Below are 57,671 nucleotides of genomic sequence, written 5' to 3'. Positions count from 1 at the left end.
CTGTACGCCATCGATTATGACAAACAGCAGGCCGCACCCGTCTGCACCAAAGCCGGGTGCAGCCACGATACCCCCGACTGTGAGGCCTGGCTGCCCGATCAGAACTACCGCACCATCGGCTCCGACGGGCAGGAGGTGTTCACCCTCTGTACCGTGGTGGGCAGCGACGATGCCTATCTGGAAAGCGCATCCCTCTCCGGCGGCGGAGTACAGACGCTGGCCACACTCCCTGCCCGGGAGGGCCAGGTCTTTGACTGGACTCTGGGCGCGGCGGATGATGAGCAGGTCTGCCTGGGAGCGGTGCACTATGATGCGGTCATCGGCCCCGGCAAGCCCATGATCCCCGCTGTGGCGGTGGTCTCCCGGGCGGACGGCACCGTGCAGCTGTACGATGCCCCCGACGAGGCAGCCGCCTCCCGCCCCGACGGCGCCACGGTGGGCACCACCTTTGCCGGGGCCGAGGGACGGAGCCTGTATTTTCTGGTTTCGCTGCACAGCCAGAGCAGCAGTACCCAGTCCGGCTGCGAGCTGTGGGCCTTTGATGTGGACAGTACCCAGTGGCATCGGGTGAGCGGCTTTGAGGGCGGCATCGCCAATGCGGGCACCGAGTATTACGTGGTCACCCGGTCGGCCCGGCCCGGGCAGGGAAAAAACGTCATCCATGTGGACGAGACTGAGGGCAGCATCCGCACAGTGGATGTGACCACCGGGGAGGAGACCCTCCTCTGCACCGGCCTGCCCGCCGCCCCCGGAGAGTACGACAGCTATGATGTGACCCGCCTGCAAAACTGGTACGCCGTGGTTGTTAGCCAGCGGGACATCACCACGCAGCAAAGTGAAAACCAGTGGTTTCTGGTCCCCGCGGAGGGAGGAGACCCGGTGGCCGTGGAGCTGTACCAGTACAGCGACGCGAAGGGCAGCCAGCCGGTCAAGCTCATCGACGAGTGCGACGGCGTGTTTTACTGCCAGTACGATATCACCAACGAGCCCTACACCGGTGTGGGCAAGGACGGGGTGGCAGGAACCTTCGACAATTACCATATCGTCTACGGCCTGCTCAGCGTGGAGGACGCCCTGGCCTCCCGCCCGGCCTACACCCAGGTTTTTGTGGGATGAGGGTCTTCCACTGGACAAAATTCTGCCATTGTGTCAAAATTAAAAAGACGACAGAACGATAAAAATAGCGATCGTCCGACACAATGCACAAAAATCCCGGACCAAAATTTACAAAAAACCTTTACACTCCTGAGACAAAACGGATACATCCTCGCGTTATTCTGTGTATACAGCAAGCGACGGAACAGGACCTGCCGCAGGCATTCTCCCTCCCCCCCAAAGGGGCAACGGAAAATGCCGGGCGGCTTCCTTTTTTCCGCCGCGGGAAGTGAAAACGGCGAGGAGGAACAGACCCGGATGGAACAGCGCACAGGACGTCCCCAGCACAGAAGAAGTGTCTATCACGGCACCCAGGCCCAGCGCCAGGATGTCCGGCGGGTGCGCACAGAACCACCCCGTTCCGCCCCGGAGTATCCGCCCCGGAGCAGCCGTTCCGCCTCCTATCGCCGGTATGCCGCCAAAAAGCGCAAGCGCCGTGCCCTGCGTCGGCTGATGTATCTGGCGGCAGGGCTCCTGATCCTGGCTGCCGGTGTACTGGCCGTCACCCAGACGGATTTCTTCCCCATTCACGGAGGGGAGGAGGAGCCCGCAGCTCCGGCGGCAGCCGCAGCCGAGCCCACGGCGGAGGAAGCCCAGTCGGGATTTATCGTGGCGGTGGACCCGGGGCACGGCGGCGGGGATATCGGCGCCGAGGGCGTCTACTTTGACGAGTGGGAGATGACTTGGAAAACTGCCGACTACCTGATGGATCTGCTGGAAGCCGACGACCGCTTTTCCCCTTTCATGACCACCGACGGCACCGAGTATGAGAAGGCCAGCCAGCGGGCGGCCAACGCGGTGGCGGGCGGGGCCCAGCTGCTCATCTCCATCCACGGCAACTCGGGGGAGGACCCCAGCTATGCCGGGTTTGAGTGCTATCCCGTGCCCCCGGGCCGCACCTACAACGCCGAGAGCCTGGCTTTTGCCCAGCTCATCGCCGATGGCTTCGGCGCCGCCAACGAGAAGCTCCGCGGCCAGAACGGCGTGCGCTACATCTACTACGACGCCAACAACGAAAAGCAGATCTACGAGGTGTCGGACACCACCGTCCATACCGACCCCACCTTCACCCTGCTGGAGGAATGCGGCTGCCCCGCCGTGTTGGCGGAACAGTGCTTCATCACCAGCCCGGAGGATGTGGATGCCTTCGGGGACGAGGACGGCTGCCAGGCCGCCGCCAAAATCTATTACGACGCCATCTGCAGCTGGTACGAGACCTACGGCCAGACTTCCTGAACCAACCCCCTTGCTTTGCAAGCGATATACACAAAACACCACGCCCCGCCGGGAAGATCCTTCCGGCGGGGCGCGGTGTTTGTTTTTTATGAATGAGGCAAAGGCTCACTCCGGGTCGGCGGGGGCGGGCACCTGTTCCAGAAAATAGGGCTCAAAATGATGCAGGTCGTCAATGCGGGCGGTGGCGGCGTAGTAGACGCCGTCGGGGCGGTATTCCTCGGTGAGGACGTTGCCCCGGGTGCGCAGAATGTCCGCCAGGGCCAGCTTGCCGTAGGGCAGAAGCACCTCGATGCGCCGCACCCGGGCGCTGAGGATGCTGTCCAGTCTGGCCACCAGGTCGTCCAGACCCCGGCCGGTGCGGGCGCTGGTCAGCAGGATGGAGGGGTCAAAGGGCACCGCCCCCACCTTGTCGCACTTGTTGTAGACGGTCAGGCGGGGGATCTCCCCGCAGCCCAGCTCGTCCAGCACCTCGTCGGTCACGGACAGCTGCTCGGCGGCGGCCGGGTCGCTGGCGTCGGCCACCCGTACCAGCACGTCGGCAAAGGCGGCCTCCTCCAGCGTGCTCTTGAAGGCGTCCACCAGGTGATGGGGCAGCCGGCTCACAAAACCGACGGTATCCACCAGCACCACGTTGAGGCCGCTGGGCAGGGTCAGGCGGCGGGCGGTGGGGTCCAGGGTGGCAAACAGCATGTCCGCCTCAAAGATCTCCGCCCCGCACAGGGCATTCATCAGGCTGCTCTTGCCCACGTTGGTGTAGCCCACCAGAGCTACCACCGGCACCCCGCTCTTGCGGCGGGCCCGGCGGGTCTCCCCCCGGCGCTTCTCCATCTCCGCCAGACGGTTTTCCAGAGTCTCCACACGGCGGCGGATGTGACGGCGGTCCAGCTCCAGCTTGGTCTCACCGGCGCCGCGGCGGGCACCGGCTCCGCCGCCCCCGCCGCCGCCCTGACGGCTCAGTACCTCGCCCAGACCCTGCAGCCGGGGCAGACGGTAGCGCAGAAGGGCCAGCTCGGTCTGGAGCTTGCCCTCGTTGGTGGTGGCGCGGGAACGGAAAATCTCCAAAATCAGCATGGTGCGGTCGATGACCTCCACCTGCAAAGCCGCGCTCAGGTTGCGCAGCTGGCTGCCGGTGAGCTCGCCGTCAAAGATGGCGGCCTGTGCCCCCACGTTCAGGCAGACCAGGCGCGCCTCGGCCACCTTGCCTTCTCCCAGCATGGTAGCGGCCTCGGGGGTGGAGCGCTTCTGGGTCACGGTGGCCACCGCCTGCATGCCGTTGGCCTCGGCCAGGGCAGCCAGCTCGTCCAGACTGCGCTCGGCGTCGAATTTGCCCTGATCCAGCGCCAGCAGGACCACGGGGATGGGACCTTCCCCCTCCGGACTGACGGGGAAAAGGTCCTCTTCCTCCTCCAGCAGGTCGGGGGTGGGCTCCTCCGCAAGATGAATCAGTTCGCTCATGGGTTCATTCCTTTCAGCAGTGCATAGAAGCGGCAGGGCACCTCGGTGCCGTCAAACCGGTGGCTGACCCCGCTGTGATGGTAGCGGAAGCCCGCCTTCTCCATCACGGCGCCGGACGCCACATTGTCGTTGGCGTGGCAGCAGCACAGCCACTGTCCGCCCACCTGGTCAAACCAGTAATCCCGCACGGCGCACAAAGCCTCGGTGGCATAGCCACGGGACCACCATTTGCGCCCGATGCAGTAACCGGGCTCCCAGGCTTCCCCCAGCTTCCGGCAGGCGGCGGCCCAGGCTGGGTCCGGCTCGGCCCGGATGAGGCTGATAGAGCCGATCACCACCCCGGAGGCCCGGACCTGGATGGCCCAGTCGTAGAAATCGGGGCGGCCGTATTGCTTGGTGACCTCGTGGAGGTACTCGGCGGTCTCCACCCAGGAACGGTGAGGATTCCACCGCAGCCAGCGGGTGACCTCCGGGTCGGAGGCCCAGTTGCCGAACATGACCTCGGCATCGTCAACGGTAAAGCGGCGCAGCACAAGGCGGCCGGTCTGCAGGGGCTGTGTGCCCAGATGGTCCATGGTCGGGACCTCCCTTCGGGGTGGATTGAGTCAGGCCTCAGGCGCGGGGGGCAAACTTCCGCACAAGGCCCATGGCCAGCTGCCAGAGCTTGCGCAGCTGGGGGCGGTAGAGGGAGCAGTAGACAAAGAGGATGGCGCCCACCGCCGCGAATTTGAGGAAAAAGTGGTCGTACAGCACCACGCCTGCCACGGTGGCGGCCAGCGCCAGCAGAAACCCGGAGATGGTCCGGCCGTAGTTGGGGATGGTGCGGTAATAGTATTGCCCGGTGACGGTGCGGTACAAAAACATGGCGGCGTTGGCGCAGGCCACGGCCACGGCGGCGCCGGTGACGTTGTACAGCGGCACCAGCCAGGCGCACATGCCGAAGTTGACCGCTACGCCCAGCGCCACACCGATGGTGTCGTGGTGGGGGCGGCGGGCGATGGCGTTGCCGTAGACAGTGCCCTCAATGAGGATGGCAAACACCGAGGACAGCATCATGATGGGGAAAAAGCGCAGACAGGCGCTCTTGGCCGGGAAGATGAGGAAGATGATGTCCTCAAACATGATGAGGCAGCAGAAAAAGCCGAACACCAGGAAATTGAGCAGGTCGTGGATGCGCCCGATGCGCTCCTGCTCGGTGCGGTAGTGGGCGTAGACATAGGGCCCCCAGTAGGTGGAAAATCCCGCCTGCACCGTGGTGACCAGCTGGGCCAGGGTGTAGGAGAACTCAAACAATCCCTGAGCCGCTGCCCCCGAGGCCGTGGCCAGAAAGGAGAGGCAGAGGGAACGGTAGAGGGGCGTCAGGATGGAAGCAGGAGCCAGGGCGATGCCGTAGGGCAGGAAGGTGCGGTAGATGGCGCCGTCGGCGGCAAGCCCCCGGGGCGCCGGTTTGTCGTCGGCCGGGAGGGGGGCGCCGGAGTCGGCAGGGGCTTCCGGCTCGGTTTTGGCCAGACGGAGTGCCCGGAACCAGAAGGCGATGGCCACCCCGCCGAAGCCTGCCAGCGCCGCGCCGATGAAGGCCCAGGTGTTGGAGGTGAAAAAGCCGGGCAGCAGGTAGATCAGGTTGAGGCAGGCGTTCATCCAGAGGGTCTGGACGGTATAGGCCCGGACATCGTTTTCCAGCCGGAGCAGCACGTTGACGTAGCGCACCAGCATATAGAGGGCGGCGTTCAGAAACAGAAAAGGCACCAGAGCGGCGCCGCCCTGTCCCAGACCGAAGGCCACTGCCAGGGGCGGGGCAAAAAAGACCGACGCCACGGCCCCTGCCAGCACCATGACAAGCACCGACAGCCTGACGCAGGCCAGAAACATCTGCCGCCCGCTCACCCCCCGGGTGGGCTCGTGGTAAAAGCGCAGCAGCGCCTGATCGAGACCCAGCATGCCCAGGTTCATCAACGACATGGTGTAGGCCATGAAGGTGGCGGGCACGCCGTAGGCATCGGGGGGCAGCACGCCCTTGATGATGAGGGCCGCGCCGCTGATGAGAAAGCCCAGATAGGTGGCGATGGAATACTTCATCACGTTGCCGACAAAGCTTTCCTGCTTGGCCGGGCGCTTGGCTTCATGGGACACGGCAGGTTACCTCCTTGTGGGTGGGATGGCCGGAGACGGGGGCGGTTCAGCCCCGGACAAAGGGACGGATGCGATCGGTCATGCGCTGGATCTCCTCCGGGGAGACCCAGGCCTTGTCCACATAGCCGTAGATGCGCTGGGCAAAGTTTGCCAACGGCGGGCAGAAAGCAAAGACAGTTTTGGGCTGCCACTTGTGCCGGTAGAGAAAATGCACCCCCGCCAGGGCGAAGAACTTGAGCAGGTTGAAGTGCGGGGTAAAGCCCTCCCCCATGGGATGGTCCCGGGGCGGGTTCTTGTAGACATCCTCCAGCAGGTCGGCCATGCGCAGATAGGCCGGGCGGCTGCCGGGGTCAAAGTAGCCCTCGATGACCTCCTTCTCAATGGGGAAGGGAGGCTCGGGGTCCTGCATCGACTGGGCAAACTCCTCGTAGGTGGTCACGTAGTGGGCGCCCTTGTAGATGACCGGGTCGTACTCGTGCTCAATGGGCATGGGGCGCAGGATATGACAGCTCTTGTGGGCCATGTAGACTTCCGCAATGGCGGTGCTCATCCAGATGGAGATGCTGTCCGCCGCCACGATCCACTGCTTGACGCTGTCCGCAAAGATGACATGGAAGTTGGGCCGCTTTCTGGCCAGCTCCTCCAGAGCGGGGCTGTTCCACTCGCTGGGATGGCGGCGGTAGACCAGCTCCACCTCGGGGTGGTCGGCCAGATACCGGTCGAACCAGGCTAGCGTCTCGGCCATGGAGAGCCGGTTGGTGCGGGCAAAGCCGGAGAAGTCGGTGCCCGCCATCTTGGACAGCTCGGCCACCTCGGCGTCGGACATGCTGGCATAGCCAAAGCTGGAAATGTAAAGGTGCAGGTGCTTGTCCGGGTCCAGGCCAAACTCCCTGCACAGGGCTGCCTTGTCCTTGAAATAGCCGGTAAACTCGGGACGGAGAAAATCCATCATGACGGCCCCGGTGACGGGAGTGTTTTTCTCCTCCATGCCGTGGGCCTGCAGACGCTTGGCCGTGCGGCTGCCCCAGCAGGTCTGGATGCACTTTTTGGCGTTGCCGTTCATGTTGAACCAGTCGCCCTCCTCCTGGGTGTCGGAGAGCATCTGTTCCCAGTGCAGGTTGACGATCTTGTCGCACTTGCCGATGTTGTTGTAGACGTGGCTGTTGATGGCCTCGTTGTCATACATGCAGCTGGCCACCAGCACCTCCGGCTTGTCCTTACGGAACAGCCGCAGATGCTTGGGGTCCAGCAGCTGGCGGATCTCCACCTTGTAGCCCCGGCGCTCCAGCTCCAGCTTGAGCAGCAGGTCGCTCTCATATTCCCGGACGGTATGTTCGTACAGAATCAAAAAATCCAGTGCCAAAGATGATGCCTCCTCCGCGGGATGCGCCGCAGATCTCACACCCGGTCATTTCAGCCGGGCAAACAGTTGGTCCACCCACACCGGCAGGCCGTACACCTCGTCCAGGTGGAAGCCGTCGTAAAACTGGGTGTCGTCGTCGAAGTCGGGCCGGTCGGTCCATTCGTAGTCCAGCAGGGTGAAGCTGTATTCCTCACTCCATGCCTCCAGCTGAGGCAGGACCTCCCCCTCCATGGCGGTGTCGATGCCGTAGGGCTCGCATACTTCAGTCAGTACAATGTCCGCCATGGGAGGCAATACCACCGTCAGCTTCACGCCCTCCTCCTTGCAGCGGGCGGCCAGCTGGGCGATGCGGTCAAACTGGTCGGTGAGGGACCAGTCTTTGCACCGGGGGATCAGGCTCTGAGGGTAGGTGTAGAGCTTGTAGTGCAGCGGCAGCGTCTCACCGTTGTCTCCCACATAGTCGGCCGGGCCCCAGTCCCCCGACTCGATGGTGTCGGGGGTACCCCGCAAGGTGTCCAGGAACACGGTGAGGGCGTTGACGTTGTATTCCAGATTGAAGCAGTAGGCCAGGGGATTGTTCAGCGTTTCCTCCAGCGAGGCAAAGCGGTCGGTGTTGTAGTTCTGGTTCAGGGTGTAGAAGGACAGGCTGAACAACAGCTCGTCCACCTCGTTGCCCGAATCCAGGATATAGTCGGCCAGGTCCAGCGTCTCCTTGAGGGACGCCCCGCCGAAGGCGAGATTCTGCCACTCTTTGCCGGAGGCTTCGGCGGCCTGGTCCAGATCAATGTGGGCCAGACGGCTGTCTCCCAGAATCAGGTTGGTGCCGGGGTCGGCCTGATACTCCCGCACCCGGGCTACCGGCTGGGTGGACGAGGCGGAGGATTTCAGCCCAAAGTAGTTGTTGGGTTCAAAGGCGATGAAAAACGCCAGCCAGACCACCACCGGGATCAAAAGCGGCGCGGTTTTTCGCAGGATATGTTTCACAGGCAGCGGCGCCTCCTTTCGGTATGATGGCGGGTCAGAACCCGGCGTACATGCTGAAGTTGCTGCCCCCGAAGCCGCCGCTCTGCACGATGAGCCCGGCCAGGATAAAGACGATCAGCAGATAGTAGATGAGCCGGCGGCGGGGCATGGCGGCCAGGGCCTGCTCCGACGGACGGTTTTTGCAGGAGAAGGCCCGCCAGGCGTCCAGCCGGAAGGCCAGCACCAGACCCGCCAGCACCAGGACATAGTAGGCGGCCACCATGAGGGCATGGGGGTAGAAGCCGTTGTAGACGGCGGAATACAGCTCCGAGACAAAGCGGACGGGGGAGAGTCCCGACAGGCACCCGGCCAGATAGCCGAAGCAGTCGGACATGCCCAGGCCGGTGGTGTCCGAGCCCACCCGGAAAAAGACCATGCTGAAGGTCCAAAGCACAAAGACGACGGCCCGCTTGCCCCACAGCCGGGAGGCGGGGGCCCGCTTTTTGGGCTTGCCCAGACGCTGGTGGAGCACTTCCTCCCCGATGCGGTAGACCGCCTGCAGAATACCCCACACCACAAAGGGCAGGGTGTTGCCGTGCCAGAACCCCGACACGAAAAAGACGCAGAACAGGCAGACCCAGACAGGCAGCCGGTCCCGGCGGCCCCGGGTCAGGGGAGAGATGTCCGCCCAGGCCAGGGGCATGAAGAGGTAGTCCTGCAGCCAGGAGGAAAAGCTGATGTGCCACCGGTTCCAGAAGCCGGAAAAGTTGGTGGCAAAGAAGGGAGTCTTGAAGTTTTCCGGCACCTCGATGCCCAGCAAAAGGGCGGAGGCCCGGGCGGCGTCGGAGTAGCCGGCGAAGTCAAAGTAGAGCTGGAAGGTGTAGGCCACCGCCGCCACCAGCAGCATGCCGCCGCCGTAGGAGCGGTAGTTGGGGAAAACCTCGTTGACCAGCAGGCCCAGCACGTCGGCCACGGCAACTTTCTTGAAGGTGCCCAGAGCGAACAGCCGCAGGGCGGCGATGGTGCGGCCCTCGTCAAAGCGATGCTCCGCCGCCAGCTGGGGCATGAGGCTTCCCGCCCGGCAGATGGGCCCCGAGATGACGGTGGGGAAAAAGTTCATGAAGAGGGCGTGGATGATGAAATTGTGTTCCACCGGGCAGTCGCCCCGGGCGGCGTCGATCAGGTAGGAGATGGCCGCAAAGGTGTAGAAGCTGATGCCCAGAGGCATGGCGATTTTGGGCAGGGGCAGGCCCCAGTCCAGCCGGAGCAGGTCGCCGTATTTGAAAAAGGCCAGAATGGCAATGAGCACCACCACGCCCAGATGCAGCCACCGCCGCTGCCGGGGGGATTCCAGCGCCCGGGCAAGAAGATAGCTCAACACCGTGATGCCCAGCGTCACCCCGAACAGCTGGGGGGCAGCCAGAAGATAAAAGACCCAGCTGGCCGCCAGAAGAAAGCCCGGCTGCCAGCGGTGGGGCAGATGCAGGTAAACTGCCGCCGCTACGGGCAGAAAGGCGAAATATCCAAGACTTTGCAGGCCCAAGGACGAACCTCCCCATACTCTCCCCGCACAGGGCGGGGCAGATAAAAATATACAGACACTATATTATAGCACAAGGGCGCGCCGATGTCGAATAAAAAAACAGCGTCCCCACGCGCACGCCGCTGCCGGAAGTCCTGCCGCCTGACAAGAAAATCACTTGACAACGCCACATAGCCCTAGTATAATGTAACAACTGGTGCGGCCCGCTTGGGCCGCACAACTTTTACTGTTAAGGAGAAAACCGGCTATGGCAAAAGAAGTTGTTGTCACCCATGAGGGCTTGAAAAAGCTGGAAGAAGAACTGAACAACCTGCGCACCGTCAAGCGCAAGGAAGTTGCAGATAAAATCAAGGTTGCCCGCGGTTACGGCGACCTTTCCGAGAATGCCGAGTACGACGCCGCCAAGGAAGAGCAGGCCATGGTGGAGGCTCGTATTGCCGACCTGGAAGCGACCCTCAAGATCGCCCGCGTCATTGACGATAACGCCCTGTCTCACGACACTGTCTCCATCGGCATGCATGTGCGCATCCTGGCCGAGGGCGACGATGAGGACGAGGCTGAGGAATACGATATCACCGGTTCCACCGAGGCCGATGTGGATTTGAACCGCATCAGCGACGAGAGCCCGGTGGGTGCTGCGCTGATCGGCAAGAAGGTCGGCGATTCCGTCGATGTCACGCTGCCCAACGGCAGCATTATCACCTACAAGGTGCTGGGCGTCAGCCGCAGCCGCTAAGGCCCTGCCGCACAGCAATTTTCAGGACAGGAGAAATGTCGTATGGAACAAAATAACGCCAACCGTCCTCAGCAGGACGCCGATGTCAGCCAGCAGGCTGCCGTCCGCCGCCAGAAACTGGCGGATCTGCGTGCTGCGGGACAGGACCCCTTCACCATCACCCGCTACCCTCAGGATGCCTTCTCGGCAGACCTGAAAGAGGAATTTGCCGACCTTCCCGCCGAGGCGGAGACCGGCAAGATCGTCTGCCTGGCCGGGCGCATGATGTCCAAACGCGTGATGGGCAAGGCCAGCTTTGCCCACCTGCGGGATGCCAAGGGGGATATCCAGATCTTTGTGCGGCGTGATGTTCTGGGCGACGAGCCCTATGCGGCATTCAAGAAGCTGGACATCGGCGATATCATCGGCTGCAAGGGCGAGGTGTTCCGCACCAAGATGGGTGAGCTGAGTGTTCGCGTCAGCGAAATCACCCTGCTGTCCAAGAGCCTGCTGCCCATGCCCGAGAAGTTCCACGGCCTCACCGACCGGGAGGCTCGCTACCGTCAGCGCTATGTGGACCTGATCGTCAACCCCGATGTCAAGGAAACCTTTGTCAAGCGCAGCGCCATTCTGCGGGAGCTGCGCAGCTTCCTGGACGGCAAGGGCTTTTTGGAGGTGGAGACTCCTATCCTCACCCCCTTTGAGATCGGCGCCTCCGCCCGTCCCTTCCTGACCCATCACAATACCCTGGACATGGATATGGTCCTGCGCATCGAGACCGAGCTCTACCTCAAGCGGCTGATCGTGGGCGGCATGGACCGGGTCTACGAGGTGGGCCGCATCTTCCGCAACGAGGGCATGGACCCCAAGCATAACCCCGAGTTCACCACCATCGAGCTCTACCAGGCCTACACCGACTACCACGGCATGATGGATCTGGTGGAGGAGATGATGAAGACCGTTGCGCAAAACGTCTGCGGTACGCTCACCGTTCCCTATCAGGGCAAGGAGATCGACCTCTCCCACTGGGAGCGCATGACCATGGTGGAGGCCGTCAAGAAGTATTCCGGTGTTGATTTCGACACCGTCGCTTCGGACGAGGAGGCTGTCGCCCTGGCCAAGGAGCATCACGTGGAACTGCCCGAGATCCCCACCAAGGGCGCCATCCTGGCCGAGTTCTTCGACGCCTTTGTGGAGGAGAACCTCATCCAGCCCACCTTTATCTACGATTATCCTGTGGAGGTCAGCCCGCTGGCCAAGCGCAAGCCCAATGACCCCATGTTCACCGAGCGGTTTGAGTACTTCATCAACGCCACCGAGTTCGGCAATGCCTTCAGCGAGCTCAACGACCCCATCGACCAGAAGGGCCGTTTTGAGCGTCAGGTGGCAGAGCGCAAGCAGCTGGACCCCTCCAGCAAGGCCCAGGTGGACTACGACTACGTCACGGCTCTGGAGTACGGCCTGCCCCCCACGGGCGGCCTGGGCTTCGGCGTGGACCGTCTGGTCATGCTGCTGACCGACTCGGCTTCCATCCGCGACGTCCTGCTGTTCCCCACGATGAAGCCCGTCGACCAGTAAAACCACATTATATAGACATTCTGAAAAAGAAAAAACACTATATATTGTACCCGCTGCGTGATGTACAGCTCGTTGTGACAGCAATTTGACAGCAAAATTTCAAGGAATTACGCATTCACACGAACGGTTGTGAATTTCAGGCAATTCGAATCTCAGGTTTGGATTAACCCCAAAGCGCTTCTCAGAAGATTTCTGAGAAGTGCTTTTTTGTTTGCAGTCAACTTTTGCCACACATTCCCACCATCAAAACAGGAGGCACCTTATATGAAAGAGCAATACAAACCGATTAAAAGCATGAAAGAAGTTCCCGCTCAACTGCGGAAACTGCGCAGAGAGTATATTCGCTATCAGCAGGCCGAACTGATTTACAGTCTGTCACACAAGAAGCTGCTGGAATTGGCCAGCGATGCGGGCGCGATTTTTCGGATTGACAGTACCGTCCTGATCAATCGTGAGATCTTCGATGCCTATCTGGAGCGTTTCCATGAACCGGCTACCGGCAAATACCGGGGAGGTGATGCAGAATGAGCGGAAATGTGTGGATGTTTTCAGATCAGATTGATGATGAAGATCTGGAGTTCATGGCCCATGAATTTGTAACCTATGCGATGGCTTGTGCGTATTACGATTTGGGGCTGAAGCCTCTAACCCGTATGGCACACGAGGCTGGTGCGATTTATAAAATCGGGACGAAGGTACTGATTCGCAGGAGCATTTTTGAATCGTATTTGAGAGAGCAACGCAAAGAAAACACCTGCAATGATTGCAATTAAGGAACTCAGGAACGCTGAAGGAGGCACACCATGGAACTGACTTACACCGAGATCAACGGCTATCTGATTCCCGATCTGATCCTACCTGAAACCGACAGCCGCCCCATCGGCAAATACGGCGAACTGCGGCGGCAGTTCCTCCGGGAACATCGTCCTAACCTGTTCGACCTCATGCTTCTGGAAGGTACGCTGCACAGCCACCTGGCCGATGTGGACGCCACCGCCCGGCAGATGGTGGAAGATGCCATCGCGCAAATGGTCCGCCAGCAGGGCGTGGATGAAGCCCTCAAGCGGGCCGATCCGCTGGCCTGGGCAGGGCGCATGAATGCAATCAAGAGTGCAGCCGAGGAAGCGGTCCTGCCGGACCTTCTGTACGGGGACGCGCTGGAGTGATTCCTTTTCAGTCCGTACAAAAAGACCTGTCCGCAGGGGTAACGAGCACTGGCTTTGTATAGCTTTTGCAAGCCATACGCCGCCCCAGCGCAGGACGCTGGCAAGGGGCGCAGCCCCTATGACCCCCAAAAATCCAACAACGCAACAATGCAAAGACCGAGCAGCGATGCCCGGTCTTTTGCTATATGGAGGTGAAAATATGTTGACTCGAAACGTGCAACTGAACATCCGGGTGACAGCGGAAGAAAAGAAACTGTTTGAACAGGCGGCCACCCGATGCGGGCTGACACTTTCCCAATACATCCGTATGCGGCTGCACAACCAGATGCCCCGGCAACTGCCCAGCGCCGACTACCGGCAGGTGCTGGATGCCCTCACCGTGCTCTACCAAAAGGACAACACGCCGGAGGTGCAGCGGGAGATTCTGGACACGCTGCTGGCCATCCAGAGGGCTGTTACGGTGCCGCAGAAGGAGGAGTGAAAAAGATGGCTGTCACCAAGATCTGGCCCGTGAAAGGGCGTCTGGATGCGGTCATACGTTATGCCGGAAACGAAGAAAAGACCCGCCTGCCGGACCTGACCGGCCTGTCTGCGGGCAAGGACGATCTGAGCGACGTGCTGCAATATGCCGCCAATGACGCCAAAACCACCCGGGAAAGCCAGCTGTTTGTCAGTGGTATCAACTGTGTACCGGAGATTGCCCGCCAGCAGATGGAGCTGACCAAGCAACAGTTCGGCAAGACCGGCGGCACGGTGGCCTTCCACGCCTACCAGAGTTTCCGCCCCGGCGAGGTCACGCCGGAGCAATGCCACTCCATCGGGGTGGAACTGGCCAAACGGGTGTGGGGTGCCCGGTTTCAGGTACTGGTAGCCACCCACCTGAACACCGACTGCTGCCACAATCACTTCGTCATCAACTCGGTGTCCTTCGTAGACGGCAAACGGTACAACGACTGCAAAAAGACCTATCGTGCCCTGCAGGATGCCTCAGATGAACTTTGCCGGGAACAGGGGCTTTCGGTGGTAGACAAAAAGGACACCCACCGGGTGCCTCGCAACATCTACCTGGCCGAAAAAGCCGGAGAACCTACCCGGTATAACGTCATGCGCCAGGACATTGATCTGGCCATCCTGCGCAGCGAGACGCCCCGCGATCTGCCTCGTATCCTGCGCAAGATGGGCTACGAGGTGGACTTCAACCCCAATCACAAGTACGCCACCATCAAGCTGCCCCATGACCGCCGTGCCGTGCGCTTCCAGACGCTGGGGGAGGAATACACCCTGCAGGCCATGGAAGAACGCATCCGGCAGAACCATGTGATGGGGATATCCCAGCGCATCGAGATTTACAACAAGCGGTATCCGCCGGTGCATCCCCATTACAAAAAACTGCGTCGGGATTTTCAGAAGGCCATCATGGAGGCATTTGGCATCTACCGCACCTACCTGTATTACTGCTACCTGCTGGGCAAATTGCCCACCACAACACCCAACTACCGCCCGCCGCATCCGGCAATGCGGGAAGATTACCGCCGCTGGGCGGAAATCGAAAAGCAGCTGCATCTTCTGGAACGGCATTCCCTGAATACCGCAGAGGAGGTAGCTGCTTTTGCGTCGGAGCAGGAGCAGAAGCTGGCCGACCTGGAGGCCCGGCGCACCAAATGCCGCAACCGTCTGCGCCGCTGCCGCGACCCGACCGAGTGTGAGACCCTCCACGCGGAAAAGGATGAACTGACCAAACAGATTACCGAAACAAGAAAGGAGCTGCACACAGCCCAGCAAATTCCCGCCCGTGTCAAACGTATGCGGGAGAATATCCAACTATTGAATGACCGGGAGCAGCAGCGCGCAGCCCACCAGAAAGAACGATAACCACCCAATCACAGAAAGGACAACGAATATGAATCCCTACGGCATTTTGACCTCTTATGAAGAACGCATGAAAGCCAACCTGCAGCGCTACCAGCGCCCTGAGAAGGTCGGTACTTTCCGCCTGCGCCTTGATCACCGCACCTGGGGCAAGCACATGTGCCTGTTCTGCTACTTCACCGATCTGGACACCGGCGAGAAGCTCCGCCTGGCTTGTTGGCGCGGCGCCGGGGAGCGCTATGCACCACGCAAATGCACGATCGACTTTGCCAAGGTCCGTGACCGCACTGTCTGGCGCTGCATTCTGGCGGCAAACGTGTACGGTATCATTGACTGGATCGATGCGGAGCCGCTGTAAGAAAAGCCTACAATCCAACTTTGTAACGTGACATAAGCGACAGCCCCTACCTGTGTATGGATGAACAGGTGGGGGCTGTTTGCTATTTCAGTTCTTGTTCCAGATCCTTGAATAAGTCAGAATGGAAAAACTCCTCGATAGTGATACCCAAGCCGTCACACAGCTTTTTGATAGTGGAAACTGTAGCGCTGCGGTTTCGCCCGCTGATAATGTTATTGACAGTAGATTGCGTGACACCGCTCATGTTGCACAGCTTATTGATGGAGATGTTCTGCTCTTGGCATAGTTCCAGAATGCGCTCTTTGACTGCCTCACCGATGTTCAAGGGTATCACCTCACTTCCAAGAAAATGATACCCGTTTGCTATTGAAAAGATTAACCCTTTTGAGTTAATATAACTCAAAAGGGTTGGTGATTTTCAGATGGATAAAAAGCGCTGTTTTCTGATTGGCCACCATGATGCTCCTGAGAGCATTTATCCCGCGTTGCAAAGAGAAATTGAACGGCATATCACCGAACTGGACGTAACCGAATTTATCGTGGGACGCTATGGAAATTTTGATCGCATGGCAGCAAGGGCTTTGGTAACTGCAAAGCAGATTCACCCGGAAATATTCCTTTGGCTTTTACTGCCATACCACCCGGCAGAGCAGAAAGTTAAGGCCCCGGAAGGCTTTGACGGTAGTCTCTATCCGGAGGGGCTGGAGAGAGTCCCACGACGTATAGCTATTGTCAGGGCAAATCGGTCTGTCGTAGATCACGTTCATTTTCTTATTGCGTATATTCGCCATCCAGGCAGTAATACGCAAAAGCTGTTTGAATACGCAAATAAAAAGAAGCTTCAGAGCAGTCTTTTATAACCACAGATGCAAAGCCAAAAGATTGAGCGGTATCCTTTTGTGCAGAAACTAACATGATAATTTTTAGAGATAATCACCAGCTGCAGTGTGTGGTGATCGGCACATAAAAATCTTGCAAACGCATGATTATTCTTGCGAATCCTTGTTGATTATGTTATCATTAATTACAACGCTGTCAGGTGTTGGAATAGACTATTGGCAGCAAGACTGCAAGAAAAATGCTCTGCTGTCAGGCAGAGCATTTTTTATTGTGAGGGGGAGGCTCTTTTTTCTATGGCCGTTAGTTACAAAAGGCTTTGGAAGCTTTTGATTGACAGAGACATGAAAAAGAAAGATTTATGTGCACAGGCCGGAATCAGTTCTGCTTCCATCACCAAAATGGGAAAGAATGGCCATGTTACAACCGAAATCCTTTTGAAAATTTGTACGGCATTAGATTGTAGGATTGAGGATATCATGGAAATTGTGCCGGATGATAAGGAGAATACCTAACATCCCATCCCACAGAAACAAGTAAACACAAGAAAGTGAGAGAACACATTCTATGGCAGATAAAAATACCAGTAACATTGGTTTTGAAAAGCAAATTTGGGACGCTGCTTGCGTACTGCGCGGCAACATCGACGCTTCAGAGTATAAATCCGTCGTGCTGGGTCTGATTTTCTTGAAATATATCTCTGACCGCTTTGAGGCCAAGCACCAGGAACTGGTGGCCGAGGGTGACGGCTTTGAAGAGGATAAAGACGAATATATTGCCGAGAATATCTTCTTTGTGCCGGAGAACGCCCGCTGGAGTGTGATTGCCGCTGCGGCCCATACGCCGGAGATCGGAACGGTCATTGACGAGGCCATGCGCAGCATTGAAAAGGAGAACAAACGGCTGAAAGACATCCTGCCCAAGAACTTTGCCCGCCCGGAGCTGGACAAGCGCCGACTGGGCGAGGTAGTAGACCTGTTCACCAATATCCAGATGGTGGAGCATGGCGACAGCAAGGATATCCTGGGCCGTACATATGAATACTGCCTGTCCAAGTTCGCCGAGCAGGAAGGCAAACTGGCCGGTGAATTCTATACGCCGTCCTGCGTGGTGCGCACGCTAGTGGAAATTTTGCAGCCCTACAATGGCCGCGTGTATGACCCCTGCTGCGGCAGCGGTGGTATGTTTGTGCAGTCGGCCAAGTTCATCGAGAACCACGGCGGCAACATCAACAAGATTTCGGTATTCGGCCAGGACTCCAACCCCACCACCTGGAAGATGGCCCAGATGAACCTGGCTATCCGTGGCATTGAGGCCGACCTGGGCAAGTTCAACGCCGATACCTTCTTTAATGATTGCCACCCTCAGCTGAAAGCGGACTTCATCATGGCAAACCCGCCCTTCAACCTGTCCGGCTGGGGTCAGGAGAAGCTGCTGGACGATGTGCGCTGGCAGTATGGTACGCCGCCCGCAGGCAACGCCAACTTTGCTTGGCTGCAGCACATGATTTGGCATCTGGCACCGGGTGGCCGTATCGGTATGGTGCTGGCCAACGGCTCCCTGTCCTCCCAGAGCGGCGGCGAGGGCGAAATCCGCAAGAACATCATCAATGCGGATTTGGTAGACTGCATTGTGGCCATGCCGTCCCAGTTGTTCTACACCACCCAGATTCCCGTTTCGCTGTGGTTTCTGGCTAAGAACAAAAAGCAAAAAGGCAAGACTTTGTTCATTGATGCCCGGAGGATGGGCACTATGGTTACCCGCAAACTGCGGGAGCTGACCGATGAGGACATCCAGAAGCTAGCTGATGCCTACAATGCCTTTGCGGACGGTACACTGGAAGACGTCAAGGGCTTCTGTGCTGTAGCTACCACCGAGGAGATTGCCAAGCAGGATTATATCCTTACCCCTGGCCGGTATGTAGGCATTGAGGAACAGCAGGATGACGGCGAACCTTTCGAGGAAAAGATGGACCGACTGACCAAGGAGCTGTCCGAGCTATTCCGGAAATCCCACGAACTGGAGGCGCAAATCAAGGAGCGAATGGGGGCGATTGGGTATGAAATCTGAGTGGAAAAGCTCAACTATCGGTGAGGCGTGTTTGCTTGTCACTGATGGATCACATTCAAGCCCGAAGAGCACCGATACTGGGGAGTATATGGTTTCGGTTAAAGATTTTACCCCCTACGGTTTTGACTTTAGCTCATGTAAAAGAATAAGCTCAGAAGATTATGCTGCGCTGAAACGCAATGGGTGCGTTCCCAAGGTAGGAGATATTTTAGTGGGAAAGGATGGGGCGCGTTATTTTGAAGACATAATTATATATGACCAGCCGGAACACCCTGCATTGCTTTCATCTATCGCAATTTTGCGCTGTAATCCACAGGAAATAGTGTCAGAGTTCCTTTACTATCTAATGAAAACGCCAAGTTTCAAACAGCACGTTCGAGATAATTATGGTTCCGGGTCTGCTATTCCCCGTATTATTCTCAAGGATTTCAAGAGAATGCCAATACAATATCCTGCCATTGACGAGCAAGAAAAGATTTGTTCGCTTCTTTCAAGGATTGACGGCAAAATAAAGGTCAATATACAGATAAACGATAATTTAGAGCAGCAAGCGCAAACTCTTTTTCAAAAGCTGTTCGTCGAAAATGTCAATTTCAAATGGCGTAAAGGGACTATCAGCGATCTTGGCACAGTTGTTGGCGGTAGTACCCCCTCAAAATCCAAGCCGGAATATTACACGGAACATGGTATAGCTTGGATTACTCCTAAAGACCTATCGGTGAACAAGTCCAAATTTATCGCTCACGGTGAAAATGACATCACCGAGCTTGGCCTAAAAAACAGCAGTGCAAGCATAATGCCGGAGGGGACAGTCCTGTTTTCCTCTCGCGCACCTATAGGCTACATTGCAATTGCTGCTGGTGAGGTTACCACAAATCAGGGGTTCAAATCGGTTGTTCCAAAAGCGGAAATTGGTACACCATTCGTTTATTACTTCTTGAAAAACGCCTTGCCCACCATTGAAGGCATGGCATCCGGCTCTACTTTCAAGGAAGTGTCCGGCAGCACCATGAAAGATGTTCCTGCACTTATTCCCGATAGTGAAACGCTTGCTAAATTCAACGAGTTTTGCGGCCCGCTCTTTGGTCAACAGCAAATGTTGGAGCGGCAGAATCAATCTCTGGCTGCACTGAGAGATAGTTTGCTTCCGAAACTGATGTCTGGTGAGATTGATGTCTCTGATGTCAGCATCTAAGCCGATAAATTATCGTTTACCTCCCTAAATCAACTCTCATCAGTGGCGAGAGATTATCCCAAAAGAACTGCCACTGACTGTCGTTCTCTTAATCTGAAAAGGAGATACGACAATGAAAGATGAACTGATCAACGAGATACAGCGACAAATGCTGCCCCATCTCAACAATAAACAACTATTGCAGCTCCAAAGAGTTCTGAATGAGGTACTACGGAATGCTACGATCAGTTTTGATACCCCCCATGAGGAAGTGCAAAAGACGGATTTAACAGAAGCCTTCATCTCTGCAAAACGCATTGAAGGCTGCTCAGAAAAGACCCTGCATTATTACAGGAAGACCATCGAAGCGATGTTTACCGGCATCGGCAAAACAGCTCAAGAAATCACAACGGATGATTTGCGACGGTACTTGACCATCTATCAGGTTCAGCGCGGTTCGAGCAAGGTGACGATTGATAATATCCGGCGTATTCTATCCAGTTTCTTTTCATGGCTGGAAGACGAGGATTTTATCATGAAAAGTCCTGTTCGACGCATCCACAAGGTCAAAACAGCGAAGGTTGTTAAGGATACTTATTCGGACGAAGCATTGGAGCTTCTGCGAGATAGCTGCTCATGCACACGAGATCTTGCCATCATTGATCTTCTTGCATCCTCCGGTATGCGCGTTGGTGAAATGGTTATGCTCAACCGAGAAGATATCAACTTTAATGAGCGAGAATGCGTAGTCATTGGAAAAGGAAACAAGGAGCGTCTGGTGTATTTTGATGCCCGCACGAAGATACATTTACAGAACTACCTTGCAAGCCGTACAGATGCAAATCCTGCCCTCTTTGTATCGTTAAAAGTCCCTCATGACCGGCTGATGATCGGAGGCATAGAAGTAATGCTGCGGGGACTTGGAAAGCGGCTCAAGCTGACAAAGGTTCATCCGCATAAGTTTCGGCGAACGCTTGCCACCTCAGCCATAGACAAAGGAATGCCCATCGAACAAGTCCAGCAACTTTTAGGGCATCAGAAGATCGATACCACCATGCACTATGCGATGGTGAAACAACAAAATGTAAAGCTGGCACACAGAAAATACATCGGATAGGATGGTGAAAAATGACAACTTGGAAAACAGGAGAACTGGGCAAATTTATTACTCTGAAAAGAGGGTATGATTTACCTCAGCAGAAGCGAAAAAACGGAGGTGTCCCTATTTTTTCTTCGTCTGGAATCAGCGGAACGCACGATACCGCAATGGTTAAAGCTCCCGGCGTGATAACTGGACGATATGGAACCATTGGTCAGGTTTTCATGGCAGATGAAGATTTCTGGCCTTTGAATACAACCCTTTATGTTGAAGACTTTCATGGGAACAATCCCCGGTTTATCTATTATTTTTTGAAAACTTTAGGGTGGGAGAAATTCACCTCCGCGAGTGCTGTGCCTGGAATCAACCGCAATACTGTTCATAAAGAGACAATCTGCTTGCCAGATATTGCAACGCAAGACAAAATAGCCTCCGTACTGACAACGCTGGATGACAAAATTGAAATCAACGAGAAGATAAACGATAATTTAGCGGTTTAGAGCTGAATGCTTGAAACATCGACTGTACCTGACATCAGCTTTGGCAGCAAGCTGTCCCTAAGGCGTTTCAGCTTCTCGTTCTCAATTGCATTCACCCGGATTTGCTCATACATAGGATGCACAAGAGAGCTAAACAAAGCAACATCTTCACGGGCCGGCATAACAAAAGAATATTGCAAGGTTTCAGAGGGGGGTGTCCTCTGGCGACTACCTGTAGAACCAGTAACATGACTGCACATGAATGCAGAAAAATCATCACTATCGATGAGTGAATACAGAAAATCCGTATAGCCCTGATCTTTGGCTTTATAAACTATGAACTCTGTGGAGCATACCGCTTTTCCAGTGAGGCAATACGGTTTCCAGACCCGCTTTATTGTCGGGTTTAGCTTTGAAATCATGAAACAATCAGCGTCAACTTTGAACTTGTTGCTCTTGATATTTGTGGATAGCTCAAACACTGGGAAATGTGTTTCGTCAAAAGCCGGGATACTGTAATGTTCAAGCATGGTTTCCGGTTCTTTTGCTGGATTAAAGCTTTTGTTGCAAATGACGGCAACATCACCCAGCGTTGCAGCAGGCCAACCATCTGGCAGAGCATTGCGAGATACCCGTCCAAAGTATTCAAAGAACAGCGCTTGCGCTTGCTGCTCTAAATTATCGTTTATCAGATGTAAGAGGAAGAAAAGCATAAACAACTTTTACCCATTTATAAGAGGTGATCCACCGTGCCCTTCACCGAATCCAACTACGAAAACGCCGTATTACAGCTCTTTACTCAGAGTCTGGGCTATTCCTATGTCTATGGCCCGGATATCGAGCGGGACTACCACTCGCCGCTGTATGAGGATGAACTGCTGCCTGCGCTCCAGGCGGTTAATCCCACCATGCCCCGGGAGGCGTTGGATGACGCAGTGTACAAGCTCAAAAACTTTGAGTCTGGATCTCTGTTGCAGAAAAACATGGTCTTTACCGATTATCTGCAAAACGGTGTGCCTGTGAAATTTCTGTTGAAGGGCGAGGAACGATCAGGCCTGGTGTATCTGGTGGACTACCAGAATCCAGAAAACAACCGATTCACGGCCATCAACCAGTGGACAGTCATTGAGAACAGCGAAAAGCGGGCCGACATCGTTCTGTTTGTCAATGGCCTGCCACTGGTGGTCGTGGAGCTGAAATCTCCCTCCCGCGAGGAAACCGATGCTTCCGCCGCTTATCGTCAGCTGCGGAACTACATGCACGAAATTCCGTTCCTGTTCATCTACAATCAGGTCTGCGTTATGAGCGACATGACCACCTCCAAGGCGGGCACCATCACCTCCGGAGAGGACCGCTTCATGGCCTGGAAAACAAAGGACGGCAGTTACGAGAATACACAGACCGCTCAGTTCGATACCTTCTTTGAAGGAATCTTCGAGAAGCAGCGCTTCCTGGATATTCTCCAGAACTTTATCTGCTTCAACGTGGACGGCGCCAATACTTTTAAGGTTTTGGCAGCCTATCACCAGTATTTTGCCGTGAAAAAAGCCATCGAATCCACCAAACATGCCACCGTCACTGATGGCAAGGGCGGCGTTTTCTGGCATACTCAGGGCAGCGGCAAATCCCTGTCCATGGTGTTCTATGCCCACTATCTGCAAAAAGCGCTGGAAAGCCCCACTATCGTTGTAGTCACTGACCGCAACGATCTGGACAATCAGCTGTATGGACAGTTCTCCCGTTGCAGGGATTTTCTGCGTCAGACTCCCCAGCAGGCGGAAAGCCGCCAGAATTTGCAAGAGCTGTTGGCTGGCCGTCAGGCAAACGGTATCATCTTCACCACCATGCAGAAATTCGAGGAAACCGGCGAACCACTGTCGGAACGCCGGAACATCGTGGTTATGGCGGATGAGGCCCACCGCGGGCAGTACGGTCTTACCGAAAAGGTCATCGCCAAACGGAATGAAAAGGGCGAACTGGAGGTCAAAACATCCATTGGCACGGCTCGCATCATCCGCGACAGCCTGCCCAATGCTACATACATCGGCTTTACCGGTACCCCCATTTCCTCCAAAGACCGCAGCACCCGGGAAGTGTTCGGCGATTATATCGACATCTACGATATGACCCAGGCGGTGGAGGACGGCGCTACCCGCCCGGTTTACTACGAGAGCCGCGTTATCCACTTGAAGCTGGACGAGCAGACCCTGCGTTTGATCGATGCCGAATATGATTTGATGGCACAGAACGCGGACCCCTATGTCATCGAAAAGAGCAAGAAAGAACTGGGGCAGATGGAAGCTATCTTGGGTGCCGACCAGACCATCGCGTCCCTGGTGGATGATATCCTCGACCATTACGAGAATTACCGGGCCAACCTGCTCACCGGCAAAGCCATGATTGTAGCTTACTCTCGCCCCATTGCCATGAAAATCTATAATCGTATTCTCCAGCTGCGCCCGGATTGGACCGAGAAAGTGGGCGTTGTGATGACCCAGGGCAACAACGACCCGGAAGAATGGCGGGAAATTATCGGCAATAAGGCCCATAAGGAAGAGCTTGCCCGCAAGTTCAAGGATAACAATTCCCCCATGAAAATTGCCATCGTGGTGGATATGTGGCTGACGGGATTTGATGTGCCCTCCCTCGCCACCATGTATGTGTATAAGCCCATGACTGGGCATAACTTGATGCAGGCCATTGCCAGAGTGAACCGCGTTTTCCGCGATAAGGAAGGCGGACTGGTAGTGGACTATGTTGGTATTGCCGCGGCCCTCAAGCAGGCCATGAACGACTATACCGTACGGGATAAAAAGAACTACGGCGATCCGGACGTGAGCAAAGCTGCTTATCCCAAGTTCCTGGAAAAGCTGGAAGTGTGCCGCGACCTGTTCCACGGTTTTGACTACACCGCCTTCATGACCGGCGATGACCTGGAAAAAGCACGGATGATTAGCGGCGGCGTTAATTTCCTGCTGGGTAAATCGGTGGCGGAGCACAATTTGCCGGATAAGGAAAAGACACAGAACGTCTACATCAAAGAAGCTCTGCTGCTCAAGCAGGCACTTTCCCTGTGCAGCAGCATGGTAGATGAGAAAACCCGCTTGGAAGCTGCCTATTTTGAAGCGGTGCGTACCATGCTTGTTCGCCTTACGACAGGCGGTGGAACTGGCAAGAAGTTTACACTTCCGGAAGTCAATCAGCGTATCAATGATCTGTTGAAGCACAGCATCAAGAGTGAGGGCGTTATCAATCTGTTCTCCGATGTGGGAAAAGAATTTTCTTTGTTTGATCCCAAGTTTTTGGATGAGATCTCCCGCATGAAGGAGAAGAACCTGGCGGTAGAATTGCTGAAAAAGTTGATTGCTGAGCAGGTTTCCGTCTATCGTCGCACCAATGTGGTGAAGTCGGAAAAGTTCTCCGAAATCATCCAGAGTTCTATGAATCGGTATCTCAACGGGATGCTGACCAATGAACAGGTCATTGAGGAACTTCTGAAGCTGGCCAAAGATATTGCAGCTGCCAATGCGGAAGGCGAAAAGCTGGGCCTTACCCAAGAAGAACTGGCCTTCTATGATGCTTTAACCAAACCCCAGGCCATCAAGGACTTCTATGAACACGATGAACTAATCGCTCTCACAAAAGAGCTGACCGATGCATTGCGTAAGAATCGTACGATTGACTGGCAGAAAAAAGAAAGTGCCCGCGCTGGAATGCGCAGGTTGGTGAAGCACTTGCTGAAACGGCACAAATATCCGCCGGAAGGCATGGAAGATGCGGTAAAGACCGTTATGAGCCAGTGCGAGATGTGGACGGATAATGCGCAATGAAAATGATACGTATCAGAATGCGAAAACTATGAGGAGATTTTTATAGTAAAAAAGCGAGAAGATTTTTTACAAAATCTTCTCGCTTCTACTCAGAAATCAGTTATCCAGAAACTCAGCCTTTTGGCGGAAATGGATCATTACCATATGAGTTTTTCTCACGAATCTTTCCATCAACACCATGGATAACCACCTCGGCACTCTGATGAATTGCAACCACACGAGCTTCCTTAAATGCCTGCTCTTGTGTGGACGCAATACCAGTTGCTCTGGTGTTGTGGATTTCTTTGTACTGCCAGTTACCATCTGGACGCTTTGTGATGTGATATTCTTTTTTCATTGAAACTCCTTTCGGTTTCAGAAAAAAGGGATGAAACCACCAACATCCCAACGGATTCATCAATGCTTTACCGCAATGCGGAACGCTTTGTGCCCGTACTGGCGGGCATAAATGCGTTTGCCATTGCGAAGCGTAATAAACGCAACGTAGATGTACGTGACATCACTTTTGCGAATCTCATCCATCGCAACTACCTCCTTCAAGCAGATTTTTCTGGGACGAATCTCAGAAATGCTTGCAAGAGGCAAACATGGTCGATATACTAAAGGTGTTAAAGGTTTAGCACATGGTGGTTTGCCATGTCTACATCTTGCCAAAACCCCATTTGAGTGCCAGCTCGAGTGGGGCTTTTTTATGTCAAGCGGACATTGCCGCAGGACAACTAGCTAAGGGGATGCGCTTCCTTGAGATCAAATAGCATCGCATGCTCCTCTTTCAAAAGTACACCATCGATGCGATAGCCACTTGATTCTTTTAGATTCCATCCCATCAGCTCTTGAAACGTGTTTAGGAGATCGCGACCGTTCCACCGCACAGAAACTACATTGGATTTTTTCTCTTTGTAAAAAGCGGCTGCATTTTTTGCGCTTTCCTCGCATGCTTGAATCGCGATTCGTTTCTCATTCTCGTCAATCAAAAGCACCACGAACTTGGGATAGCCTAATTTGATGACGACCGACTTGTTAAACGTGATGCCGTTACTTGTGATGGAAATGTACGGGACGCCTACATTGAAATTGTAAGCGGTGAAAGAGTCCAGAATAGACATGATGGCTCCTCCTTTCTGCTTAACATTTTACACGCTCTTGCGGAATGAGTCAAGCAGAAAATTCGTATAAATTGTTTTACGATCTTTGTGCATATTGCTCTGAAATTGCAAAATGACGTTTTTGATCGTCTTGAATCATTCGAAATGCTTGCTTACTTTGCTTCTGCTTGGGGAAACGATTTAAAAAATCGAGGCCACTTCATTTTTTTGCAAAGAGAGATTGTTCTTTCTCTCCAACTTTGCGTCTGCTTGTGCTTCTTTTTTGCTTGCGGCGTTCTTCGACCGTCTCCTCTTGCCGAATTCTATCAAAAATCGCGCATAGTTCTTTATCAAAAGCCTCTGGATCAAAGGTTTCGGGATGTTCCGATGCCCGCGATACCAGGGGCTTTACTTCTGCCCGCCAGCGGGTGATGGTAGCTTTGCGGCTGGTATCGGACATACCCACAAAACGGCTGAGTCTGCCGTTCAGCTTGTTGCCAATCTTGGTGTATAGAGCAGTTGCAGGATCTACTGTGCGGCTTTTAGCGGTCTCCTCGGCACCAACTTCCTTGCAGGTGCGCTGACCACCGTTGGGCGCCTTGCGGTCACAGTATTTGGCCGTGGAACTGAACGGTATGAACAACATCCCGCACTGCTTGCAGCGACGGGCTGTTTTGTGTTGACCGCACATTTGCAAGAACTCCGCCATTACCGCCTCGGACAGATTATCCGCCACAAGGTAGCTGCGACTGGTAATATCGGGATGCTTCCGGGCCTTGGGGGATTCCTCCGGCAGAGACAATCGGCTAAGCATCTTCATGTGAAGCTGCTCATATAGCTTGTTTCCAGCTCTGATACCGGAATACCGCAGTAGTAAGGCATCACCATATCTCTGCATAGCATCTTTGTCAGGCTGCATATCGGCAGCCACCAAAGTGAAATCAACCAAATCGGACAGGCCGGACTGGAAATCAGACAAGCCTTTCAGCTGTTCCCACAGGAACTTCAGAATAGTATAGGCGGCAGCGGAGTATTCTCTGTCATCGGAATCTTCATATTGTACCAAAACGGCATCTGGTTCTGGCCAGGAATCCAGATAACGTTCGATACACTCAGCGGCACTTTCCAAAGCAAATGCCTTGTTCAGCTCGCGCTGGGCCACCGTTACAAACTTATTTTCTATGATCAGATCCAGATCTTCCTGCGGAAAAGCCATATAATTCAGCTTTACCAAAGCCTGATGATAGAAATCGGAAGCTGCCTGGGTGCAGTAGTCTTTCAGTAGATTCTGCATAGCGGGGTAATCTTGCAGAGCATCCTGTACCTTATTATAGAGTTCTGCCACCTGACAATAGAGGTTTTTCTCCGGGTGAGCCAAGCCATCAGCTATTGTGTGTACTTCTGCCGCAGGCGCCGTAGGAGAAGAAGCAGGCGCTACATAATGCCGCCAATCAGCGGTAGAAAACAGATCTGGATTGATGGGTATCTCTGCATCCCGGTTAGCGTCAAGAAGAGCCTTCGCTTCCTGCGCCAGTTCCGCCCAGGGAAGATCCAATGTTGCAAACACAAGCATCCCCAAAGGGTAGCTCTCTTCCATCCAGATGTTTTTCTGATGTTTACGGAGATAATCAATATACTCCTGCAGGTCCATAGAGAGCAATCGATCCAGTATCGTGTCCCGCTGCAGAGAAGCTGTGCGTTGTCTGTGCACAGAAGTAGGCTTAGTCTGCGGCTCTACGGTAAAAGGGGAAGAATCTTCTTCCGAAGAAGTTGCCATTGCAGCCGCTTTCGATTGCTTGCCGGAAAAAATTCGGCCGCTCCACCGCCGCAACCATTCAAGCACGGTTTCCTTACCGAAAGAAAAATCAGAATCTCTTTCCGATTTGGAATCCAGAGGCTCACTTATTGAGGCTTTGTCCAGTACTTCGCGGTACTGGCGAATGTTCTTGAGGCGGAGATGCGTGGCTGTACGCTCCTGCTGGCGGCGCATTTCCCTCGCAGCAGGGTTTCCCTGAAGCTGAGGAGTAAATAAGGATTGGGGAATCAAAAAAGGCTCTAATAGCTTTTCGCCTTCAAAACGGAAGATAATACTTGTGGACATAATGATTTTCCTCAAATGCAAGAGCTTCAATATATAACGTGTAAACGATATATATCCGTGTAATCCTTTGAAAATTAACGTGTAATTTTGTCTTTACATGAAATCATCATAACATGTATAGCATTTGCGGTCAAGACGTGATATTCTGTTGCCACGGAACCTTGAAAACTGAATACCCGGCCACTGAAGGAGATACGATCTTGCCATGACCCGCAGGGCGAGCGAGACGACGTTGGGGAGACACCCGGACAGGAACGGATTTGGCGGACCGGCCTTTTATTTGAACTTCATGAAGGAGGTACTTTTGTGAACGAACAAGAGATCCTCTGTTTTGCGGATATCCAGGCAGAGGAAGTGAAATGGCTTTGGTATCCTTACATCCCATACGGGAAGATCACCATATTACAGGGGGACCCCGGATGCGGCAAGACCATGGCGGTGCTGTCACTGGCAGCGCTGCTCTCCAAAGGGGAATGCCTTCCCTTTGAAGAAGCTGCCCAGCGGGAGCCCATCAACATCCTGTATCAGACCTCGGAGGACGGCATTGCCGACACGATCAAACCGAGGCTGGAAAGCGCGGGTGCCAACTGTACCCGCATCAAGATCATCAATGAAGAAAAGCGGGCACTGACCTTCGACGATCCCCGGCTGGAGCAAAGCATCCTGAAGGAGAATGCCCGACTGCTGATTCTCGACCCTCTTTCAGCCTACATCGGCCCTACGGTGAGCATGAATCAGGCCAACGAGGTACGGGGCGCATTCCGCAATCTGTACGCCATGGCCCAGCGCACCAAATGCGCCGTGCTCATTGTGGCGCATATGAATAAGATGAGCGGCATCAGCGCCCTGTACCGAACCAGCGGTTCCATCGACATTGCCGGTGCTGTGCGGTCCATTCTGACCGTGACGAGGTACCAGCGTTCGCCCACACAGCGGGTGCTGGTGCCGGTGAAAAGCAATCTGGCTGCTGCCGGTCCGGCGCTGCTGTTTGAGCTGAACGACCATGTGGAATGGCTGCGACAGCTGGACGAGGACGCGGAATCCCTCTTGAACGGCTGCGACAGTCTGACCGAAGCCCCCACCAAGCAACAGCAGGTGGAGGAAGAACTGCCTAGGCTGCTGGAAAAGGGCCCCGTGTCCAATCAGGAGATCACCCAGCATTTCAAGAACAAAGGCATTCAGGATCGGACGGTGAATCTTGTCAAAGGCAGGCTGAACATCCGCAGTGTCCGCAGGGGTGACAAGTGGTACTGGCAGCTGAACGCATGAACCAAGGCAACCATGCAAAAGGACGCGCCGCTGCTGGCCCTTGCGTTGTTGCATACTTACCTATAATCCAAAATAAGAACTCCAATAACAAATGATACCGATACGAGGTAGAAAGGGAAAGTGACCATGGGATATGCACGAAAAGATGTTGAGAAAGCCAAGAAGGCTTCCAAAAAATTTGTCCGCTACAAGGAAGGGGCAGAGAAGTATAGCATGGGGTTGACAAAGTTTCAGGCTCTGGCAAAAGAAGCCAAGGCGGTTTATAAAATTGATAAGCTCGCTTTGGTGAATTGTGAGATTTTTGAGGATTATCTGGAAACCTTTCACATTGCCTGATTTTACAGGCAGGCTGAAAAGAAAATGCTCGATACACTCTTGACTTTTTGTCATACAAAAAGTATCCTATAGACAGGGAGGCGTGAGAACAGGTATGGCGGATATGGGAAGACCAAAAAGCGAACACCCGAAAAAGAAAATATTGAGTGTTCGCGTCGATGATTCCTTGTATCAACGGATCTGTGCTTACGCTGAACGCCATGGAATGAATGTGACGGAAGTTGTCTTGCAAGCGTTGGAAAAATATATATCCAAACGTGAGTAGTATCGAGCCCTTCTCCTTTTGAGGAGGAATTGATATGGCAAAGACAAGAAAAGATCTGCGGGGCAGGGCCCTGCGAAAAGGAGAGATGCAGAGAAGTTCCGACAAGCGGTATTCCTACTGCTATACAGATCCGCTTGGACGGCGCAAGTACATCTATGCAAACGACCTTGTGACACTCAGGGAAAAGGAAGCAGAGTTAACCAAGAACCAGTTGGACGGTCTGGATATTTATATTGCCGGAAAAGCAACGGTGAACTTCGTGTTTGACCGGTATATGAAGCTGAAAGCCAATCTCAGGCAGACAACCCGAAGCAACTATCTGTATATTTATGACCGCTTTGTCCGAAACACCTTCGGCAACAAGAAGATCGCGGATATACGTTTCTCGGATGTGCTTCAGTTTTACAACTGCCTGCTTCAACAGCAAGAGATGCAGATCAACACACTGGAAAGCATCCATACGCTTTTGCGTCCGACGTTTCAGCTGGCGGTTCGTGATGGCATCATCCGGAACAACCCCACAGATGGGGTACTGGCAGAGGTTAAGAAAAATTCAGACCATCAGAGCGGAATACGCCACGCTCTGACGGTGGCTCAGCAGCGGGCCTTTATGGAGCATGTCGCCAACCATCCGGTGTACTTCCACTGGTGGCCGTTGTTCACCATATTGCTGGGTACAGGATGCCGGATCGGGGAAGCGCTGGGCCTCCGTTGGGAAGATATTGACTGTGAAAACAGAGTGATCCATATCAACCATAGCCTGGTCTATTATCCGGTAGGGGAGAGCCGCACCTCTGTCCAGCATATCTCAAAGCCGAAAACAAAAGCCGGTGAGCGCACCATTCCAATGCTTGACTCTGTGCAGGATGCCTTTGAAATGTTGCGGGAAGAACAGCTGGAGAACGGCTGGAACGATGTGGAGATTGACGGAATGCACGGGTTCATCTTTTGCAACCGCTTTGGAAATGTTCCCAATCCACAGTCTGTCAACCGGGCGATTAAAAGGATTGTTTCCGATTATAATGCCACAGAGGAAATCAGCGCGAAGAGGGAACACCGGGAAGCCGTTCTTCTGCCGGATTTCTCTGCGCACCATCTTCGGCACACCTTTTGCACAAGGCTTTGCGAACAGGAGACCAACCTGAAGGTCATCCAATCGGTCATGGGACATAAGGATATTAAGACCACGATGGATATTTATGCCGAGGCGACCGAGGAGAAAAAACAGGAATCGTTTGAACGATTGGCTGCTACATGGAATGTATTTTGAGAAGGACTTGGAGAGACAGATTGTCTGACAGCAAAATTCTTGAGATGACAGCAAATTGACAGCAAATATACGAGAATCACGAAGCATTACAGGGCATCACGAATGAGGGGGTCTGCTGAAAAAACAGCACCGTGAAGCGCTACGAAGCGTGCCACGGTGAAACCAAGAAAAATCCCCACCATGAAGCCGCTGGACTGAGCTAATACGAAGCCTTTATCAGAAACATAAAAAGAGCACCTTCCGGATTGTTCCCGGAGGGTGCTTTTTTATTGTCGGTGTGAGGACATCCGGCATTATGCCGGGTGGGCAGAAAAGAGAAGCTTCGGGCAAAGGCAAGGGTATCAGTCCATCTCCCGCAGCTGCCGCTGCAGCAAGGCGCCTACCGCTCCCGCCAGCTGGTCGATTTTCTGGATGCGCACAAACTCGCTGCCGTAGATGTTCTTGAGAAAAGGCACATTCTGGGTCAGGCCGAAGAAGATCGCCCCCACCCGGAACCCTTGCTTGCGCAGGGCCTTGACCTCGGCGGCGGTGTCGGCCACAGCGGCCTCGTCGCCGTAGTCCCGGCTGAACGGAATGCCTCCCGAGGGCGGGATCTTCTGGCTGTCGTTGGGGCTGGCATCGGTGAGAATAAGCAGCAGCCGGTGCTGACAGCCGGAGTTGGCCAGATGGGCGGCGGTGCGCAGGGCCAGCCCGTCCCGGTTCCACCCGGCGGCAAAGTAGTCGAAGATGGAACGGCAGCCCGGGTCCTGGTAACCCTTGAGGAGCTGCAATACCGTGTACCCCCGCAGGCTGCGGAAGGCAAAGATCTGCACCTTCACGCCGCAGCGGCGCAGGCTTTCCGCCAGGATATAGCCCTGGGCGGCGATGAGCTCCTGGCTGTTCAGCCGGGAGGCGGAGGCATCCAGCAGCAGGTCCACCGAGAGGTCCGGCTGGACATCGTCGGTCTGCCGCAGAAAAATGACGGGGTCCTGCAGACAGGGGGCCCGCCACACCCGGCGGCTGTCCAGATGCCCCGAGCGTGCCCGGACCGGCTGGGGCTGGGTGTAGGAATGGAGGGCATCCTGCAGCTGCTCACTCAGGCGGCGGATGCTGCTGGCATAAAGCTGGCTGTGTCTGGCGTAAAAGTCCAGGTTCCGCTGCCGCTGCCGGGCGGCATCCCGGGCCAGCTGTTTGGCCTCCTGGTCCGGCGGCCGGTTGGGGGAGGGCTCCCCCCGGGTGATCCACAGATGACAGCTGCTGTGATTGCCGGTGCAGAGGGTTTCCTCCAGGGCGGCCAGGTCGTGGTCGTTGTAGAGGGACCGGCCGAAGCAGGTCTCCATGTAGACCCGGTCCGCCTCCGCCCGCCGCACAGAGAGGTGATTGGCCAGCAGAGCCTTGCCCGCCGGACTGGCGTTGGCCGCCCGCAGCTGGGAACTGCGCCGCAGCACCAGCTGGTCGGTGTGGCGGATCTCGGTGGGCAGAAGTTTGGTGAGCAGCCCGGCCCAGATCCCCCTGACATGGAGGGAGAAGGGCGTCCGGGCCGGTTCGCTGCCGGAAAACTGGAAGAAGTCGCGGAGAATCCCCTGCAGCCGGGCAATGACCTCATCAGTGTCCAGGGTGCCGGGCAGGGCCAATGCCTGAGAAAGCTCCTTTGCCCGGGGCGTCAGCAGCGGACCCCGGCGCCGGGCCAGGGGCGCCCACCGGGCCTGCTGCTGTTCATAGACCCGGTTGTTCTTTGCCATCCACTGCTGGCGGGACATCTTCTGCTGGTGGGCAAAAAAGTCCAGAGCGTACTGCTGCCGGAGGGAGGCCAGAATGGGCCGCACCGGCAGTTCCTTTTCGTAGACGCAGTTTTCCAGCCCCAGCCAGACCAGCTCGTCGAAGGCTTCCTGCCGGGAGCTGCCGGCGTAGGAGGCAAAAAAGGCTTCCAGGCGGGGCAGGTCCAGCCATTTGGCTGCAAGCCCCACCACGCAGTTGAAGTAAAAGCTGGGCTGCCCGCCCGGCTCAAAGGCCATGAAGGGCGGGTCCAGGTCATACCGGCCGGCAGCGGCCCAGATCAGATTCAGAGCCCGGCGCTGCTCCGGGCTGTATTGACGCTGCAGCATGGCTCAGCCCGGAAAGACCTTAGCGCGGTCGAGATTTTTGGGGATGCGGGCAGCGATCACATCCCGGATCAGCGTCTTTTCGTAGGGGTCGAAGGTCTTGTTGGTGATGCACAGGTCGAGGGCCGAGGCGGCATCCAGCCCCCGCTCCATCAGGCGCAGGGCGTCCAGCAGGCCGCGCAGGTCCACCGCCCGGGCCGAGATCTCGGCGCTGTCCGCCTTTTTGTGCAGGTCATAAAAGAGCTGCACGAACTGTCCGGCGTACCGGGGACTCATGCGGGGAAAGTGATGGCGCAGCAGCTTGTTCATGTCATCCTCCGAGATGAGGGGCAGGTCCAGCACCGCAAACCGGGAGACGAGGGCCTCGTTGAGCTCCCGGGTACCGGCATAGCCGTAGTTCATGGTGCCGATGAACCGGGCGGCCGGGTCCACCTGGATGAGGTCGTAGCCGGGCACGTCGATGCAGCGGCGGTAGTCCAGGGTGGCGTGGAGGACGGCCAGAGCCTCGTTTTTGGCCATGTTGATCTCGTCCAGCACGCCGAAGCCGCCGTAGCGGGCGCACTGGTAGACAGGCCCCGGGGCAAACACCACCTTTTCCCCGTTGAAGGTGTCCGAACCGATGAGGTAGGAGGCGTCCATATTGATGTGGAAGGACACATCCCAGCAGGGCCGCCCGAACGCCCGGGCCAGATTCTCTGCCAGAACGTTCTTGCCGGTGGCCTTGGGCCCGGCCAGCAGAAGGTTTTCCCCGCACAGCAGGACGGTGGCGGCCTGGTTCCAGACTTCCCGGCCATAGTACCGGTACTTGGGGTCCGGGACCCGCTGGGCCATGCCTTCCGGCACGGGATGTGCGGCGCGGAACGCGGCGATGCCTTCGATGACGGCCGGGTCTACGCCCTCTTCTTTCAAAAAATCAAGCATAGATACATCCCCTTTTGCCTTTACTATAGACAGTCCGGCCGGGGTTGTCAATCATGGATGAAAACAGGAAAAAACAGCGCCCGCGGCCACTCCGCCCGGACGAAAAAGCCCGGCCGGTGCGGCAGGGCACAGGCCGGGCTTTGATGCAAATTTTACAGCCCTTCCTCCGCCAGCAGCATGCCCAGGTCCTCCAGGATGTCATGGGGGAGCATGGCCTGCTGGCTGCGCCGGGCGGAACAGAGGTCGGCGGCGGCGCCGTGGAGCCAGACCCCGCACGCCGCGGCATCGAAGGGGGAAAGGCCCTGGGCCATCAGGGCGGCGATCATGCCGGCCAGAATGTCCCCGCTGCCGCCCCGGGAGAGCCCCGGGTTGCCGGTGGTGTTCTTGAGCAGGGTGCCGTCGGGGGCCGCTACAATGGTCCCGCTGCCCTTGAGCACTAGGATGCAGCGGTGCTCCTGGGCATAGCGACGGGCAATGCCGGGACGATCGTCCTGCACCTGGGCCACGGTCAGGCCGGTGAGTCGGGCCATCTCCCCGGGGTGGGGCGTCAGGACGGCATTTTCCGGCAGAAGGGCAGCCCCCGCCTTGCCCGCGGCCAGGGCATTGAGGGCGTCGGCGTCCAGCAGGCAGCCCTTCCAGGCAAAGTCGCCGCCCAGCAGGATGGACAGCACCTTCCCGGCACCCTCTCCCAGCCCCGGTCCGGCCAGCAGGACCGCTTTGCCCGGGGCAAAACGGGCGGCACCGGCTCGCACATCGTCGGGGCAAAGCCAGCCGTCGGCACCCGCCCGACAGGGGAGAACACAGCACTCGGGGGTGCGCAGCAAAGCCAGCTGCATGGCGTCGGGCACCGTAGCCAGAAACACCAGCCCGGCCCCGCCCCGCAGGGCGCCCTCGGCGGCCAGAGCGGCGGCGCCCCGGTAAGCGCTGCTGCCCGCAAAGGCGGCTACCGTGCCGAAGCTGCCCTTGTTGGCGTCCTCCGCCCGGCGGGGCAGACAGCGCAGCACATACTCCCGTGTGATTTTTTCCATGGCGGGCACCTCCCGTTGCCCGGAAATGCTTTACCTTTCCGGACGTTTTGTATTATACTCTCATTATAAGACAGAATACGGCGCAGTGCAAAAGGTGCAGAAAGAGGAGGTCTTTGTCTATGGTGCCGCAGCTTGAAGAATTGATCCGTGACAGTTCCAACATTGTGTTTTTCGGCGGGGCGGGGGTTTCCACCGAGAGCGGCATCCCCGACTTCCGCAGCGTGGACGGCCTGTACCACCAGAAGTTCGACTATCCCCCCGAGGTCATGCTCAGCCACAGCTTTTTTATGCGGCATACCGAGGAGTTTTACCGCTTCTACCGGGAAAAGCTCATCGTCCACGGGGCAAAGCCCAACGCGGCTCATCTGCGGCTGGCGGCGCTGGAGCGGGAGGGCAGGCTCAAGGCGGTGGTGACCCAGAACATCGACGGCCTCCATCAGGCGGCGGGCAGCCGCCGGGTGTATGAGCTTCACGGTTCCACCCTGCGCAACTACTGCATGAAATGCGGCAAATTCTACGACGTGGACTTCATCGACAAATCCCAGGGCATTCCCCGCTGCACCGAGTGTGGCGGCATCGTCAAACCCGATGTGGTGCTGTATGAGGAAGGCCTGGACCCCGATACCCTGGAGGGGGCGGTCCGGGCCATCGAGGGGGCGGATCTGCTGATCGTGGGCGGCACCAGCCTGGCGGTCTACCCGGCGGCGGGACTGCTGCAATATTTCCACGGCCGGAACCTGGTGGTCATCAACAAACAGCCCACTCCGGCCGATCACATGGCCAGCCTGGTGCTCAACATGCCCATCGGGCGTGCGCTGTCGGCGGACAGTGAGTGAAAACTCTAAAAAAATTGATGCACGATCTGGTATTATCTTGTGTTTTTGCGGAAAAGTCATTGCTTTTTTTCCCGGTATTCTGCTATGATTGAAAAAGGGAAAGTAACGTCCGCTTTGCGGGCGCAGGATAAGGGTTTGGCCCGCAGAGGGCCGTGAACGCGGACAGGAGGATCGGTATGGCAAACGTACTTGCGGATTTTACCAAAAAACGTGAATTTTTGGTATGCCTGGATTCAGACGGATGCGTGATGGACACAGTGCGCATCAAGCACTGCAACGTGTTTTGCCCGGAACTGATCCGGGTCTTTGCGCTGGAACCATACAGCGACTATATCACCGAGGCCTGGGAGGAGATCAATCTCCACAGCATCACCCGGGGCATTTCCCGCTTTGAGAGCGTGGTGCAGGTCTTTGACCGGCTGAAAAACCGCGGGGTGGAGATTCCTGGCAGCGACGAGATCGCCGACTGGGTGACCAACTCCAGCGAGCTGAGCACCGCCACCCTCAAGGCGGAGGTCATGCGCACCGGCAGCGCGGCGCTGCGCAAGCTGCAGCAGTGGAACACCACCTGCAACCGCCGCATCCAGACGCTGGAGCCTACCTTTGAGCCTTTTCCGGGGGTGGAAAACAGTCTGCGCCAGCTCCATGCGGTGGCCGACGTGGCGGTGGTCTCGGCAGCCAACGAGTCGGCCATCGCCAGCGAGTGGAACCGCTACGGTCTGGCCCGCCACGCCGATGTCATCTTCGGCCAGGAGGTGGGCAGCAAGGCCAACAGCATTGCCGCCATGCTGGCCTGCGGGTACGAGAGCCGCAAGGTCATGATGGTGGGCGACGCCATGGGAGACGCCCAGGCTGCCGCCGCCAACGGGGTGGCCTTTGTGCCCATCCTGCCCGGCCGGGAGGCCGAGAGCTGGCGCCGCCTGCAGGAGGAAGCCCTGCCCAAGCTGCTGCACGGCACCTTCCGGCCCGAGTATCAGGCCGAGCTGCTGGCTGCTCTGCGCAGCGCCCTGCACGGCTGAGCCCTACATACAAACTGCTGCGCCCCGGGGGAACCGCTTCCCCGGGGCGTTTTTGCGTTTTGGCCGGGCAGGCCTTGCAAAACGCAGCGGGCGCGCTATAATAGAACCTGCAGGGCGGAGAGACAAAAGAACGCCTTGCCGGTATTTTCTCCTGATAATACCGGATTTCGCAGAGTAGGGACCTGCGCGTAAGGACGGTCCGGCCATGCCGTGCCGCCGCCAGTGCCTGACCAACGGGGAGTTGTGGCAGGACGAAGTTGCCCATAAGGGCACGCGGTGCAGATCCCGCATCCCACTGCTGCATGACGGAGTGCAATGGCGGAGCTCTCGTGGAAAATCCCGGGGCGGAGCAGACGGGTCGGCCGGCAGGCCGCGGATGCTCTGCTGTGCTGCGCGGTTTGTGGTCCTGCAGGCGGCAGCCGGAATTTTTGCATCTGAGTTTTGCAGGAAGCGGCGGGCGCGGTCAGCGCCGGCGGCTTTGCATGGCGGTCCTCCCTTGTGCGGCGATGCGCACAAGTTAGGAGGAATTTTTTATGCAGTATTTGCGCTCCAATCACCAAAGGCTGATGGTGCAGGCCGTGGCGGAGCTGCACAATCCCCGGGCTTTGTCCCTGGCGGCGGTGCTGGCAGCCCTCAACCTGGCGATCAATCAGTTTACCATCCCGGTGTCCGGCTATCTGGAAATCAGCTTTGACTTCCTCGTCTCGGTGGCCACCGGTTTCCTGTGCGGTCCCTGGGTGGCGGCCCTGTCCGGTGTGGCCACCGATCTGCTGGGGTATGTGCTGCGCCCCAACGGGCCCTATTTCCCCGGGTTTACCCTCAGCGCCATGCTGGCGGGCATTCTGTACGGACTGTGGTATTACCAACGCCCCGTACGGCTATGGCGGGTGGTCAGCTGCAAGCTTATGGCCACGGTGCTGTTCAACTTTCTGCTGACGCCTTTGTGGCTGCATGTTATGTACGGTCAGGCTTTCGTGGTGCTCAGCAGCATGCGCATCGTCAAGAACATCATCAAGTTCCCGGTGGATGTGGTGCTGCTTATGCTGGTGCTGAAAGCCTGTGAACAATATCAGAAGACCCGGCGCAGGGTCTGACCCTGCGCCGCTTCCCGCCCGCGGCAGACCGCACCCGGGCGGGAATCTTTGTAAAGGAGCTGACCCATATGTCCGAAAAACTTACCATGGACCGCGCCGAAGAGCTGCTTGCCTCCACCACCACCGAGGACCACCTCTTCCAGCACGCCCTGGCGGTGTCCGCCTGCATGGGCGCCATGGCCCGGCATTTCGGCGCCGACGAGAGCTATTGGCGGGCGGTGGGGTATCTGCACGATTATGACTTCGAGCAGTTCCCCCAGGAGCACCTGAAGCATACCGCAGAGCCTCTGCGGGAGGCCGGTGTGGACGAGGAGAGCATCCATGCCATTCTGGCCCACGGCTACGGCCTGTGCACCGACACGGTGCCCGAGAGCGAACTGGACAAAAGCCTCTACACGGTGGATGAGCTGTCCGGCCTGATTTCCGCCACCGCCCGCATGCATCCTGCGGGCATTGCCGAGCTGCAGGTCTCCAGCGTCAAGAAGAAGTTCAAGGACAAGCGCTTTGCCGCCAAGATCGACCGCGCCGTCATTCAGGACGGCTGCGCCCGCCTGGGTATGGAGCTGCCCGATGTCATCGCCCTCTGTATCGAGGGCATGCGTCCCTTCGCGGCGGAACTGGGCATCGGCCCCCGGCAGTAAGGCCGCTTGAAAAATCATACCAAATCCGCGGCCCCGGCAGGAAAGAGCCTCTCTTTCCGCCGGGGCTTTGTTGTGCGCCCGCCACAGTGCTGAAAAGAAAAATCAACGGCTCTGCGGCATTTCACAAAGTAAGGGCAAAAACCGCCGGAGGCGGCCTCTACCCGGAAAAGGCCTTCCCCCGCGAAGCAAAATCCCCGATAAAACGACGGAAAAGTCATACTTTTCCGCAGGAAAGTTGGGCATTCTCACCAGCGGCGGGGGGCAGAAGCGGGCGGATTCACGCAAGGTTCACAAAGATTTAACAAATCCGTCGAAACAGGTTGAAAGCGGGCGAAGTTTTCTCTAAAATAAAGACGTATCGGCAGTTCCGTCACCACGGATGGTGCGGGGCTCCGGGGCCGGCCTTCCGCCGAGGGAAAGACGGAGACACCGGCCGCAAGCAACCCCTTGTCCCAAGGGGGCTTTTCCGTTTTTCAGTGAAAATAGGAGGAACACACATGAAAAAGGTACTGGGCATTCTCATGGCCGCAGTCATGGCGTTTTCTCTGGCAGCCTGCGGCAGCACCGGCAGCGAGTCTACCGGCAGCACCTCTGAGGGCAGCCAGACCGCCGAAGCCGCCAGCACGTCCGACATCAAGATCGGCGCCATCCTGGTGGGCGACGAGACCGAGGGCTATTCCGCCGCACACATCAACGGCATCAAGGAGGCTCTGAGCAATCTGGGCCTGACCGAGGACAACGTGATCTGGAAGTACAAGGTCGCTGAGGACTCCGCCTGCATGGACGCCGCCGAGGACCTGGTGGGCCAGGGCTGCGACATCATCTTCGCCAACTCTTACGGCCATCAGACTTATATGGTCGAGGCTGCCGAGAAGTATCCCGATGTCACCTTCGTCTCCATGACCGGTGACTTTGCCGCCCTGACCGGCCTGGACAACTTCAAGAACGCATTTACCAAGATCTATGAGTCCCGCTACGTCTCCGGCGTGGTTGCCGGCATGAAGCTCCAGGAGCTCGTCGAGAGCGGCGAGCTGACCACCGAGACTCAGCCTGATTCCTTCGACGCCGACGGCAACATCAAGATCGGCTACGTCGGCGCTTACAACTACGCCGAGGTCGTCTCCGGCTACACCGCCTTCTTCCTGGGCGTGCGCAGCGTGATGCCCAACGTGGTCATGGAAGTCATGTACACCAACTCCTGGTTCGACATCGACAAGGAAGGCGCCGCTGCTGAGGCTCTGATCGCCAACGGCTGCGTCATCATCGGCCAGCACGCCGACTCCACCGGTGCTCCCGCCGCCACCGAGAAGATGCTGGGCACCGGCCGCATCTGCTACTCCATCGGCTACAACATCGACATGCTGGACACTGCTCCCAACGCTGCTCTGACCTCCGCCACCAACGTCTGGGGCGTCTACTACACTGAGGCCATCCAGGCTGCCATGAACGGCGAGGAAGTCCCCGTCGACTGGGCCAAGGGCTATGAGGACGGCGCTGTGGCCATCACCACCCTGGGCAGCAGCTGCGCCGAGGGCACCGCTGAGAAGGTCGCCGAGGTTGAGGCGGCTCTCAAGGACGGCAGCCTGAAGGTCTTTGACACCTCCACCTTCACCGTGGACGGCCAGACTGTGACCAGCGCTCCCATCGACCTGACGTTCTACGACTACAGCACCGGTTCTCCCGTTGCTCTGTATCAGGGCGAGACCAAGGAGGCCATCACCGACGGCTCCTTCTCCGAGTCCACGCTGCGCAGCGCTCCCTACTTTGCCCTGCGCATCGACGGCATCACCGAGGACGCCGAGCCCGTCGCATAATCTGAACACCAATCGGGAGGGGAAGCCTTGTAGTTTTGCAGGCTTCCCTTTCTGTGTTGAGGGCATATACGGTAAAAAGGAGGAATTTTCCGCATGGCGCAGACGCAGTATGCGATCCGTCTTGAACATGTAACCAAAACCTTCGGCGGCGTTGCGGCCAACCAGGACATTTCCATGCAGATCCGCCGGGGCGAGATCCTCTCCCTTCTGGGAGAGAACGGCAGCGGCAAGACGACGCTGATGAACATGATCGCCGGCATCTACTATCCCGACGAGGGCCAGATCTACGTCAACGATGAGCTGGCGGACATCCGCTCGCCCCGGGATGCGCTGGCCCTGGGCATCGGCATGATCCATCAGCACTTCAAGCTGGTGGACGTGTTCACGGCGGTGGAAAACATCGCCCTGGGCCTGCCCAAGAGCGAGCGCTTCGACCTGCGCCGGGTGCGGGACAAGGCCCGCGCCATCTGCGAAAAATACCAGTTCGCCCTGGACCTGGACCAGAAGGTCTACGAGATGAGCGTCAGCCAGAAGCAGACGCTGGAGATCGTCAAGGTGCTGTTCCGCGGCGCCGACATCCTGATCCTGGACGAGCCCACCGCCGTGCTGACCCCTCAGGAGACCGAGCGCCTCTTTGATGTCATGCGCAACATGCGCGCCGACGGCAAGGCGGTCATCATCATCACCCACAAGCTCCACGAGGTGCTGGAGATCAGCGACCGTGTGGCCATTCTGCGCCGGGGCTGCTACGTGGGCGATGTGGTCACCGCCGATGCCACCGAGGCCAGCCTGACCGAGATGATGGTGGGCAAAAAGGTGGAGCTGGACATTGAGCGTCCCGAGCCCAAGGACCCGGTGCGCCGTCTGGCCATCAAGGACCTGACCGTCTACAACGCCGAGGGCCTCAAGGTGCTGGACGATGTGAGCTTCGACGCCTACGGCGGCGAGATCCTGGGTATTGCGGGCATTTCCGGCAACGGCCAGAAGGAGCTGCTGGAAGCCATTGCCGGCCTGCAGCATCCGGCCCCCGGCTCGGACATTCAGTTCTTCCCGCCGGAGCAGGAGGACAAGCCCATGGAACTGCTGGGCAAGAGCCCCCGTGCCATCAACGAGGCGGGCGTTCATCTTTCCTTTGTGCCGGAGGACCGCCTGGGCATGGGCTTGGTGGGTTCCATGGGCATGACCGACAACATGATGCTCAAGAGCTACGATGCAGGCAGCTCGCCCCTGGTGGACCGCAAGGCGCCCCAGGAACTGGCCAAGGAGATCAAGGAGGAGCTGGGCGTCGTCACCCCCGACCTGAACACCCCTGTCTCCCGCCTGTCCGGCGGCAACGTCCAGAAGGTGCTGGTCGGCCGCGAGCTGGCCGCCTCTCCCATTGTGCTGATGACTGCCTACGCTGTGCGCGGCCTGGACATCAACACTTCCTACACCATCTACCGCCTGCTCAACGAGCAGAAGAAGAAGGGCGTCGCCGTGCTGTATGTGGGCGAGGATCTGGATGTCCTGCTGCAGCTGTGTGACCGCATCCTGGTGCTGTGCGGCGGCCGCGTCAACGGCATTCTGGATGGACGCACCGCCACCAAGGAAGAGGTCGGCCTGCGCATGACCAACCTGGTAAAGGAGGACGCCGAACAATGACAAAAGCCACACAGACCGTTCATGAGCCGCTTTTGCGCATCGCCAAGCGCGACGGCATTCCCTTCGGCAAAAAAGTTCTTATCCGCGCCGTGGCCATTCTGCTGGCCCTGGTGGTGGATGCGCTCTTCATCTTCTTTGTCACCGGTTTGAACCCGCTTTCGGTTTACGGTGTCATGTATCAGGGCACCTTCGCCACGCCGGTGCGCTTCTCCTGGGCGCTGCGTGACCTGGCCACCCTGCTGTGCGTGGGCATCGCCCTGGCCCCGGCCTTCAAGATGCGCTTCTGGAATATCGGCGCTGAGGGTCAGGTGCTCATCGGCGGCATGGCCACCGCCCTCACCATGGTTTATCTGGGGTCCAGCCTGCCCGCTCCGCTGCTGTTCGTGGCCATGTTTGCGGCCTCGGTCGTTGCAGGTGCTCTGTGGGGCTTTATCCCCGCCTGGTTCAAGTCCCGCTGGAACACCAACGAGACGCTGTTCACCCTGATGATGAACTACGTGGCCACCAGCATTGTGGCCTGCCTGACCAACATCATGCGCGGCCAGGCCTCCAGCCTGGGCACCCTGAACAAGGCCACCAAGGCCGGCTGGTTCCCGGTGCTGTTCGGTCAGCGGTATACCATCAACATCATTGTGGTGCTGGTTCTGACCTTCGCCATGTATGCCTACCTGAAGTACTCCAAGCACGGCTATGAGATCGCCGTGGTGGGCGAGAGCGAGAACACCGCCCGCTATGCCGGCATCAACGTCCGCCGGGTCATGATCCGTACCATGATCATCTCCGGCGCCATCTGCGGCCTGTGCGGCTTCCTCATTGTGGCCGGCAAGGACCAGACCATCTCCACCACTTCGGCGGGCGGCCGGGGCTTCACCGCCATCATCGTGGCCTGGCTGGCCAAGTTCAACACCTTCTATATGGCGCTGATCTCCTTCCTGCTGGTCTTTCTGGAGCGCGGTGCGTCCGAGATCGCCTCGGCGTACAGCCTCAATGAGTATGCTGCCGACATCATCACCGGTGTGATCCTCTTCTTCATTCTGGGCAGCGAGTTCTTCATCAACTACCGCGTGGTACGCCGCGGCGAGACGCACAAGGAGGGAAAGTGACATGAGCAGTCTGATCGCATGGATCCTGCGCGCGATCCCCTTCGGCACCATCATCATGTACGGCGCAATGGGTGAGATCGTCACCGAAAAGTCCGGCAACCTGAACCTGGGCGTGCCCGGCATCATGTACCTGGGCGGCTTCGCCGGCTTTGCCAGCGCCTACTACTACGAAAACCTTACCGCCAACCCCAACCCGGTCCTCAGCGTGGTCATCGCCCTGCTCTGCGCCCTCATCGCCTCCACCCTGGGCGGCCTGATCTACGCCTTCCTCACCATCACCCTGCGGGCCAACCAGAACGTCACCGGTCTTGCCCTCACCACCTTTGGCATGGGCGTGGCCAACTTCTTCGGCGTTTTCATCCTCAACGGCTCCAGCTACAGCGCGGCCCCTCTGGCCAACAAGGCTTTCGCCGCCAAGATCCCGGTGCTGTCCGGGCTGGGCACGGTGGGCCAGGTGGTCTTCTCCTACGGCTTTTTGGTATACGCCGCCATTGTGCTGGCCATCGTGCTGTTCTGGTTCCTCTCCCGCACCCGCGTGGGCCTGAACCTGCGGGCCGTGGGTGAGAACCCCGCCACTGCCGATGCCGCCGGCATCAACGTCACCCGCTACAAGTATGTGGCCACCCTGTGCGGTGCGGCCATCAGCGGTGTGGGCGGCCTGTACTACGTGCTGGACTACAACCAGGGCATCTGGGCCACCACCGAGCAGATCGAGGCTCTGGGCTGGCTGGCTGTGGCGCTGGTCATCTTCACCACCTGGAAGCCCCTCAACGCCATCTGGGGCGCCTACCTCTTCGGCATGCTCTACTGGCTGTATCAGTTCCTGCCCAGCCTCATGGGCATTTCGGTGCCCAGCTACGCCACCGACCTGATTCAGATGGTCCCATACGTGGTTACCATCCTGGTGCTCATTGTGGTGTCTCTGCGCCGCAAAAAGGAAAACCAGCCTCCCGCCAGCCTGGGCATCGCCTACTTCCGCGAGGAGCGCTGAGGTTTTCTCCAACCTTTTATCTGTGTTCCGATTTTGTGTGCCGCCCTTGCGGCACAGCAGACGGCCCTGCTCCGGCAGGGCCGTCTTTTTGTGTTCGGGGCAGGGGAGAATCTTCAATTGACATTGACCGGCAGTGTGCTATACTGAAAAAAGCCGACCGACCGGTCGGTCGGAATTTTTTGCAGAGAGAATTTACCCGGAGAGGGAAAGCAGCAAGGCGGGGACAGCCCGGCAGCGCCCACGGCGTCACCGGCGGCACCGACCATGAACAGTGTGGGCATGCCGCCCGCCCGGGCCGCTTTTCCCACCGGGGCAGAAGAGGTTACCTATGGCAAAATACAGTGTGAAAAAGCCCTTCACCGTGCTGGTGGGGGTCATTCTTGTACTTGTGCTGGGTGTGGTCAGCCTGATGGGTATGAACACCGACCTGCTGCCCAGCATCACCCTGCCCTATCTGGTGGTGGTGACCACCTATCCCGGGGCCAGTCCCGAGAAGGTGGAGGAGGAGCTGACCCGCCCGCTGGAGAGCAGTCTGGGCACGGTCAACGGCGTGGAGAACGTCACCAGCACCAGCGGCGAGAACTACAGCATGGTCATGCTGGAATTTGCCGATGATACCGATATGGACAGCGCCATGGTCAAGACGAGCACGGCGCTGAATCAGCTGACCGACACCCTGCCCGATACCTCCGGCACCCCCATGCTTCTGGAGATCACCCCCGACATGATGGCCACCGAGTACATCGCGGTGGACAAGGAGGGGCTGGACATCTATGACCTTTCCGCCTATGTGGAGGAGAGTGTTATCCCCAATCTGGAACGCGTGAGCGGCGTGGCCAGCGTCTCCTCCACCGGTCTGGTGGAGCAGATGGTGGAGGTGCGCCTGGACCAGGACAAGATTGACGAGGTGAACGACCGGCTTCTGGTGCAGGTCAGCGACCGTCTGGCCGAGGCCAAGCAGCAGCTGGACGACGCCCGCCGCCAGCTCAATGACAGCGAGAAAGCCCTGATCACCGGTCAGGCCGAGCTGGACGATAAGAAAAATGCCCTGCAGGAAGGCAAGCAGCAGCTGGCCGATCAGCAGGAGGCGACCTCTTCCGAGCTGGCCAAGGCCAGCCAGCAGCTGGATGAGGCGGTGGCCAAGGTGACCGCCCTGACCACCCAGCTGGAAACGCTGCAGGGCCTGCAGAAGACCCTGCAGGATGAGCTCAACGGCTATCTGGACGGCAGTGAGGCCGAGTACCAGAAAATCAGCGATCTGCTGGCCAAAATGGGCACCGACATCGATACCATCCTGAGCAGCGAGGAGGCCTTCCAGGCTTTCCTGGATCAGGTCAACGCCTATCTGGCTCAGCTGCAGGGCGGCATCCCCACTTCGGCGCCCACGGCGGCACCCACCGCAGCCCCGGCACCTGACGGGGAGACCACTGCCCCCACCCCGGACACCGGCCTGCCGCTGCCCTCGGCGCCGGCGGTCTCCCTCACCGAGGAGGAGCTGAGATATCTGCTCACCCTCACGAAGGAAGGCCTCACCGACCTGCAGAAGATCCATGCCCGGGTGGGCGAACTACGGGACCAGCTGGCCTCCCTGCCCGACCAGCTCAACCAGCTTCAGGCGGCGAAGGATGCCGCTGAGAGCAACATGCAGATGCTGCGCGACGCCTATACCCAGCTGGAACAGGGCAAAATGACGGCGGCAGCGGGCTTTGGCAGCGGGGATGCCCAGCTGGTCTACGGCGAAGCGGCACTGGAAAGCGTGCAGGCACAGCTGGACAGCGGCAAGGAGCAGATCGACTCCGGCCGGGAGCAGCTGGAGGAAGCCTACGCCGAGTATGAGGATGCCCGGGAGGAAGCCCTCTCCAAGGCAAACCTGGATCAGCTGCTCAACATTTCCACCCTGTCCCAGCTCATTGCGGCCCAAAACTTCTCCATGCCCGCGGGCTATATCCAGGACGGGGAGGAACAGTATCTCCTCAAGGTGGGCGATACCTTTGAGAGCATCGACGACCTGAAGGGTGCCCTGCTCTGCAACATGGAGGGCATCGGCGATGTCCGCCTGTCCGACGTGGCGGAGATCACCCTCATCGACAACTCGGGGGAGAGCTATGCCCGGGTCAACGGCAACCAGGCGGTGCTGCTGTCGGTGTTCAAGAGCTCCACTGCCAGCACCAGCGCCGTCTCCGACGCCTGCAATGCCGCCCTGGAAGAGATGACTGCCGCCGACCCCGACCTCCATCTCACCCCCATCATGGACCAGGGCGACTACATCCGCCTCATCCTCAACAGCGTCATGACCAACCTCATCGGCGGCGCCATTCTGGCCATTCTGGTGCTGGCGGTCTTCCTCAAGGATCTGCGACCCACTCTGGTGGTGGCGGTCAGCATCCCCCTCAGCGTGCTGTTTGCCATTGTGCTCATGTACTTCACCGGCATCAGCCTCAACATGATCAGCCTGTCCGGTCTGGCCCTGGGCATCGGCATGCTGGTGGACAACTCCATCGTGGTCATTGAAAACATCTACCGTCTGCGCAATGCAGGCGTCCCCGCACCCCGTGCCGCTGTCCAGGGTGCACGGCAGATGGCCGGAGCTATCATTTCCTCCACCCTCACCACCGTCTGTGTCTTTCTGCCCCTGCTGTTCGCCCAGGGCCTGACCCGGGAACTGCTGGGCGATATGGCCCTGACCATCGCGTACAGCCTGTTTGCCTCCCTCATCGTGGCTTTGACCGTGGTCCCGGCGGCGGGCAGCACACTGCTCAGCCGGGTACATCCCCAGAAGCATCCGTTCTTTGACCGGGTGCTGGCCGGGTATGACAAACTGCTGCGCTTCTGCCTGCGGGTCAAGGTGGTGCCCCTGACGCTGGCCGTCGCCCTGCTGGCGGCATCGGTGTGGCAGGTCACCCGCATGGGCCTGGTCATGATCCCCGAGATCAGCTCGGATCAGATGTCGCTGACCATGTCGGTGCCGGAGGACACCGAGCCGGAGGACGCTTTTGCCACCGCCGACCAGGTGATGGAGCGGGTCTCCGCCATCGACGGTGTGGAGACGGTGGGCGCCATGTCCAGCGCCTCCATGACCTCCGCCTTTGCCGGTCTGTCTGATATGGGCGGGCAGGACCTGACCAACTTTACCTACTATATTCTGCTCACGCAGGAGGGCAGCCGGGATCAGTCCCGCATCCGGGATGAGATCACCGCCAATACCGCCGACCTGCCCTGCGAGGTGGAGGTGACCTCCTCCTCGGCGGCGGATCTGTCGGCCCTCAGCGGCAGCGGCGTCCAGGTCAACATCTACGGGGACGATCTGGACGACCTGCTCACCGCCAGCCAGCAGGTCATGGATACCCTGGGCACCATCGACGGCATCGGGGAGCTTTCCAACGGCCAGGAGGCCGGGGAACGGGAGATCCGCGTGGTGGTGGACAAGGACAAGGCCATGCGCCTTGGCCTGACGGTGGCCCAGATCTACGCCGAGCTGGCCCAGGCTCTTACCAGCGAGACGGTGTCCACCTCTCTGACCGTGGGGGAGGACACCTACTCGGTGGAGATCGTGGATACCGAGAGCGTGCCCGACCTGGACGACATCTTCAACTATGAGTTTGAGACTACCACCATGGATGCCGAGGGCAACTCCACCACCGAGACCCACAAGCTGGGCGAGTTTGCCACCCGCAGCGAGGCGGCCGGCATGGCCAGCATCCAGCGGGAAAACCAGAGCCGCTACATCACGGTCACCTCGGTGACCCGGGAGGGATACAATACCTCGCTGCTGTCCCGGGAGGCCGCCGAAAAACTGCAGGGCATCCAGCTGCCCGCCGGCTGCACCTGGCAGCTTGCCGGTGAGAGCACCCAGGTGGACGAGATGATCTCCCAGATGTCCCAGATGCTGCTTTTGGCACTGATCCTCATTTATCTCGTCATGGTGGCCCAGTTCCAGAGCCTGCTGTCCCCCTTCATCGTGCTGTTCACGGTGCCGCTGGCCTTCACCGGCGGTATGATCGGCCTGATCCTGTCGGGAGAGGACCTGTCCATCATGTCCCTCATGGGCTTTCTGGTGCTCATGGGCGTGGTGGTCAACAACGGCATCGTCTTTGTGGACTACACCAACCAGCTGCGCCAGGGGGGCCTGGAACGCCGGGAGGCTCTGGTGGCGTCGGGCAAGACCCGTATGCGCCCCATTCTCATGACCACCCTGACCACCGTCCTTGCCATGGTGACCATGCTGTTCAGCACCGATCCCGGCAGCGAGTTGGGCCGGGGCATGGCCATCGTCATCATCGGCGGCCTGACCTACGCCACCCTGATGACGCTGTTCATTGTGCCGGTGATCTATGACCTGCTGTTCCGCCGCCCGCCCCATGAGGTGGATGTGGGGGACGACGGCATGGACGACCTGCCCGACGATGCCGCCCAGTACCTGGCCGCCATGCATGCCTCTGCCGATGAGCAGGAGGCTGACCCCGACGGGACCGACCCCGACGACGGCGAGACTTTCCTTGCAGGGGACAGTGCCCCCGCACCGGCATCCGGCTGGCCCGCAGGCGAGGAGGAAGGCCCTGAGGAAACACCGGCTGCAGAAGAACCCGACCCCACCGCCGGGCAGGAGGCCTGGCCGGCGGAATATGATCAGGAGGCCTTCCCGGCACAGGACAGCTTCCCGGCCGGGGAAAATGGGGAAGGAGGTGCCCCCACATGCTGAAAGAGGAGGAACGCCGTCAGCGGGAGGAAGCAATCTACCGGGCGGTCCTGCGGCTCATTGGCAGCGGGGCGGACATCCCCCGGCTGCGGGTGCAGGAGATCGCCGCCGAAGCCGGCATCGGCAAGGGCACAGTGTATGAGTATTTTACCTCCAAGGAGGAAATTCTCCACGGTGTGACCCAATACTGCATGGAAAGTGAACTGGCCCGAGTCCGGAATCTGCTGGCGCCCTGCAAAACACTGGATGATGTGGAAAAAGCAGTGACGAACTATCTGGTGGACCTTTACGGCACCCGGGCGGAGGTCTACCGTGTGGTGGCCCGGACGTTGGTTGCCAGCGGACGGGAGGTCCCCTGTGCCTGCTCCGGGGCGCTGCGCGGCCGGGTGGAAGGGGAAGCACGGAAGCTGGCCGCACGGCTGCAGGCGGCAGGGGAGATCGACCCTGCTCTGGACGAGGAATACGCTGCCTTTGTGCTGATCTCGGTGTGGGTGATGTATGTGCTGGCGCTGGGAAGCGAGGGCATGCAGGGCCTGCGGGACGGCATGGTTCTGGCCAACGGCCGCCAAATGCTGGCCCGGGCGCTGCGCCCTGCCGGAAAAACCGGCAAAACCTGACCCCAATCCCCCCACGAAGGCGATTGTGAGAAGTGATGTTTCATCAATTCTCCATGAGATTTTCATTTTTTTGCGGTACAATCAAAGCAAGTCAGGCCATGCCCATGGCCGGCCCCAGATAAAGAGAGGCAGGAAACAACATGGAAGATAACGAATTCGGCACTGTGCCCCAGCCGGTGGGGGAGGAGCTCCCCGAACAGGACTGGGACGCAGAATATGCGGAGGACACGCAGCCCGGGGAGGAAGCGTCCGCACCACAGCCCTTCAAACGCAAAAACTGGTTTGCCCGGCACAAAAAGCTGACGGTGGCGCTGGCGGTGGTGATCCTTGCCGCTGCGGCGATTCTCATCCGGCTGCTCACAAGGGCGGTGCCTGCCTCGGGCACCACCTACCAGTATGTGCGCACCACCACCCTGACCAGGACCAGCCTGGAGGATTCGGTCACCGTCACCGGCACGGTGGCTTCGGGCAGTGAGGCCAGCGTCACAGTGGCAGACAACGCCAAGACCTACAAGGTAGCCACCGTGGAGGTGGAGGTAGGCGATACGGTACAGGCCGGGGATGTGATCTGCACCCTGGACACCTCCGATCTGGAAAAGCAGATCGACAGCGCCGAGCTCTCCTACAGCGATACGCTGCAGTCGGCCCAGACCACCTACGACCGCGCCCTGGAAAGCTACGAGGTGGCCGTGGTCAAGCATGACAACAGCCTCATCGACCTGCAGGAAAACATCGACAAGGCGGATGAAAACCTGACCAAGGCCCAGGAAAATCTGGACAGCGCCAAATCCGCCCGGGATTCGGCCCAGAGTACCGTCAACAGCTGCCAGAGCACGGTGGATTCTTTGCAGTCGGCCTACAATGCGGCCCAGGGCATTGCGAGCTATGTCAGTTCCTACGACATGGCGGCGGATGCCCTGAATAGCGCGGCGGCCGCGCTGGACAGTGCTTACCAGAGCTACACCACCGCCTACATGAATTATGCGGGCGCCGCCGACCAGGAGGCTGCCAAAGCGGCCCTGCAGCAGGCGGTCTCTGCCCTGCAGAACGCCTTTGATACCTACGGCAGCGGCACCGTCGACACCACCGCCAACGCATCCGTCAGTGCGGCCAACCAGCGCACCGTCACCGGAACCATCGCCCCTGACGTGGCAAGCATCAACAGCCAGCTCTCCGGCATCGATGTGACGCTCCTGGTTGCTCCGGCCTCCACCACCCTGATCGATACCTTTAACGCGGCGGCTCAGGCCCTGGTCAACCAGGAAAGCGCGGCGGCCAGCGGCACCGGCATGACCTATCAGCAGGTCGTGGATACCTATACCCAGGCCCAGAGCCAGCTCTCCGCCGCAAAGACGGCCCTGACCCAGGCCGAGACTGCCGTTACCACCGCCGAGACTCAGGTGGAAAGCGCTGAGACTCAGGTGGAGAGCGCCCACGATGCCTACGACAACGAGAAGAACTCCACCACTCTGACCACCGCCTGGCAGCAGGTGGAGGACGCCGAGACCCGCCTGGAGCAGGCCAAGCGTACCCCCGACACCCTGCAGACGCTGCGGGATACGTTGGAGGACTGCACCCTCACCGCCACCATGAGCGGCACCATCACCGAGCTCAACGCCACGGTGGGTTCCGCCTGCACCGGCACAGTGGCCACCATCCAGAACACCGACGGGCTGACCGTGGAGGTCACCATCTCGGCGGATGATGTGGCCGATGTCAAAACCGGCATGGAGTGCAACATCACCAGCGACTCCACCGGCGACAGCGTCATCAAGGGCACCCTCTCCCAGATCGACCCGGTGGCCAATGAGCAGGGGACCTTCGGAGCAAAGGTCACGGTGGACACAGCGGACAGCGGCCTGCTCATCGGCATTCAGGCCCAGGCGGAGATCCTCAAGAGCGTCACCGACAACGTCTTTGTGGTGCCCATCGATGCGGTGGGCACGGCGGAGGACGGTTCCAGCTTTGTCTACCGCAAGACCGGCGGCGAGGGTGTGGACATGACCTTTGAGCAGGTCACCGTCACCACCGGCGACGCCAACGACTATTATGTGGAGATCTCCGGCGACGACCTGGCGGAGGGAGATGTCATCCGCGCCACCGCCGACCTGACCGAAGGCATTGAGACGGGCACCGTGGACGCGGATTCCCAGATCATGGTGGCCCTCAGCGGCATGGACGGCGGCCCGGCGGGGCAGGCTCCCGGCGGGGATATGCCCTCGGGTGAGATGCCCTCCGGCGGAGACCGCGGCGGTGCTGCGGCAGGCGGTCAGGGCGGCCCCGGCGGAGGCATGTGAGCATGGAATACACCAACTCCGCCCCTGCCCGGCAGCCCAAACGGCGGCTGCTCATCGACATGCGGGGCATCCGCAAGAGCTTTTACATCGGCAAGCCCAATGAGCTGGAGATTCTCCACGGCATCGACCTCAAGGTCTGGGAAGGGGAATTTGTGGCCATTGTGGGTGAGTCCGGCTCAGGCAAATCCACCCTCATGAACATCATCGGGGTATTGGACAAGCCCACCTCCGGCAGTTATACCCTCAACGGGGTGGACATCCATGCCGCCCCCGACAATGAGCTGGCCGCCATCCGCAACCGGCAGATCGGCTTTGTCTTTCAGACCTACAACCTCATCGCCCGGCAGACTGCCCTGAAAAACGTGGAACTGCCCATGCTCTATGCCGGGGTCCCCGGTGCCGAGCGCACCCGCCGAGCCACCGAGTGGCTGCGCCGGGTGGGTATGGGGGAGCGGATGCGCCACCAGCCCAATGAGCTGTCCGGCGGCCAGAAGCAGCGTGTGGCCATTGCCCGGGCCATGGTCAACGACCCGGCCATCATTCTGGCCGACGAACCCACCGGCGCTCTGGACAGCCAGACCAGCCGGGTGGTCATGGACCTGTTCCATGAGATGAACGAAAAATACCACAAGACGGTGGTGCTCATCACCCACAACCAGAATCTGGCCGAGGAATGCCAGCGGGTCCTGACCCTGCTGGACGGCCGGATCGTGGCGGAGAGAAAGGGGAGTGGCCGGCGTGGGATTCTTTGAAAACATCTCCCTGGCCCTGGCCAGCCTGCGGGGCAACAAGATGCGCAGCCTGCTCACCATGCTGGGCATCATCATCGGTATTGCGGCGGTCATTGCCATCGAGACCATCGGCGGCAGCATGACCGGCGCCGTCACCGATTCCATGAGCGGCATGGGCGTCAATAACATCACCGTCAGCCTGACCCAGAAAAGCAGCGACGACGAGATGGGAACCACCGCCATGGACGTTACCCTGCGCTGGTTCATGGACTCCACCCCCTCGGACGAGGACCTGATGACCGACGAAATGATCGAGGAATATCAGGCAGCCTTCCCCGACAAGGTGTCTGCCATCCAAAAGACGGTGTCGGTGGGACAGGCCACCCTGCAAAAATACGGCGATGCCGACACCACCATCACCGCCAGCGTCAGCGGCGCCAACCGCGCTGTGCTGGACGGCATTGCCGACGACACCCCGCTCCTGACCGGCCGCTGGCTCAACGACGGGGACGGCGACCGCCGCATCTGCAACGTTTCCAGCAAGTTCGTGGAGCAGACCATGGGCTGCTCCGACGCCGAGGCGGTGGGCCGCAGCGTCACCCTGACCATCAACGGAATGCCCTACACCTTCTATGTGGCGGGGGTGTATGAGTACGACGACAGCAGCAGCTACATGTTCGGCAGCATCGACGACGACAGCATCCAGACCACGGTCTATATCCCCATGGACACGGCCCGGGCCATCACCTCCTCGTCGGACGGCTACCAGAGCTTTACCGTGGTGGTGGCGGACGGCGTGGACATGACCGAATTTGTCTCCACCACCGGTTCCTTCTTTGCGTCCTACTACACCCGCAACGATACATGGACGGTGGAAGCCACCAGCCTTTCCTCCCTCATTGAGGAAATGACCAGCATTCTGGACACCCTCAGCCTGGGCATCTCGGCCATTGCAGCTATCTCGCTGCTGGTGGGCGGCATCGGCGTCATGAACATCATGACCGTCTCGGTCACCGAGCGCACCCGGGAGATCGGCACCCGCAAGGCTCTGGGCGCGCCCAGTTCGGCCATCCGCCTGCAGTTCATCACCGAGTCCATGGTGCTGTGCCTTATCGGCGGCATCATCGGCGTTTCCCTGGGCATTTCTCTGGGAGCGGCCATGGCTTCGGCCGTGGGCTTTGCGGCCCGGCCCAGCGTTTCCGCCATCTTGATCGCGGTGGGCTTCAGCATGGCCATCGGGCTGTTTTTCGGCTACTATCCTGCCAGCAAGGCGGCCAAGATGGACCCCATCGAGGCTTTGCGCTACGAGTGAGAGAAACCGCATCAAAATCTGTCCGCCGGGCGAAACGTCTGTCTGTTTCGCCCGGCGCTTTTGTGTCCAAAGCCCGGTTGCGGCGGGTCCAAACGGATGATATACTGTTGTTATCGGGCTCGGCCCGAAGGAAGATGGATCTGGAACGTATATGGAACAAACTGTGGAAGTCGAAGAAGAAAAACTGTTTACCAATCAAAAATTGCTGCGGCTGCTGTGGCCGCTGATTATTGAGCAGGCGCTGTCGGTGCTGGTGGGCATGGCGGATACCGTCATGGTTTCCAGTGTGGGCGAGGCAGCCATCTCGGGCGTTTCTCTGGTGGATATGATCAACAACCTGATCTTCAACATCTTTGCAGCCCTGGCCACCGGCGGCGCCGTGGTGACCAGCCAGTTTCTGGGCGCCCGCCGCCGGGACGAGGCCTGCCGCAGCGCCGGTCAGCTGGTCACCCTCAGCGCCCTGCTGGGCCTGGCTGTCATGGCTTTCTGTCTTGCCTTTTCCCATGGGCTGCTGCGGCTGTTCTTCGGCCAGATCGACGACGATGTTATGAGCGCCGCCTTGACCTATTTCTTCATCACAGGGCTGTCCTATCCGTTTCTGGCATTGTACAACGCCGGCGCGGCCATTTTCCGCTCGGTGGGCAACAGTGCCGTGTCCATGCGGGTCAGCGTCCTGATGAACATTATCAATGTCTGCGGCAATGCCCTCTGCGTCTTTGTGCTGCACATGGGCGTGGCCGGTGTGGCTGTGCCTACCCTGGTCTCCCGTATGATCGGCGCGGTGCTGATTCTGCGCATGACCACCCGGCACGACAACCCCGCCCGGGTGACCTGGGAGGGCGTTCGCCGCTTCCGGCCGGATATGGCCCGCAACATTCTGTACATCGGCATCCCCTCGGCCATGGAGAACAGCCTTTTTCAGCTGGGCCGGGTGCTGGTGGTCAGCATGATCTCGCTCTTCGGCACGGTGCACATCTCGGCCAACGCTGTGGCCAACAATCTGGACAGTGTGGGCTGCATCGTGGGTCAGGCCATGGGACTGGCCATGATCTCGGTGGTGGGCCGATGCATCGGCGCCGGCAGTCCTTCCCAGGCTATTTACTACACCAAAAAACTTATGCTGTGGGATTACATCGTCCAGGGCCTGGCCAACGCCGCGGTCATTCTGGCGCTGCCCCTGCTTCTGCGTATGTATACCCTTTCGCCCGAGACGGCGGAACTGTCCCGCATCCTGATCCTCATCCACTGCGGCTGCGGCATCCTTCTGTGGCCGGCGGCCTTTGTGCTGCCCAACGCCCTGCGTGCCGCCAACGACGTCCGCTTTACCATGATGACCTCCATTCTGTCCATGGCCATCTGGCGGCTGGGCTTCTCCTACATTCTGTGTGTCAACATGCAGTGGGGTGCGGTGGGCGTCTGGATCGCCATGGTGGTGGACTGGGTCTGCCGAGTACTTTGCTTTGTCATCCGCTTTGTCAGCGGAAAATGGAAACGCCGCGCCGTGCCTGCCCAAAGTGCAGCAAAGGCGTGACGGGAGAGGAATTTGTTTTATGAAACTCATCAGCTGGAACGTCAACGGTCTGCGCGCCTGCCTGAAAAAAGGCTTTGCCCAGGCCTTCACCCAACTGGATGCGGATGCCTTCTGCATTCAGGAGACCAAGATGCAGCCGGGCCAGGCGGATTTTGCCCCGGAAGGTTACACCGAGTACATCTATTCGGCGGAGAAGAAGGGCTATTCCGGCACGGCGGTGTGGAGCAAGACCCAGCCTCTGTCGGTGAGCTACGGCATCGGCGTGGAGGAGCACAGCCACGAGGGCCGGGCCATCACGCTGGAATATCCCGGCTTTTACCTGGTCAACGTCTACGTCCCCAACGCCCAGGAGGGCCTGGCCCGCATCGACTACCGCATGCGGTGGGAGGATGACCTGCGTGCCTACCTGCTGGGGCTGGACGCCAAAAAGCCGGTGGTCCTCTGCGGGGACCTGAACGTGGCCCATCAGGAGATCGATCTGAAGAACCCCGGCCCCAACCGGGGAGCGGCGGGCTTCTCCGACCAGGAGCGGGGCAAGATGACCGAGCTGCTGGCCGCCGGATTCACCGACAGCTTCCGCTATCTGCATCCCGATGTCACCGGAGCCTACAGCTGGTGGAGCATGCGGTTCAAGGCCCGTGAGAGGAACGCCGGATGGCGAATCGACTATTTCATCGTGTCCAGCCGGGTGGCCGACCGCATCCGGGAGGCTTCCATCCTGCCGGACATCTACGGCTCCGACCACTGCCCGGTGCTTCTGGACATCGACCTTTGATACAGTGCAGTCACACCGGCCCGACGCCGGATGCTCCCCGCATCCGACTGACGGCCGGTTTTGTTTCCATACGGATTTGAAAATTTGAGACCTTTCCCCAGTGCTTTACCTGCCGGAATCGGCATCCCGGCGGGCGGAAAGAATGTTTCTCAAAAAAAATGCGAAAAAAACGGACCCGGATGCAAAATCCTGCCGAGCCCGTTCGTAGTATGGTCAGAAGGCGCCGCTGCGGAGGGCCCTTCCAAGGGCCCGATATCACGCAGAGGGGGGTGTGCCGGCTGAGCAACGAGGAATTTGCCAATCTGATGCGCCAGTATCAGAGATTGATTTATACCGTATGTTATCAGTTTGTACATGACCCCCATACTGCTGAGGATCTGACACAGGATACCTTTCTCTCGGCGTACAGCTACATTGACCGGTGCGACCCCAACTACTACAAACAGTGGCTGGTGCGGGTGGCCACCAACAAGTGCAAGGACCATCTCAAAAGCGCCTGGGTGCGCCGGGTGCAGGGGCAGGAGGGGGATCAGCTGCCGGAACCCCGGGGCGCACCCCCCGGTGAGGCCCGCAGCCCGGAGGAGGCGATCATCATCCGGGATGAGACCGAGCAGCTGCAGCAGATGATCCGCACCCTGCGGGAGCCCTACGGCAGCGTGGCGACCATGTACCTGCTGGAACACAAACCCGTCCCGGTGATCGCCCAGGCTCTGGGCAGGCCGGAAAAGACGGTGCAGAACCAGATTTTCCGGGCAAAAGTGATCCTTCGCAAACAAATTGAGGAAAGGAGGCAGACATGATGCAGAATTCTCTCGTACCCTTTGACAATGAAAAACTCTTTGACCGCAGCGGACATCTGACCGGCGGCGGACTGGATGCGATGCAAAACGGAACGCTGGATGAGCTGGGCAGCCTGGAGGCTGCTGAACATCTGAGCTTCTGCGATGCCTGCCTCAGCCGCTATACCAACTGGCTGGAAGCCATGCCCGAAAAGCTTCTTGCCCCGGCCAACGACCTGATCCCGCAGGTGCAGAATCTCATGCGCATGCGCTCCATCCGGGTCATGACCAACCGGTATATCTCGGTGGCGGCGGCGGTGATCCTGGCCTTTGCTCTGTGGCAGTTCGGAGCCTTCAACCTCTCGGAGGGCAGGGCCCAGAGTCAGGCCCAGCGCCTGGCCGAAGGACCCCGGTTCAG

53 protein-coding genes and 1 riboswitch (2 of these 54 cut by a window edge) are annotated in these 57,671 nt (G+C 58.3%); of the genes, 38 read left to right on the top strand and 15 right to left on the bottom strand.

Going from position 1 to position 57,671, the window contains the following annotated elements; translation table 11 throughout:
• Both INF35_RS06680 and INF35_RS06675 read left to right on the top strand, forming a co-directional pair.
• Positions 1–1,116: the 3' portion of a hypothetical protein gene (locus INF35_RS06680; RefSeq protein WP_193500841.1), read on the top strand. 261 nt of this gene lie to the left of the window's left edge; the window shows 1,116 of its 1,377 coding nt (coding positions 262–1,377); the start codon falls outside the window, past its left edge; it ends in the stop codon at positions 1,114–1,116.
• 297 nt (positions 1,117–1,413) lie between these two features.
• The gene (locus INF35_RS06675) at positions 1,414–2,391 is read left to right on the top strand and encodes an N-acetylmuramoyl-L-alanine amidase family protein (protein ID WP_193500839.1); all 978 of its coding nucleotides are present in this window, start codon (positions 1,414–1,416) and stop codon (positions 2,389–2,391) included.
• 105 nt (positions 2,392–2,496) lie between these two features.
• On the opposite strand, the gene hflX is transcribed toward INF35_RS06675, so the two are convergent.
• Genes hflX through INF35_RS06645 form a run of 6 tightly spaced genes read right to left on the bottom strand, consistent with a single transcriptional unit; the run spans position 2,497 to position 9,845 of the window.
• A complete protein-coding gene (gene hflX / locus INF35_RS06670; RefSeq protein ID WP_193500837.1) occupies positions 2,497–3,846 on the bottom strand; it encodes a GTPase HflX in 1,350 nt (449 codons plus the stop codon).
• The gene (locus INF35_RS06665; RefSeq protein ID WP_193500835.1) at positions 3,843–4,421 is read right to left on the bottom strand and encodes a GNAT family N-acetyltransferase; all 579 of its coding nucleotides are present in this window, start codon (positions 4,419–4,421) and stop codon (positions 3,843–3,845) included. Before INF35_RS06665 ends, hflX begins: the two co-directional genes overlap by 4 nt.
• Positions 4,422–4,458: 37 nt before the next feature.
• On the bottom strand, positions 4,459–5,976 hold the full coding sequence (locus INF35_RS06660; RefSeq protein WP_193500833.1) for a lipopolysaccharide biosynthesis protein: 1,518 nt from the start codon (positions 5,974–5,976) through the stop codon (positions 4,459–4,461).
• 46 nt (positions 5,977–6,022) lie between these two features.
• Complete coding sequence (locus INF35_RS06655; protein WP_193500832.1) at positions 6,023–7,339, bottom strand: surface carbohydrate biosynthesis protein; 1,317 nt, start codon at positions 7,337–7,339, stop codon at positions 6,023–6,025.
• 45 nt (positions 7,340–7,384) lie between these two features.
• Positions 7,385–8,323, bottom strand: a complete 939-nt coding sequence (locus INF35_RS06650) for a hypothetical protein (protein WP_193500831.1) — start codon at positions 8,321–8,323, stop codon at positions 7,385–7,387.
• Positions 8,324–8,357: 34 nt separating this feature from the next.
• Positions 8,358–9,845 carry an MBOAT family O-acyltransferase gene (locus tag INF35_RS06645; RefSeq protein ID WP_193500830.1) on the bottom strand — a complete coding sequence of 496 codons (1,488 nt, stop codon included), beginning with the start codon at positions 9,843–9,845 and terminating at the stop codon, positions 8,358–8,360.
• 247 nt (positions 9,846–10,092) lie between these two features.
• Between INF35_RS06645 and greA the strand changes: the two genes are divergently transcribed.
• From greA to INF35_RS06605, 8 genes are all read left to right on the top strand, one after another.
• Positions 10,093–10,581, top strand: a complete 489-nt coding sequence (greA, locus tag INF35_RS06640) for a transcription elongation factor GreA (protein WP_193500829.1) — start codon at positions 10,093–10,095, stop codon at positions 10,579–10,581.
• A 42-nt stretch (positions 10,582–10,623) separates the two neighbouring features.
• Positions 10,624–12,138 carry a lysine--tRNA ligase gene (gene lysS / locus INF35_RS06635; RefSeq protein WP_193500828.1) on the top strand — a complete coding sequence of 505 codons (1,515 nt, stop codon included), beginning with the start codon at positions 10,624–10,626 and terminating at the stop codon, positions 12,136–12,138.
• A gap of 264 nt (positions 12,139–12,402) precedes the next feature.
• Complete coding sequence (locus INF35_RS06630; RefSeq protein ID WP_193500827.1) at positions 12,403–12,666, top strand: DUF6462 family protein; 264 nt, start codon at positions 12,403–12,405, stop codon at positions 12,664–12,666.
• Positions 12,663–12,911 (top strand): excisionase, encoded by a 249-nt coding sequence (locus INF35_RS06625; RefSeq protein ID WP_193500825.1) that lies wholly within the window; start codon positions 12,663–12,665, stop codon positions 12,909–12,911. The genes INF35_RS06630 and INF35_RS06625 overlap by 4 nt, the downstream gene beginning before the upstream one ends.
• A 30-nt stretch (positions 12,912–12,941) precedes the next feature.
• Positions 12,942–13,304, top strand: coding sequence for a TnpV protein (locus INF35_RS06620; RefSeq protein WP_193500823.1), 363 nt, complete (start codon positions 12,942–12,944; stop codon positions 13,302–13,304).
• 199 nt (positions 13,305–13,503) lie between these two features.
• Complete coding sequence (locus INF35_RS06615) at positions 13,504–13,785, top strand: plasmid mobilization protein (protein WP_235983152.1); 282 nt, start codon at positions 13,504–13,506, stop codon at positions 13,783–13,785.
• Positions 13,786–13,790: 5 nt separating this feature from the next.
• On the top strand, positions 13,791–15,176 hold the full coding sequence (locus tag INF35_RS06610) for a relaxase/mobilization nuclease domain-containing protein (RefSeq protein ID WP_193500821.1): 1,386 nt from the start codon (positions 13,791–13,793) through the stop codon (positions 15,174–15,176).
• Positions 15,177–15,204: 28 nt separating this feature from the next.
• A complete protein-coding gene (locus tag INF35_RS06605) occupies positions 15,205–15,531 on the top strand; it encodes a hypothetical protein (RefSeq protein ID WP_193500820.1) in 327 nt (108 codons plus the stop codon).
• Between the two features lie 82 nt (positions 15,532–15,613).
• Here the strand turns inward: INF35_RS06605 and INF35_RS06600 are convergent, their stop codons facing one another.
• Positions 15,614–15,865 (bottom strand): helix-turn-helix domain-containing protein, encoded by a 252-nt coding sequence (locus INF35_RS06600; RefSeq protein ID WP_320415301.1) that lies wholly within the window; start codon positions 15,863–15,865, stop codon positions 15,614–15,616.
• A gap of 88 nt (positions 15,866–15,953) precedes the next feature.
• Here INF35_RS06600 and INF35_RS06595 point away from each other — a divergent pair, with 88 nt between their 5' ends.
• From INF35_RS06595 to INF35_RS06570, 6 genes are all read left to right on the top strand, one after another.
• A complete protein-coding gene (locus tag INF35_RS06595; protein WP_193500819.1) occupies positions 15,954–16,391 on the top strand; it encodes a hypothetical protein in 438 nt (145 codons plus the stop codon).
• A gap of 273 nt (positions 16,392–16,664) precedes the next feature.
• Entirely contained in the window at positions 16,665–16,883 is a 219-nt protein-coding gene (locus INF35_RS06590) for a helix-turn-helix domain-containing protein (RefSeq protein ID WP_193500818.1), read from the top strand.
• 52 nt (positions 16,884–16,935) lie between these two features.
• Positions 16,936–18,438, top strand: a complete 1,503-nt coding sequence (locus INF35_RS06585) for a class I SAM-dependent DNA methyltransferase (RefSeq protein WP_193500817.1) — start codon at positions 16,936–16,938, stop codon at positions 18,436–18,438.
• Positions 18,428–19,633 (top strand): restriction endonuclease subunit S, encoded by a 1,206-nt coding sequence (locus tag INF35_RS06580; protein WP_193500816.1) that lies wholly within the window; start codon positions 18,428–18,430, stop codon positions 19,631–19,633. The genes INF35_RS06585 and INF35_RS06580 overlap by 11 nt, the downstream gene beginning before the upstream one ends.
• Before the next feature lie 112 nt (positions 19,634–19,745).
• Entirely contained in the window at positions 19,746–20,729 is a 984-nt protein-coding gene (xerA, locus tag INF35_RS06575) for a site-specific tyrosine recombinase/integron integrase (RefSeq protein WP_193500814.1), read from the top strand.
• A gap of 11 nt (positions 20,730–20,740) precedes the next feature.
• Complete coding sequence (locus INF35_RS06570) at positions 20,741–21,211, top strand: restriction endonuclease subunit S (RefSeq protein WP_193500812.1); 471 nt, start codon at positions 20,741–20,743, stop codon at positions 21,209–21,211.
• Here the strand turns inward: INF35_RS06570 and INF35_RS06565 are convergent.
• The gene (locus tag INF35_RS06565; RefSeq protein WP_193500810.1) at positions 21,208–21,903 is read right to left on the bottom strand and encodes a restriction endonuclease subunit S domain-containing protein; all 696 of its coding nucleotides are present in this window, start codon (positions 21,901–21,903) and stop codon (positions 21,208–21,210) included. The genes INF35_RS06570 and INF35_RS06565 overlap by 4 nt on opposite strands.
• Before the next feature lie 36 nt (positions 21,904–21,939).
• Here INF35_RS06565 and INF35_RS06560 point away from each other — a divergent pair, with 36 nt between their 5' ends.
• Entirely contained in the window at positions 21,940–25,020 is a 3,081-nt protein-coding gene (locus INF35_RS06560) for a type I restriction endonuclease subunit R (protein WP_193500808.1), read from the top strand.
• A gap of 112 nt (positions 25,021–25,132) precedes the next feature.
• Here the strand turns inward: INF35_RS06560 and INF35_RS06555 are convergent, their stop codons facing one another.
• The 4 genes from INF35_RS06555 to INF35_RS06545 form a co-directional block, all read right to left on the bottom strand.
• A complete protein-coding gene (locus INF35_RS06555) occupies positions 25,133–25,357 on the bottom strand; it encodes a DUF2188 domain-containing protein (RefSeq protein WP_007047388.1) in 225 nt (74 codons plus the stop codon).
• A gap of 59 nt (positions 25,358–25,416) precedes the next feature.
• Complete coding sequence (locus tag INF35_RS13960; protein ID WP_007047387.1) at positions 25,417–25,542, bottom strand: hypothetical protein; 126 nt, start codon at positions 25,540–25,542, stop codon at positions 25,417–25,419.
• A gap of 197 nt (positions 25,543–25,739) precedes the next feature.
• The gene (locus INF35_RS06550; protein ID WP_193500806.1) at positions 25,740–26,126 is read right to left on the bottom strand and encodes a hypothetical protein; all 387 of its coding nucleotides are present in this window, start codon (positions 26,124–26,126) and stop codon (positions 25,740–25,742) included.
• Positions 26,127–26,325: 199 nt separating this feature from the next.
• Positions 26,326–28,206: a DUF6076 domain-containing protein gene (locus INF35_RS06545; RefSeq protein ID WP_193500804.1), complete on the bottom strand. Its 1,881-nt coding sequence runs from the start codon at positions 28,204–28,206 to the stop codon at positions 26,326–26,328.
• A 306-nt stretch (positions 28,207–28,512) separates the two neighbouring features.
• Between INF35_RS06545 and INF35_RS06540 the strand changes: the two genes are divergently transcribed.
• From INF35_RS06540 to INF35_RS06525, 4 genes are all read left to right on the top strand, one after another.
• Positions 28,513–29,475 (top strand): AAA family ATPase, encoded by a 963-nt coding sequence (locus INF35_RS06540; protein WP_193500802.1) that lies wholly within the window; start codon positions 28,513–28,515, stop codon positions 29,473–29,475.
• Positions 29,476–29,601: 126 nt separating this feature from the next.
• Entirely contained in the window at positions 29,602–29,811 is a 210-nt protein-coding gene (locus INF35_RS06535; protein ID WP_007047382.1) for a DUF6462 family protein, read from the top strand.
• 94 nt (positions 29,812–29,905) lie between these two features.
• Positions 29,906–30,076, top strand: coding sequence for a ribbon-helix-helix protein, CopG family (locus INF35_RS06530; RefSeq protein ID WP_193500800.1), 171 nt, complete (start codon positions 29,906–29,908; stop codon positions 30,074–30,076).
• A 34-nt stretch (positions 30,077–30,110) separates the two neighbouring features.
• Complete coding sequence (locus INF35_RS06525; RefSeq protein WP_193500798.1) at positions 30,111–31,346, top strand: tyrosine-type recombinase/integrase; 1,236 nt, start codon at positions 30,111–30,113, stop codon at positions 31,344–31,346.
• A 341-nt stretch (positions 31,347–31,687) separates the two neighbouring features.
• Here INF35_RS06525 and INF35_RS06520 read toward each other — a convergent pair whose 3' ends face one another.
• From INF35_RS06520 to INF35_RS06510, 3 genes are all read right to left on the bottom strand, one after another.
• A complete protein-coding gene (locus tag INF35_RS06520) occupies positions 31,688–33,430 on the bottom strand; it encodes a vWA domain-containing protein (RefSeq protein WP_193500796.1) in 1,743 nt (580 codons plus the stop codon).
• 3 nt (positions 33,431–33,433) lie between these two features.
• Positions 33,434–34,348, bottom strand: a complete 915-nt coding sequence (locus INF35_RS06515; RefSeq protein WP_193500794.1) for an AAA family ATPase — start codon at positions 34,346–34,348, stop codon at positions 33,434–33,436.
• A 152-nt stretch (positions 34,349–34,500) separates the two neighbouring features.
• Complete coding sequence (locus tag INF35_RS06510; RefSeq protein ID WP_193500792.1) at positions 34,501–35,376, bottom strand: NAD(P)H-hydrate dehydratase; 876 nt, start codon at positions 35,374–35,376, stop codon at positions 34,501–34,503.
• 119 nt (positions 35,377–35,495) lie between these two features.
• Between INF35_RS06510 and INF35_RS06505 the strand changes: the two genes are divergently transcribed.
• The 17 genes from INF35_RS06505 to INF35_RS06425 form a co-directional block, all read left to right on the top strand.
• Positions 35,496–36,212, top strand: coding sequence for an NAD-dependent protein deacylase (locus INF35_RS06505; RefSeq protein ID WP_193500790.1), 717 nt, complete (start codon positions 35,496–35,498; stop codon positions 36,210–36,212).
• 176 nt (positions 36,213–36,388) lie between these two features.
• Positions 36,389–37,231, top strand: a complete 843-nt coding sequence (locus tag INF35_RS06500) for an HAD hydrolase-like protein (RefSeq protein ID WP_193500788.1) — start codon at positions 36,389–36,391, stop codon at positions 37,229–37,231.
• Between the two features lie 168 nt (positions 37,232–37,399).
• A riboswitch (THF riboswitch) is annotated at positions 37,400–37,531 on the top strand.
• A gap of 233 nt (positions 37,532–37,764) precedes the next feature.
• Positions 37,765–38,325: a folate family ECF transporter S component gene (locus INF35_RS06495; RefSeq protein WP_193500786.1), complete on the top strand. Its 561-nt coding sequence runs from the start codon at positions 37,765–37,767 to the stop codon at positions 38,323–38,325.
• 68 nt (positions 38,326–38,393) lie between these two features.
• Complete coding sequence (locus tag INF35_RS06490) at positions 38,394–38,966, top strand: HDIG domain-containing metalloprotein (RefSeq protein WP_193500784.1); 573 nt, start codon at positions 38,394–38,396, stop codon at positions 38,964–38,966.
• A gap of 497 nt (positions 38,967–39,463) precedes the next feature.
• Positions 39,464–40,780, top strand: a complete 1,317-nt coding sequence (locus INF35_RS06485) for a BMP family ABC transporter substrate-binding protein (RefSeq protein WP_193500782.1) — start codon at positions 39,464–39,466, stop codon at positions 40,778–40,780.
• A 93-nt stretch (positions 40,781–40,873) separates the two neighbouring features.
• Positions 40,874–42,421, top strand: a complete 1,548-nt coding sequence (locus INF35_RS06480) for an ABC transporter ATP-binding protein (RefSeq protein WP_193500780.1) — start codon at positions 40,874–40,876, stop codon at positions 42,419–42,421.
• The gene (locus tag INF35_RS06475) at positions 42,418–43,524 is read left to right on the top strand and encodes an ABC transporter permease (protein WP_193500778.1); all 1,107 of its coding nucleotides are present in this window, start codon (positions 42,418–42,420) and stop codon (positions 43,522–43,524) included. Before INF35_RS06480 ends, INF35_RS06475 begins: the two co-directional genes overlap by 4 nt.
• Position 43,525: 1 nt before the next feature.
• A complete protein-coding gene (locus tag INF35_RS06470; RefSeq protein WP_193500775.1) occupies positions 43,526–44,515 on the top strand; it encodes an ABC transporter permease in 990 nt (329 codons plus the stop codon).
• Between the two features lie 328 nt (positions 44,516–44,843).
• A complete protein-coding gene (locus tag INF35_RS06465; RefSeq protein ID WP_193500773.1) occupies positions 44,844–49,214 on the top strand; it encodes an efflux RND transporter permease subunit in 4,371 nt (1,456 codons plus the stop codon).
• Positions 49,208–49,828, top strand: coding sequence for a TetR/AcrR family transcriptional regulator (locus INF35_RS06460; RefSeq protein ID WP_193500771.1), 621 nt, complete (start codon positions 49,208–49,210; stop codon positions 49,826–49,828). Before INF35_RS06465 ends, INF35_RS06460 begins: the two co-directional genes overlap by 7 nt.
• A gap of 140 nt (positions 49,829–49,968) precedes the next feature.
• Positions 49,969–52,125 carry an HlyD family efflux transporter periplasmic adaptor subunit gene (locus INF35_RS06455; RefSeq protein ID WP_193500770.1) on the top strand — a complete coding sequence of 719 codons (2,157 nt, stop codon included), beginning with the start codon at positions 49,969–49,971 and terminating at the stop codon, positions 52,123–52,125.
• 2 nt (positions 52,126–52,127) lie between these two features.
• Positions 52,128–52,877, top strand: a complete 750-nt coding sequence (locus INF35_RS06450; RefSeq protein ID WP_193500768.1) for an ABC transporter ATP-binding protein — start codon at positions 52,128–52,130, stop codon at positions 52,875–52,877.
• Positions 52,864–54,168 (top strand): ABC transporter permease, encoded by a 1,305-nt coding sequence (locus INF35_RS06445; protein ID WP_193500766.1) that lies wholly within the window; start codon positions 52,864–52,866, stop codon positions 54,166–54,168. The genes INF35_RS06450 and INF35_RS06445 overlap by 14 nt, the downstream gene beginning before the upstream one ends.
• A 151-nt stretch (positions 54,169–54,319) precedes the next feature.
• The gene (locus INF35_RS06440) at positions 54,320–55,699 is read left to right on the top strand and encodes an MATE family efflux transporter (RefSeq protein WP_193500764.1); all 1,380 of its coding nucleotides are present in this window, start codon (positions 54,320–54,322) and stop codon (positions 55,697–55,699) included.
• A gap of 19 nt (positions 55,700–55,718) precedes the next feature.
• Positions 55,719–56,474, top strand: a complete 756-nt coding sequence (locus INF35_RS06435; RefSeq protein WP_193500762.1) for an exodeoxyribonuclease III — start codon at positions 55,719–55,721, stop codon at positions 56,472–56,474.
• 269 nt (positions 56,475–56,743) lie between these two features.
• Positions 56,744–57,274, top strand: coding sequence for an RNA polymerase sigma factor (locus INF35_RS06430; protein WP_328740512.1), 531 nt, complete (start codon positions 56,744–56,746; stop codon positions 57,272–57,274).
• Positions 57,271–57,671: the 5' portion of a hypothetical protein gene (locus INF35_RS06425; RefSeq protein WP_193500758.1), read on the top strand. Its footprint extends 169 nt past the window's final position; only the first 401 of its 570 coding nucleotides appear in the window; it begins with the start codon at positions 57,271–57,273; its stop codon lies beyond the right edge, outside the window. The genes INF35_RS06430 and INF35_RS06425 overlap by 4 nt, the downstream gene beginning before the upstream one ends.

The organism is Gemmiger gallinarum (assembly GCF_014982805.1).
Taxonomy (GTDB): Bacteria; Bacillota; Clostridia; order Oscillospirales; family Ruminococcaceae; genus Gemmiger; species Gemmiger gallinarum.
Note: the sequence above shows the minus strand (reverse complement) of the source record. Positions and strands in the feature narration are given on the sequence as shown.

Coding starts and splice junctions, on each gene's coding strand:
- INF35_RS06550 (WP_193500806.1), bottom strand. CDS start 26,126: ATGTCTATTCTGGACTCTTTCACCGCTTACAATTTCAATGTAGGCGTC.
- INF35_RS06500 (WP_193500788.1), top strand. CDS start 36,389: ATGGCAAACGTACTTGCGGATTTTACCAAAAAACGTGAATTTTTGGTA.
- INF35_RS06490 (WP_193500784.1), top strand. CDS start 38,394: ATGTCCGAAAAACTTACCATGGACCGCGCCGAAGAGCTGCTTGCCTCC.
- INF35_RS06520 (WP_193500796.1), bottom strand. CDS start 33,430: ATGCTGCAGCGTCAATACAGCCCGGAGCAGCGCCGGGCTCTGAATCTG.
- INF35_RS06615 (WP_235983152.1), top strand. CDS start 13,504: ATGTTGACTCGAAACGTGCAACTGAACATCCGGGTGACAGCGGAAGAA.
- INF35_RS06625 (WP_193500825.1), top strand. CDS start 12,663: ATGAGCGGAAATGTGTGGATGTTTTCAGATCAGATTGATGATGAAGAT.
- INF35_RS06495 (WP_193500786.1), top strand. CDS start 37,765: ATGCAGTATTTGCGCTCCAATCACCAAAGGCTGATGGTGCAGGCCGTG.
- INF35_RS06515 (WP_193500794.1), bottom strand. CDS start 34,348: ATGCTTGATTTTTTGAAAGAAGAGGGCGTAGACCCGGCCGTCATCGAA.
- INF35_RS06470 (WP_193500775.1), top strand. CDS start 43,526: ATGAGCAGTCTGATCGCATGGATCCTGCGCGCGATCCCCTTCGGCACC.
- INF35_RS06510 (WP_193500792.1), bottom strand. CDS start 35,376: ATGGAAAAAATCACACGGGAGTATGTGCTGCGCTGTCTGCCCCGCCGG.
- INF35_RS06440 (WP_193500764.1), top strand. CDS start 54,320: ATGGAACAAACTGTGGAAGTCGAAGAAGAAAAACTGTTTACCAATCAA.
- INF35_RS06505 (WP_193500790.1), top strand. CDS start 35,496: ATGGTGCCGCAGCTTGAAGAATTGATCCGTGACAGTTCCAACATTGTG.
- INF35_RS06585 (WP_193500817.1), top strand. CDS start 16,936: ATGGCAGATAAAAATACCAGTAACATTGGTTTTGAAAAGCAAATTTGG.
- INF35_RS06595 (WP_193500819.1), top strand. CDS start 15,954: ATGGATAAAAAGCGCTGTTTTCTGATTGGCCACCATGATGCTCCTGAG.
- INF35_RS06475 (WP_193500778.1), top strand. CDS start 42,418: ATGACAAAAGCCACACAGACCGTTCATGAGCCGCTTTTGCGCATCGCC.
- greA (WP_193500829.1), top strand. CDS start 10,093: ATGGCAAAAGAAGTTGTTGTCACCCATGAGGGCTTGAAAAAGCTGGAA.
- INF35_RS06465 (WP_193500773.1), top strand. CDS start 44,844: ATGGCAAAATACAGTGTGAAAAAGCCCTTCACCGTGCTGGTGGGGGTC.
- INF35_RS06580 (WP_193500816.1), top strand. CDS start 18,428: ATGAAATCTGAGTGGAAAAGCTCAACTATCGGTGAGGCGTGTTTGCTT.
- INF35_RS06605 (WP_193500820.1), top strand. CDS start 15,205: ATGAATCCCTACGGCATTTTGACCTCTTATGAAGAACGCATGAAAGCC.
- INF35_RS06535 (WP_007047382.1), top strand. CDS start 29,602: ATGGGATATGCACGAAAAGATGTTGAGAAAGCCAAGAAGGCTTCCAAA.
- INF35_RS06675 (WP_193500839.1), top strand. CDS start 1,414: ATGGAACAGCGCACAGGACGTCCCCAGCACAGAAGAAGTGTCTATCAC.
- INF35_RS06485 (WP_193500782.1), top strand. CDS start 39,464: ATGAAAAAGGTACTGGGCATTCTCATGGCCGCAGTCATGGCGTTTTCT.
- INF35_RS06570 (WP_193500812.1), top strand. CDS start 20,741: ATGACAACTTGGAAAACAGGAGAACTGGGCAAATTTATTACTCTGAAA.
- xerA (WP_193500814.1), top strand. CDS start 19,746: ATGAAAGATGAACTGATCAACGAGATACAGCGACAAATGCTGCCCCAT.
- INF35_RS06525 (WP_193500798.1), top strand. CDS start 30,111: ATGGCAAAGACAAGAAAAGATCTGCGGGGCAGGGCCCTGCGAAAAGGA.
- INF35_RS06630 (WP_193500827.1), top strand. CDS start 12,403: ATGAAAGAGCAATACAAACCGATTAAAAGCATGAAAGAAGTTCCCGCT.
- INF35_RS06565 (WP_193500810.1), bottom strand. CDS start 21,903: ATGCTTTTCTTCCTCTTACATCTGATAAACGATAATTTAGAGCAGCAA.
- INF35_RS06620 (WP_193500823.1), top strand. CDS start 12,942: ATGGAACTGACTTACACCGAGATCAACGGCTATCTGATTCCCGATCTG.
- lysS (WP_193500828.1), top strand. CDS start 10,624: ATGGAACAAAATAACGCCAACCGTCCTCAGCAGGACGCCGATGTCAGC.
- INF35_RS06555 (WP_007047388.1), bottom strand. CDS start 25,357: ATGAAAAAAGAATATCACATCACAAAGCGTCCAGATGGTAACTGGCAG.
- hflX (WP_193500837.1), bottom strand. CDS start 3,846: ATGAGCGAACTGATTCATCTTGCGGAGGAGCCCACCCCCGACCTGCTG.
- INF35_RS06665 (WP_193500835.1), bottom strand. CDS start 4,421: ATGGACCATCTGGGCACACAGCCCCTGCAGACCGGCCGCCTTGTGCTG.
- INF35_RS06455 (WP_193500770.1), top strand. CDS start 49,969: ATGGAAGATAACGAATTCGGCACTGTGCCCCAGCCGGTGGGGGAGGAG.
- INF35_RS06545 (WP_193500804.1), bottom strand. CDS start 28,206: ATGTCCACAAGTATTATCTTCCGTTTTGAAGGCGAAAAGCTATTAGAG.
- INF35_RS06435 (WP_193500762.1), top strand. CDS start 55,719: ATGAAACTCATCAGCTGGAACGTCAACGGTCTGCGCGCCTGCCTGAAA.
- INF35_RS06590 (WP_193500818.1), top strand. CDS start 16,665: ATGGCCGTTAGTTACAAAAGGCTTTGGAAGCTTTTGATTGACAGAGAC.
- INF35_RS06480 (WP_193500780.1), top strand. CDS start 40,874: ATGGCGCAGACGCAGTATGCGATCCGTCTTGAACATGTAACCAAAACC.
- INF35_RS06610 (WP_193500821.1), top strand. CDS start 13,791: ATGGCTGTCACCAAGATCTGGCCCGTGAAAGGGCGTCTGGATGCGGTC.
- INF35_RS06460 (WP_193500771.1), top strand. CDS start 49,208: ATGCTGAAAGAGGAGGAACGCCGTCAGCGGGAGGAAGCAATCTACCGG.
- INF35_RS06450 (WP_193500768.1), top strand. CDS start 52,128: ATGGAATACACCAACTCCGCCCCTGCCCGGCAGCCCAAACGGCGGCTG.
- INF35_RS06530 (WP_193500800.1), top strand. CDS start 29,906: ATGGCGGATATGGGAAGACCAAAAAGCGAACACCCGAAAAAGAAAATA.
- INF35_RS13960 (WP_007047387.1), bottom strand. CDS start 25,542: ATGGATGAGATTCGCAAAAGTGATGTCACGTACATCTACGTTGCGTTT.